The organism is Tumidithrix helvetica PCC 7403 (assembly GCF_965232925.1).
In the GTDB taxonomy this organism is placed as follows: Bacteria; Cyanobacteriota; Cyanobacteriia; order Pseudanabaenales; family Pseudanabaenaceae; genus Tumidithrix; species Tumidithrix helvetica.
In genome coordinates this window covers 172,262-229,932 of the sequence record NZ_CBDDRA010000002.1, presented here as the reverse complement: position 1 = coordinate 229,932, position 57,671 = coordinate 172,262, and the positions used below count along the sequence as shown (strand labels likewise).

The 57,671-nt window shown below is 45.7% G+C and carries 38 protein-coding genes and 1 pseudogene (2 of these 39 running past the window's edge); 16 read left to right on the top strand and 23 right to left on the bottom strand.

Going from position 1 to position 57,671, the window contains the following annotated elements; all coding sequences use genetic code 11:
• Window positions 1-160 carry the 5' portion of a YHYH protein gene (locus ACP2WE_RS02860; protein WP_425214080.1) on the bottom strand. The gene continues 989 nt to the left of window position 1, outside the view, so the window shows 160 of its 1,149 coding nt (coding positions 1-160); its start codon is at window positions 158-160; its stop codon lies off the left edge, out of view.
• A gap of 380 nt (window positions 161-540) precedes the next feature.
• Between ACP2WE_RS02860 and ACP2WE_RS02855 the strand changes: the two genes are divergently transcribed.
• On the top strand, window positions 541-1,407 hold the full coding sequence (locus ACP2WE_RS02855; protein ID WP_425214079.1) for a VanW family protein: 867 nt from the start codon (window positions 541-543) through the stop codon (window positions 1,405-1,407).
• 32 nt (window positions 1,408-1,439) lie between these two features.
• Here the strand turns inward: ACP2WE_RS02855 and ACP2WE_RS02850 are convergent, their stop codons facing one another.
• The 3 genes from ACP2WE_RS02850 to ACP2WE_RS02840 all read right to left on the bottom strand — a co-directional run bounded on the left by ACP2WE_RS02850 (window position 1,440) and on the right by ACP2WE_RS02840 (window position 4,762).
• Window positions 1,440-2,639: an NAD(P)/FAD-dependent oxidoreductase gene (locus tag ACP2WE_RS02850; RefSeq protein WP_425214078.1), complete on the bottom strand. Its 1,200-nt coding sequence runs from the start codon at window positions 2,637-2,639 to the stop codon at window positions 1,440-1,442.
• A 125-nt stretch (window positions 2,640-2,764) separates the two neighbouring features.
• The gene (locus ACP2WE_RS02845; protein ID WP_425214077.1) at window positions 2,765-3,814 is read right to left on the bottom strand and encodes a DMT family transporter; all 1,050 of its coding nucleotides are present in this window, start codon (window positions 3,812-3,814) and stop codon (window positions 2,765-2,767) included.
• Between the two features lie 36 nt (window positions 3,815-3,850).
• Window positions 3,851-4,762 carry an aldose epimerase family protein gene (locus ACP2WE_RS02840; RefSeq protein ID WP_425214076.1) on the bottom strand — a complete coding sequence of 304 codons (912 nt, stop codon included), beginning with the start codon at window positions 4,760-4,762 and terminating at the stop codon, window positions 3,851-3,853.
• 310 nt (window positions 4,763-5,072) lie between these two features.
• Here ACP2WE_RS02840 and ACP2WE_RS02835 point away from each other — a divergent pair, with 310 nt between their 5' ends.
• A complete protein-coding gene (locus ACP2WE_RS02835; RefSeq protein WP_425214075.1) occupies window positions 5,073-5,297 on the top strand; it encodes a hypothetical protein in 225 nt (74 codons plus the stop codon).
• Window positions 5,298-5,321: 24 nt separating this feature from the next.
• Here the strand turns inward: ACP2WE_RS02835 and ACP2WE_RS02830 are convergent, their stop codons facing one another.
• The 3 genes from ACP2WE_RS02830 to ACP2WE_RS02820 all read right to left on the bottom strand — a co-directional run bounded on the left by ACP2WE_RS02830 (window position 5,322) and on the right by ACP2WE_RS02820 (window position 19,822).
• Window positions 5,322-9,458, bottom strand: coding sequence for a PAS domain S-box protein (locus tag ACP2WE_RS02830; protein WP_425214074.1), 4,137 nt, complete (start codon window positions 9,456-9,458; stop codon window positions 5,322-5,324).
• A 62-nt stretch (window positions 9,459-9,520) separates the two neighbouring features.
• Window positions 9,521-14,059, bottom strand: a complete 4,539-nt coding sequence (locus ACP2WE_RS02825) for a PAS domain S-box protein (RefSeq protein ID WP_425214073.1) — start codon at window positions 14,057-14,059, stop codon at window positions 9,521-9,523.
• Between the two features lie 558 nt (window positions 14,060-14,617).
• On the bottom strand, window positions 14,618-19,822 hold the full coding sequence (locus tag ACP2WE_RS02820) for a PAS domain S-box protein (RefSeq protein WP_425214072.1): 5,205 nt from the start codon (window positions 19,820-19,822) through the stop codon (window positions 14,618-14,620).
• A gap of 412 nt (window positions 19,823-20,234) precedes the next feature.
• On the opposite strand from ACP2WE_RS02820, the gene ACP2WE_RS02815 reads away from it, so the two are divergent.
• Window positions 20,235-21,908 (top strand): iron uptake porin, encoded by a 1,674-nt coding sequence (locus tag ACP2WE_RS02815; RefSeq protein WP_425214071.1) that lies wholly within the window; start codon window positions 20,235-20,237, stop codon window positions 21,906-21,908.
• A 95-nt stretch (window positions 21,909-22,003) separates the two neighbouring features.
• Here ACP2WE_RS02815 and ACP2WE_RS02810 read toward each other — a convergent pair whose 3' ends face one another.
• A complete protein-coding gene (locus ACP2WE_RS02810) occupies window positions 22,004-24,040 on the bottom strand; it encodes an NAD-binding protein (RefSeq protein WP_425214070.1) in 2,037 nt (678 codons plus the stop codon).
• A gap of 124 nt (window positions 24,041-24,164) precedes the next feature.
• Between ACP2WE_RS02810 and ACP2WE_RS02805 the strand changes: the two genes are divergently transcribed.
• The 3 genes from ACP2WE_RS02805 (at window position 24,165) to ACP2WE_RS02795 (ending at window position 29,271) form a co-directional block, all read left to right on the top strand.
• The gene (locus tag ACP2WE_RS02805; protein ID WP_425214069.1) at window positions 24,165-26,021 is read left to right on the top strand and encodes a VanW family protein; all 1,857 of its coding nucleotides are present in this window, start codon (window positions 24,165-24,167) and stop codon (window positions 26,019-26,021) included.
• A 176-nt stretch (window positions 26,022-26,197) separates the two neighbouring features.
• Window positions 26,198-26,956: a TIGR00297 family protein gene (locus ACP2WE_RS02800; protein WP_425214068.1), complete on the top strand. Its 759-nt coding sequence runs from the start codon at window positions 26,198-26,200 to the stop codon at window positions 26,954-26,956.
• 386 nt (window positions 26,957-27,342) lie between these two features.
• The gene (locus ACP2WE_RS02795; RefSeq protein WP_425214067.1) at window positions 27,343-29,271 is read left to right on the top strand and encodes an APC family permease; all 1,929 of its coding nucleotides are present in this window, start codon (window positions 27,343-27,345) and stop codon (window positions 29,269-29,271) included.
• 93 nt (window positions 29,272-29,364) lie between these two features.
• Here the strand turns inward: ACP2WE_RS02795 and ACP2WE_RS02790 are convergent, their stop codons facing one another.
• Window positions 29,365-29,766, bottom strand: coding sequence for a GFA family protein (locus ACP2WE_RS02790; RefSeq protein WP_425214066.1), 402 nt, complete (start codon window positions 29,764-29,766; stop codon window positions 29,365-29,367).
• Between the two features lie 42 nt (window positions 29,767-29,808).
• Between ACP2WE_RS02790 and ACP2WE_RS02785 the strand changes: the two genes are divergently transcribed.
• Both ACP2WE_RS02785 and purU read left to right on the top strand, forming a co-directional pair.
• Window positions 29,809-30,129 carry an MGMT family protein gene (locus ACP2WE_RS02785; protein ID WP_425214065.1) on the top strand — a complete coding sequence of 107 codons (321 nt, stop codon included), beginning with the start codon at window positions 29,809-29,811 and terminating at the stop codon, window positions 30,127-30,129.
• Window positions 30,102-30,980, top strand: coding sequence for a formyltetrahydrofolate deformylase (purU, locus tag ACP2WE_RS02780; protein WP_425214223.1), 879 nt, complete (start codon window positions 30,102-30,104; stop codon window positions 30,978-30,980). The genes ACP2WE_RS02785 and purU overlap by 28 nt, the downstream gene beginning before the upstream one ends.
• Here purU and ACP2WE_RS02775 read toward each other — a convergent pair.
• Window positions 30,977-31,648, bottom strand: a complete 672-nt coding sequence (locus tag ACP2WE_RS02775) for a pentapeptide repeat-containing protein (protein ID WP_425214064.1) — start codon at window positions 31,646-31,648, stop codon at window positions 30,977-30,979. The genes purU and ACP2WE_RS02775 overlap by 4 nt on opposite strands.
• A 15-nt stretch (window positions 31,649-31,663) precedes the next feature.
• A complete protein-coding gene (locus tag ACP2WE_RS02770; RefSeq protein ID WP_425214063.1) occupies window positions 31,664-32,341 on the bottom strand; it encodes a pentapeptide repeat-containing protein in 678 nt (225 codons plus the stop codon).
• Window positions 32,342-32,463: 122 nt separating this feature from the next.
• Between ACP2WE_RS02770 and ACP2WE_RS02765 the strand changes: the two genes are divergently transcribed.
• Complete coding sequence (locus tag ACP2WE_RS02765) at window positions 32,464-34,104, top strand: tetratricopeptide repeat protein (protein ID WP_425214062.1); 1,641 nt, start codon at window positions 32,464-32,466, stop codon at window positions 34,102-34,104.
• Between the two features lie 97 nt (window positions 34,105-34,201).
• Complete coding sequence (locus ACP2WE_RS02760) at window positions 34,202-34,399, top strand: hypothetical protein (protein WP_425214061.1); 198 nt, start codon at window positions 34,202-34,204, stop codon at window positions 34,397-34,399.
• 6 nt (window positions 34,400-34,405) lie between these two features.
• Here ACP2WE_RS02760 and ACP2WE_RS02755 read toward each other — a convergent pair whose 3' ends face one another.
• The 7 genes from ACP2WE_RS02755 to gltB form a co-directional block, all read right to left on the bottom strand.
• Window positions 34,406-35,059 (bottom strand): hypothetical protein, encoded by a 654-nt coding sequence (locus ACP2WE_RS02755; protein WP_425214060.1) that lies wholly within the window; start codon window positions 35,057-35,059, stop codon window positions 34,406-34,408.
• Entirely contained in the window at window positions 35,056-35,523 is a 468-nt protein-coding gene (locus tag ACP2WE_RS02750; RefSeq protein WP_425214059.1) for a hypothetical protein, read from the bottom strand. Before ACP2WE_RS02750 ends, ACP2WE_RS02755 begins: the two co-directional genes overlap by 4 nt.
• A 140-nt stretch (window positions 35,524-35,663) precedes the next feature.
• Entirely contained in the window at window positions 35,664-35,882 is a 219-nt protein-coding gene (locus tag ACP2WE_RS02745; protein ID WP_425214058.1) for a YlcI/YnfO family protein, read from the bottom strand.
• A gap of 175 nt (window positions 35,883-36,057) precedes the next feature.
• A complete protein-coding gene (locus tag ACP2WE_RS02740) occupies window positions 36,058-36,297 on the bottom strand; it encodes a hypothetical protein (RefSeq protein WP_425214057.1) in 240 nt (79 codons plus the stop codon).
• Between the two features lie 134 nt (window positions 36,298-36,431).
• Window positions 36,432-37,091, bottom strand: a complete 660-nt coding sequence (locus ACP2WE_RS02735; protein WP_425214056.1) for a DUF2290 domain-containing protein — start codon at window positions 37,089-37,091, stop codon at window positions 36,432-36,434.
• Entirely contained in the window at window positions 37,088-39,205 is a 2,118-nt protein-coding gene (locus tag ACP2WE_RS02730; protein WP_425214055.1) for a DEAD/DEAH box helicase, read from the bottom strand. The genes ACP2WE_RS02735 and ACP2WE_RS02730 overlap by 4 nt, the downstream gene beginning before the upstream one ends.
• Window positions 39,206-39,324: 119 nt before the next feature.
• Window positions 39,325-43,908: a glutamate synthase large subunit gene (gene gltB / locus ACP2WE_RS02725; protein ID WP_425214222.1), complete on the bottom strand. Its 4,584-nt coding sequence runs from the start codon at window positions 43,906-43,908 to the stop codon at window positions 39,325-39,327.
• Window positions 43,909-44,170: 262 nt separating this feature from the next.
• On the opposite strand from gltB, the gene ACP2WE_RS02720 reads away from it, so the two are divergent.
• Both ACP2WE_RS02720 and ACP2WE_RS02715 read left to right on the top strand, forming a co-directional pair.
• A complete protein-coding gene (locus ACP2WE_RS02720) occupies window positions 44,171-49,846 on the top strand; it encodes a PAS domain S-box protein (protein ID WP_425214054.1) in 5,676 nt (1,891 codons plus the stop codon).
• Entirely contained in the window at window positions 49,843-50,949 is a 1,107-nt protein-coding gene (locus tag ACP2WE_RS02715) for a hybrid sensor histidine kinase/response regulator (protein WP_425214053.1), read from the top strand. The genes ACP2WE_RS02720 and ACP2WE_RS02715 overlap by 4 nt, the downstream gene beginning before the upstream one ends.
• Before the next feature lie 8 nt (window positions 50,950-50,957).
• Here the strand turns inward: ACP2WE_RS02715 and ACP2WE_RS02710 are convergent, their stop codons facing one another.
• The 4 genes and pseudogenes from ACP2WE_RS02710 to ilvD all read right to left on the bottom strand — a co-directional run bounded on the left by ACP2WE_RS02710 (window position 50,958) and on the right by ilvD (window position 54,211).
• Complete coding sequence (locus ACP2WE_RS02710; RefSeq protein WP_425214221.1) at window positions 50,958-51,398, bottom strand: Rrf2 family transcriptional regulator; 441 nt, start codon at window positions 51,396-51,398, stop codon at window positions 50,958-50,960.
• A gap of 207 nt (window positions 51,399-51,605) precedes the next feature.
• Window positions 51,606-51,995: pseudogene (locus tag ACP2WE_RS02705) on the bottom strand (thiol-disulfide oxidoreductase DCC family protein); the annotation flags it as partial.
• Between the two features lie 3 nt (window positions 51,996-51,998).
• Window positions 51,999-52,430 carry a Tery_1686 family protein gene (locus ACP2WE_RS02700; protein ID WP_425214052.1) on the bottom strand — a complete coding sequence of 144 codons (432 nt, stop codon included), beginning with the start codon at window positions 52,428-52,430 and terminating at the stop codon, window positions 51,999-52,001.
• Between the two features lie 95 nt (window positions 52,431-52,525).
• Window positions 52,526-54,211 carry a dihydroxy-acid dehydratase gene (gene ilvD / locus ACP2WE_RS02695; RefSeq protein ID WP_425214051.1) on the bottom strand — a complete coding sequence of 562 codons (1,686 nt, stop codon included), beginning with the start codon at window positions 54,209-54,211 and terminating at the stop codon, window positions 52,526-52,528.
• Window positions 54,212-54,375: 164 nt separating this feature from the next.
• Between ilvD and ACP2WE_RS02690 the strand changes: the two genes are divergently transcribed.
• The 4 genes from ACP2WE_RS02690 to purH all read left to right on the top strand — a co-directional run bounded on the left by ACP2WE_RS02690 (window position 54,376) and on the right by purH (window position 57,090).
• Window positions 54,376-54,708, top strand: coding sequence for a hypothetical protein (locus ACP2WE_RS02690; protein ID WP_425214050.1), 333 nt, complete (start codon window positions 54,376-54,378; stop codon window positions 54,706-54,708).
• The gene (locus ACP2WE_RS02685) at window positions 54,696-54,929 is read left to right on the top strand and encodes a hypothetical protein (protein ID WP_425214049.1); all 234 of its coding nucleotides are present in this window, start codon (window positions 54,696-54,698) and stop codon (window positions 54,927-54,929) included. Before ACP2WE_RS02690 ends, ACP2WE_RS02685 begins: the two co-directional genes overlap by 13 nt.
• Window positions 54,899-55,324, top strand: coding sequence for a hypothetical protein (locus ACP2WE_RS02680; protein WP_425214048.1), 426 nt, complete (start codon window positions 54,899-54,901; stop codon window positions 55,322-55,324). Before ACP2WE_RS02685 ends, ACP2WE_RS02680 begins: the two co-directional genes overlap by 31 nt.
• A gap of 161 nt (window positions 55,325-55,485) precedes the next feature.
• Window positions 55,486-57,090 (top strand): bifunctional phosphoribosylaminoimidazolecarboxamide formyltransferase/IMP cyclohydrolase, encoded by a 1,605-nt coding sequence (purH, locus tag ACP2WE_RS02675; RefSeq protein WP_425214220.1) that lies wholly within the window; start codon window positions 55,486-55,488, stop codon window positions 57,088-57,090.
• Between the two features lie 44 nt (window positions 57,091-57,134).
• On the opposite strand, the gene ACP2WE_RS02670 is transcribed toward purH, so the two are convergent.
• Window positions 57,135-57,671: the 3' portion of a DNA polymerase III subunit gamma/tau gene (locus ACP2WE_RS02670; protein ID WP_425214047.1), read on the bottom strand. 1,629 nt of this gene lie beyond the right edge of the window; only the last 537 of its 2,166 coding nucleotides appear in the window; its start codon lies off the right edge, out of view; the stop codon is at window positions 57,135-57,137.

Here is a 57,671-nt window from a genome sequence, read left to right as displayed (position 1 = left end):
GGGGTAAGTGGGTGAGATCGACGCGATCGCTTTGGGCAACTAAAGCGGGTTGAGGCGTAGGATTGGCATGGAGCGTGACGGAGCTGGCTGCGCCTAGTTTGTGAAACGCAAGAATAAGCAAGATGACCGCGATCGCAAGTCCAAAAAAATGCTTTTTCATCTGTTTGCGTGCTCCTATATGGAAATGCGATCGATACCAGATCCTCAAGTTTTACCATAGCCGAAGTTTGTCCGCTTCGCAATTTTTCACTACATTAAATCGCAAGGTTTACGCGATCGCTTGCTAGCTAGAGAAAAGGCGAACGAGAAGAATGATTAAACTTCTAGCTGATTCAGAAAAGGATTTGGAACGTCACATTTATTGTCTTCCACTGTAGGCTGGGTGAAACATAATTTACGCGATCGCGTCTAATACTTCAGCACAGTTTCGTATAACAATATAAGTTAGCTTAGATGCGACGAGCTGCTGCCGCTTAATTCAGGGTCGCTAGGTTCCTAAAATTCCCGATCGTTAGAATACTAAGGTTTTAGAGTCCCACTATGCAAACCCAAAACATTCAACAGCCTATCCCTCGCAGTCGGTTGAGATTATCCTTAGGGCGATATTTCTATATTCTCAAACGTCGATTTGAGTGGGCTTTTTCTAAGACAAAATTTGCCACTCAGATCGCTCCCGAGCCGCTACCCGTTGGAGTTTTTACCCACAAGTCCATTCTCATGCGTCAGTTAAAAGATGTAGACATGTGGCTTCAATACAATAAAGTGACAAATTTAAGACTAGCGATCGCGCAGATTGATGGTTTAGTGATTCAGCCCGGAGAAGTCTTTTCTTTTTGGTATTTGGTCGGAAATCCCACCCAAAATAGAGGATTTAAGTTAGGGATGACCCTAGAGAATGGCAAAGTGAGCACTGGTTATGGTGGAGGTTTATGCCAGCTATCAAACCTGATTTATTGGATGACATTGCATTCTCCTCTTACGATTAAAGAGCGTTGGAGACACAGCTATGATGTTTTCCCCGACCTAAATCGGACGCTTCCATTCGGTAGTGGAGCAACTGTGTCCTATAACTATATCGATTTGCAAATTGAGAATAAAACAACGCATCCGTATCAGCTTTGTCTGTGGCTAACAGACGAGCATTTATGCGGCGAGATTCGCTCTAACACAGAAAGTCTCTGCAAATACGAAATTCTGGAAAAGAATCATCTTATAACTGGCCCGATCGCTGGGCGGTATATGCGGCAAAATCAGCTTATGCGCGAACGACGCGACCTCAATACCAATCAACTCTTGAGCGAAGAATTGGTTACAGAAAATTATGCGCTCATGATGTATGCGCCACTCCTGAGTGCTGCAAAACAAAGCTCAACTTCTGCTTTAGATCGGCAAGATTTGCTGCGTTAACGTGAGTTGGGGTTAATGATTAAAGTATAGAATCATTTTTGTACGCGTTCCCAAGCTGACAAAATTGGGCGGATGAGCCAGTTAGAGCTGACTTTAAGCTGGTGTTCTAAGGTGGGCATTCTCAACAAGTAAGCTAAACGACGGGCGACATAGGCAGGCATTCCATCCATGGCAATTTTGCCAAACATCGACATTGAGGCATCATTCACGCCCAGACTAATAAACTCACCCAGTGGAATATATTGAAAAGGAAGCAGGGGATGATTGGTTATACTCGCCCAAATATTCAGGGCGCAGTAGTGCGCTTGTTGATAGGCGACCTGTGCAGTGCCTGGTAGGGGAGTTCCATCGGTATCTAAACAACTGGCTAGATCGCCGATCGCAAAGAGTTCGGGGTGCGTCTTGACCTGCAGGGTTGGTTCGACGGTAATCTGACCCATCGGCAAACGACGATCGAGGGGCAGCTTTTGAATGAGTTTAGAGAACCGCGTCCCCACTGTCCACATCACAATATCAACGGGGAGGGTATCGCTGCCTGCTTGATAATCTAAGGTGATTTCCGTTTCGCCTACCTCTGAGACACTGGTAGAGAGATCTTTCCAAACGCCCCGCTTTGATAGCGCCTGCTCGGCAGCGACGCGATTGGACTCTGGCGAACCTGATAAAATTCTGTCATTGCGCTCGACGAGGCGAACGCGCCCTCTTTCTTTGAGGCGATCGGCAATTTTACAGGCAAGTTCCACGCCGCTACTACCCGCCCCTGCAATACAGACGCGAATCTTGTCTCGGTCGGACTTTTCTAATTCCTCTAGCCGATGGATTAACCGATTGGCATCTGCAAGAGTACGAAAGGGAATTGCATATTCTGACGCTCCTGGAACGAAATCAATCGGTGTTTCGCCCCCGATCGCTAAGAGTAAGCGATCGTAGCGAATGTCAGCAAACTGACCTGAGCCATCGATGCGAACGTGGCGGTCGCTGAGATCGATATCTGTCACCGTGGCTTGAATAAATTGAATTCCCTTCCCTTCGAGTAAATCGGCAAAGGGTGGCGCAATTTCCCATGCTTGTAACTCCCCTGTAATCAACTCGTATAGCATGGGGGTAAACATGAAGCGATCGCTCTTGTCGATCAAAACAATTTCTGGGGTTTCAGCCCAAGGCAAGCGCACTAAATTGAGGGCAGTATAGAGACCACCAAAACCGCCGCCAAGGATACAAATTCGTGACATGGGAAAAGCGCTAACCTTTTATTGCATGGATCTTACTATGCCTATTCTAACGGTCAGGTAACTTTTCGCGTTGACAGAGGTTGTGTAGATCGCAATCCTCACATCGATCGCCCTACAGGGTAGGGCTATACACCTTTAAAGCAGACATCCTGTAGCTCCTGAGCAGAGAGGGGTTGAGCCTGAGGAAGCGATCGAGGCTGTTGCTGAGCCGTACCAATTTGCGTTAAACCAATGCCAAATACGATCGCGCCTGCCCCAATGTATTGCGCCATACTAGGAATTTCTCCCACGATCGCATAGGCAGCCAAAATCCCAATAATCGGACTAAAAGAACTGGCAAGGGAAACCTCCGCCGCTGTGGTTTTTTTGAGTCCAGACAACCAACAGATCTGTCCGCCCACCACAATGACAGCCCCGTAAAAAAACATCCACTGCCAGAGCAAGGGAGACAGCGCCTCGGCAAAATGTTCAAATCCAAACAAGATTGTCGCAATTACAAAGAAAACGATCGTACCTAATGCTGTTTTATAAATCGTGAAAATCCCCACAGGAATTTGTTTGAGCGTGATTTTACTCAAAAGGATGGCGATCGCCAAACAGGTAGCACCACCGATCGCTTGTAGTTCTCCTTTACCGATTTGAAAGCCGCCCATACTGACGGCGCTACTGCCTACCTGCTGCAACACAATCGTCAAGACGACTCCAACAAACGAAGCGATCGCCCCCGCAATCACCCAACCATTTACCCGTTCTCGTAAGATCCAGATCGCTAACGCCAAACTGAGCGGTGGTTCGATGCGTCCAATCAGCACGACATTATTCACGAGCGTATTTGAAAGTGCGGTAAAGAATAACGCAGGTACGAGGACGCTATCCAAAATCGCAATCACTGTCATGGCGCTCCAATCCTGTCTCGATAGCTTGGCAAAGTTAGAGGGATTCAGTTCTCGATAATAGATTGTCAGCATCACCAGCAACGCACAGAGATTTCCCACAAACAAAACATTACAAAACGAGATCGGATTGCGTCCATGCACGAGGTTGTGCATACCAATGTCAGAGAGCCGATGGACGATTGAACCTGAAGCCGAAAAAATCAAAATTGCGAGAATGAGATAAGCCCTTCCTGGAAAGCGATCGGCTAAATCTGAGATTTTGTTAGGTAAGCTAGGCATGTATTTCCAAAATGTCCGTTTCTAAGCATTGAGGATTCAGGCTTCCAACGTTAGCGAAGCCGCAAATTGCACTTGCATTTCTAAGCTCGTATTGGGTGCGAGATAAATCAAATCCTCCCCTGTATTCATAGCATTACGAGGGGCAGTCCAAGGCTCTAGGCACACATAATCTTTACCCTTAATTGCCCAAAACACCAGTGTGGTGTAGTGCTGGTCGTAGTTGAGCGTTAAGGATTGATTGCCAGTGTCAAAAATTTGAGCCGAGCTACCCGATAGGGGACGAAAGCCCAGGTCGATTTGGTCTTGCGAAAAGTCAAAACCGCCTGCATAGGTTTGCGTGGAATGGGAGACATGATCCCAATATTGCGTTGCGGGCAAATGGAAACTCAGTTTACTTTTATCGGTGGTGAGAAAGTAAGGATGTAAGCCCGATGAAAAGGGCATCGGTTCGGCAGAACGATTGGTATAGCGTTGGTGAATCGTAAGCGTATTTGACTGAAGCCTATAGGTGAAAGCGAGATCGAAATCAAAGGGATAGCCCACAAGGGTTTGAGCGTTACTGGTTAAGGTCAAGGTAATGCTTGTAGAATCTTCAGAAGTATTCAAAGATTTCTCATCGACTTGCCAAGCCAAATCCCGAGCAAAGCCATGTTGCTTTAGGGTATAGAAGCGATCGCTGTGGGTATAGGCATCATCAGGCATGTTGCCGCAAATGGGAAATAGAATCGGAATGCCCCCGCGAATGCTCAGCGACGGATTTGCAAATCGTTCCGCATCCAAATAGAGCAACTCGCGATCGCCGACACACCAACTGGTAATAATACCGCCGCGCTCTGGTACGACCTCTAGCCGAGCCAGATGGTTAGGGTCTTGCAGAATGTAGGTTTTGAATTGTCTCTGCGCGATCGCAACGGAAGCATTTCCTTCTAACGGTTGTGGGTCAGACATAAACATATTTTGAAATTACTGATGTCGCTGATATTCTTATTCGATTGCTTGAGTAAATCGTTTGTACGCAATGATAAAATTTTGTCGCCACTTCACTGTAAACAATATCTCACCTGATTTTGCTATAGTTTTTAGCTGAATGCATAATTTTACCAGTGCGATCGCTTACCTGAAAAATTTTCGCCAGATTCTGAAGTAAGTCAGCGAGGCTTCGCTTCTATTCGCTAGAAAAAGCGATCGCTTGACGATTTGAGCATCTCTGACCAACTTGTGGGATGATATCGCCATTATCATACCGAGCGAGTCAACTATGTGGCGAGTCAATATAACCTGTTCTGGAGAAGCCTGGAAACAGTCTGGAGCAGATTTTACAAATTTGGCAGATTCCTATCAAGCCGAGTTAATTGGTTCCAAAAAAATGCCAGATGACACTCGCATCATCTCATATAAAATTGAAGACCTCAGCGAGTCTGAATCTTTTCAAGAAGATTGTGCCAAATTTGCAGGATTTACCACGGATTTTGAATCTCTATAAAACGAATACTGTAAAAATCCACAACTACTCATGTGGCTGATATTCTTGTTTGAGCGCCCAAACAAATCGCTCGTACTCTAAGACAAAGTTTTGCCACCACTCCACTTTATACAAGATCTCCCCTGATTTTGCAGTCTTCTCTAATTCGATACAGAGTTCGATCAAAGCGATCGCGCGAAACATGGCACTAAGGCTTTTGAGAGAATGGGCATGAAAGGCAATTTGAGCGACATTATGCTGAGACATTGCCAATTGAAGTGCTTGGAATGAAGTATTTGCATCATTAACGATCAGACCAAAGATCTCATGAAGCTCATCAATTGAGAGATTCTCTTCTTTGTCAATGACATATAAGGTGCGAAAATAGGACATATCGATCGCCTTCTCAGTAACCTCAAGAGGTTGACTGAGATCGGATAGCCCTTTTTCTATCTGTAGGTTTTGCGCTTTAATATTTTGAAAAGACAGTGTCAGGGCACGAATAATTTCTTCAACCCGAATGGGCTTGCTGATATAGTCATTCATACCTGCGTCCATACATTTTTGCCGATCTTCAGGCATTGCATTTGCAGTCATGGCAATAATCCAAGGTTGACTGGGATGCTTGAGTTGGTCGCGTATGACCTCAGTTGCCGTTAAACCATCCATTACGGGCATTTGCATATCCATCAAAATCACTTCATAACTTTGTGCCTTTAGCATTTGGATACATTCAAAGCCATTATGGGCAAGATCGAGACGATAGCCTAGTTTTTTGAACATGTAGGCGGCTAACTTTTGATTGATCGGGCTATCTTCTACAAGCAAAATCTGTAAGGGCAATCTCTCTGCCATGGTGGGGTCGATCGGCGTAAGACTATTGCTGGTTTTTGGGATCTGCTCGATCTCTGAGATGACAGCTGCTACCATCGTAAAATAGAATACGGAGCCTTGCTCATTTACTGGACTGTTCATGCGATCTGAATGCCAATTTAATGGAGGGTTGCCACCCACAGAACCAAGGCTCTCTACCCAAATTGTGCCTCCCATCAGCTCGACCAAACTTCTACTAATCGCCAACCCTAAACCCGTACCGCCATATTTACGGCTAATGGAAGCATCGGCTTGAGTAAATGGTTGAAATAGTTTATCGATGCGATCGCGTTCAATACCAATACCACTATCTCTAACCAAAAACATCAGTTCGCATTGATTCCGATCGTCGAGAAGCGATCGGCTGCTAACTGAGATAGAAACACTACCCTGCTGGGTAAATTTAATCGCATTGCCCACTAGGTTTAAGAGGATTTGACGCAGGCGAGAACCATCTCCTGCGATCGCCACGGGTAGATTGGGATCGGTGGAATAGTTCAGAGCGATCTCTTTGTCTTGTGCTTGGCTCTTCAAAAGATTGCACGCAGATGTGAGGATATCTTCGAGAACAATGGTTTCTTCGACGAGTTCTAACTTACCTGATTCGATTTTAGAGAAATCTAGAATGTCATTGATCAGAATGAGAAGGGCATCACCACTGTCTTGAATGGTTTTGACAAAATCTTTTTGTTCGTCTGTGAGGCTGGTAGCAGAGAGCAATTGTGCCATGCCGAGCACGCCATTCATGGGAGTACGAATTTCATGACTCATATTCGCGAGAAACTCGCTCTTTGCTCTTGTTGCAGTCTCAGCCTCTTCTTTAGCTTGTGCTAAGGCAATCTCTATTTGCTTGCGATCGCTGATATCGCGAATCATAACTAAGGCAGCATCGTCACGAATTGGAACGACTCGGACTTCCTCATATTGGATGCGATCGCCTACGAATATCTGCTGCTCTTGGATTTGCTGCACGCGCGTCGATAATGCTGCCTGAATTGCTTGAAGCTGAGATGAGGCAATCTCAGGAGGCACTAACTCTGCAAGAGGTTTACCGATAGGATCGATATTTTTGGGGATTATGTCTGCGAGAGTGCTAGAGCTAATTGACTCAAGGTAGATACCTTTGGCATCGATCAGATTGATGATATCGGGGATAGCCAACAGAATATTGCGAATGCGGGTTTCACTCTCTTGCAGAGTCTCCTCCATCTGCTTGCGATCGCTGATATCGGTTATTCGCACCAATTGCATCGTGCGACCAGCAAGCGTAATCAGTTTTAGGGCAATATTCCCCCAAAAGATACTACCTTGAAGCGTTACATATTCTATTTCCCGACTCCAAACCCCGCGTGCTTGTATTTCTGCAAGAATACCCTTCGATTCATCGGCAGAAAATTGATGGCGATGCAGTATTCTCCCCCTAATGCCAATCAACTCAGTTTTATCAACTGCACCAAAAAGTTCCACTGCCCGCCGATTGCAATCGACGGTGAGCAGGGTTTGGTGATCGACTAAAAAGATAGCATCCGCAGATTCGTTAAAAACTGCTTCTCGCAAATCTCGACTGTGAAGGAGTTCCTGCTCTGCTTGCTTGCGCTCGGTAATATCTATATAGGCGATCGCTGCACCATATTTTTCTAAAGGAATAGGAGCGGCACTGACACTCAGCGATCGGGTACTGCCATCGGCACGCACAATATTCATTTCGACATGATGAACAAAACAGTTATCTCGCAAAGCTCGAACGCAGGGATATTCCTCCTCTGGCATCGGGGAACCATCAGGACGAAAAATTTCATAACCCAGACCATCGTTGAGGTTTGCGCGGTCTTTGGAAGTGACTCCCAGTATGTTCTCTGCGGCAGGATTTCCTTCAATCATATGCCCTTCGATATCCGTAATCGAAATCCCGATGGGCAAAATCTGAAATAGCGTTTGATACTTTTCTTGCGACTCTTTAAGAGCAAACTCTACTAGATCCAAAGATTGGTGCAACTGAGCGGACATCAAGTTAAATGATTCTGACAAAACCTTCAGTTCGGCAATTTTGGAATCTTCAGGTAAAGACACTTGCCACAAACCCTCGGAGATCGCTTTACTAGCTCGGCTCAATTGCAAAATTGGCTTCGTAATCCAACGGGCGGTTAGCAAACCAATCCCTGTGGCAACCAAAAGCGTGATTCCGCATAACAGAATTGTCCAATTGTTATTCGTCTGAATTTCTGTCGTAAAGTCAGACTCTGGGATCGCGACGATCGTCAGCCACTTTAAATCTTGTTTGCTCTGGAATGGAACTACCTGCACAAAGTAGCGCCGACCATCGACTTCAAAGTTGACTTGCTGTCGATCTTGAATGCGATCGAGGTTACCAAAGCGATCGATGAGATATTGCGTTGCTTTTTGGGTAATTAGATTACTACTGTTGACAGCACCTAGCCTACGTTTGGCTGGATCGAGGTTTTGTCGATCGTTACTTGCCACTGGCGGGAGCAATGACCCTTGTTGGAATGGCGTTTCCCCCGTTGAAGTCCCAATGAATAATCCATTTTTCTCAACTACAAAAGCTTGCCCAGTTTTCCCAATCTTTAAGCCCTTAAGATAATCACCCAACCCAACCAAAGATACGGAAGAAGCTAAAACCCCCTGAAAAGTGTTGTCGCGATCGTAGAAGGGTAAAAAATTCACAACATGAAGGTTGGGCTTATTTTCCTCAACCCTTGACACCACTAACCGCCAAATCGATCGCTGAGCCGTTTTGGCTTCCTGATACCAAGGGTTACCAGGGGGATCGTTATGAGGATCGTAGGTGGTTGACCGTCTCAGTAAGCGGATCCGATTCCCTTGACTATCCGCGAGGTAATTGTCCCAGTTGTAATTGGTGGATCGATCCCGCAATCGAATCGCATGGGAGCCATCATCCTGCTTGCCGACGATCAAAATCTCTTTTTGCTCGGTGGCGATCGCCACGGTGGTCACTTCATTAAAAATTTGTGCCTGCTGCCAAAAATAGCGCTCGACTGTTGGCAGATCCCGCCAGTTGAGAATACCCAGCTTAATGGCTGCGGCATTATTCTTGGTAATTTCTGTAGGGGTTTGTAGGTAACGATCTAGATTTTGGTCGATGCGATCGCCCACCTCTGCCATCAAAGGTTTTGCCATGTTTTCTACCGCTACCTGTCCGCTACGATAGGAAAGATAGCCCACCAGACCCACTGCCCCTACAATTTGCAACACAAACGGAACCACGAGCACCCATCGGAGCGGGATGCAATCTAAAGAAAGGCGCTTGGTTGAGTTATGCAAAGACATGTAAATAAGTTATACATTACCCGCTGAATAAAAATATCTTTTTTTTATAAAAAAATCTAAAATTAATCATAGCCCTGATGTGCTTGTTGCAGTGCCTGAGCAAATCGTTCGTACTCTGTAACAAAATCTTGCCACCACACCGCTGTAAACCCTATTGTTCCTGATTTTGCCATCGTCTCTAGCTCGTCACACAATTTTACTAAGGCGGTTGCGCGAAACATGGCACCGATACTTTTGAGCGAATCCGCATGAAAGGAAACTTGAGCCGCATTCTGTTCAGCTCTTGCCGATTGAATTGCTTGGAATGAAACATCCGCATCATGAACGATCAGACTGAGAATCTGATACATTTCAACCTTTGAGAGATTCTGTCCTGGAGCGATGTTCAAGGTTTGGAAATAGGACATATCGAGTCCATAGGACGCACCTTCAGAAGCCTGACTAGAAGTAGATAGATCAGTTCCGCTGTTTTTTACTTCAATATATTGCCTCAGGACGCGCATGATTTCATCAATCCGAATGGGCTTGCTGATATAGTCATTCATGCCCACGGCTATACATTTTTGTCGGTCTTCAGGTAAGGCATTGGCAGTCATCGCTACAATCCAAGGGTGATTTGGATGTTTTACTTCTCTTCGGATAATTTCAGTTGCGGTTAAACCATCCATTTCAGGCATTTGCATGTCCATCAGAATGATCTCATAGCTTCGCTCCTTCAATTTCTCGATGCATTCGCGTCCGTGATGCGCGACATCAATGCCATAGCCTAGTTTTTTTAACATGTAGCAGGCTAGTTTTTGATTGATCGGGCTATCTTCGACTAACAAAATCTGTAAGGGCCATCTCTGAGCGATCGCAGAATCGATGGGCATCAGATTGTCGCTAGTTTTTGCTTTTGGTGCGATCGCTGAAATGACCGACACGGCAATTGTAAAATAGAAAGTCGAACCTTCTGCATGTCGATCGGATTTCCAGTTTAAGGGAGGATTTCCTCCGATAGCACCGAGACTCTCTAACCAAATTGTGCCTCCCATTAATTCAACTAGATGCTTGCTGATTGCCAATCCTAGCCCTGTACCTCCATATTTGCGACTAAAGGAAGCATCAGCCTGTGTAAATGCTTGAAACAGCCGATCTATATTCTTTCTCTCGATACCGATACCGCTATCTTTAATCGCAAACTGTAGGAATCCTCGAGCATTGAGCACCAAGCCATTAGCCTTTCCGTTGTCTAGGCGATCTGCGATCGCTGACTGCGGGTGGCTAGATAATTCTTGCCGATAGCTAACCGCTACAAGCACTTCACCAACGTTCGTAAATTTGATTGCATTCCCAATGAGGTTGATCAGCACTTGGCGCAGGCGGTTCTCATCCCCAACCAAGGTAGTAGGAATTTCGGGTGCGATCGCATATTTCAGCGCGATCGCTTTATGCTTGGCTTGACCGTTCAACAGATTGCAGACTGACTTTACCAGATCCGATAGATTAAATGGTTTTTCTTCAATCTCAAGCTTTCCTGATTCAACTTTTGAGAAGTCTAGGATGTCGTTAATGATCGTGAGAAGTGCAGAACCACTGTCTCGAATGGTTTGCACGAAATCTTGCTGCTCGTTGGTAAGCTCTGTATAGGAAAGCAGTTCTGCCATTCCCAAAACACCATTCATCGGCGTGCGAATTTCGTGGCTCATATTAGCTAGAAATTCGCTCTTAGCTCTATTGGCAACCTCTGCGGCTTCTTTGGCTTGCGCTAAGGCAAGCTCTGCTTGTTTGCGATCGGTAATATCCCTTGAAATTTGGATTACAGTATCTTCAGAAATTGGAGAAATACTCGCTGCAAACCATATTTCTTTCCCGTTGATTTCTATGCTGTAGTCGCAGTTCACGGTCTTTTTTTGCACGAGTGACTGCTGCAAGCTCTGTAAAATAATATCTGCAGACTTTTGTGGGAGTTCTTGATAGATTGACTTTTCAATAATTTCTTCTGGCTTTCTGCCCAAATTTGTCAAGTCGGTCGGTGCAACCTTAAGACAACGCCCTTCAGTATTACGAACCAATACCGTATCGCTCATGGCATTAAACAAGGCATTCAGCTCGGCATAGGCATCTCGGAGTTGGGTCTGAGACTTATCTAATGCTGATTCTGCTTGTTTGCGATCGCTGATATTACGAGCGACCCACAATACAGATTCATAGCTTAAAGGTGACACAATGGTAGAAAACCATAATTCTCTACCCTGCAATTCTATACAATATTCTAGCTCTGTACTTTCTTGGGTCTTCAGGACTTGCTGAATGGTTTCTAAAAAGCGATCGGCTATGGAGGGAGGGAAGTGCTCGTGCAAAGTTCGATCGATCTTATTGAAACCATTCGTTTCAATATTAGATTGCGTAGGAGCGACCTTGAGGTACCTCCCTTCGCTATTTAGGACAAAGATAAAATCCTTCATGCCAGCAAATAGATTGCGAAGTTGGTTCTCCGATTCGCTGAGCGCCTCTTCAGCCCGTTTGCGATCGCTGATATCCTTCATCATGCCAATTACGCAATCTTGCCCATCCAGCCATTCTGCTCTCGCAGACATCAATACCGTCTTAAGTTGATTCGATCGCGTGCGAACCTTTACCTCAAAATTTTGGATCTTCCTCTGCAAAATCAACGTTTGTCTGAAGTGATGCAGATTCTCCAGATTTTCCCACAAACCAAATTCTACACAGGTTCTTCCGATAATCTCTTCACGGGGAGCATTTAAGAACTGGCATAGACTGTCATTCACATCCAAACATAATCCTTCTGCGAGCGTAGCAATCCAGATCGGATCGGGGCTGGTATGAAAAATGGTCGAAAATCGAGTTTCCGATTCGCGCAGGGCAATTTCCGCTTGCTTACGATCGGTAATATCCGTTGTCGTGCCAAGATAGCCTGCGACTTCACCCGCTTGATTTCTCTCTGCTACCGCCTGAGACAGAACCCAAACAATGGAACCGTCTGGTCGCTGCCTGCGGCTTTCCATTTGATAGATTGCTTGGCGATCGACCTTAGCCCGTTCGACAAAGGCATACCAATTGGTTTTTACCATCTCTCGATCGTCTGGATGCAACCTTTCAAGCCAAGCATTACCCAAGTAGCCTTCTAAAGATACGCCAGACAATTGCAAGGTCTTTTCGTTGGCGTAGATACAGTTCCCTTGGAGATCGTCCCGAAAAATTCCCACAGGAATCAAGGCTAACAAGGAGCGATATTGTGCATCGGTTTGCTCTAATGTCTCCTTGGCAATTTTACTCTCCAAAGATGTTTGCAATTGCTCTGACATTTGATTGAACGATCGCGTCAGTACTTGTAACTCAGCGATCGCATGGTTTTCTGGTAATGTCTGCCCAAAACTTCCATCCGCTAGGTCTTGACTGGCTTTGCTAAGGCGTTGCATGGGAGCAGCAATCCAACGTGTAGTTAACAGCCCGATTCCCGTTGCGATCAATAGTGTGATTCCACTTAAGAAAATGGTCTGATTGGTATTTGCCTGAATTTCTGACATAAAGTCAGACTCGGGAATTACGGTCACGAGCAACCAATCTAGACCGTATTTATCTTGGTAGCGATCGACCTGTGCGAACAGCTTTTGTCCATCAACCATGACTTTTAAGCGCTGATGGGACTGGATTTGGTGCAGATCGCCATATTGCTGCTTGAGTTGTATGGCGATCGCCTTTGTCCGCGCATCTTGACTCTCTGTAGCGGGTAACCTTATCGGCACACCCTTGGGCTGTTTGAGATAGGGAATTTCTAAGGTAGATGTCGCCACTAGGTCACCAGAAGGTTCGAGGATAAATGTTTGTCCAGTGGGTGAGAAATTTAGCTTACTTAAAAAGGTGCTGATTCCAGATAGTTCGATATTACTGATAAATAAGCCCTCAAATTTTCCAGTAGCATCATAGACAGGTGCTATGGAAGTAATGCCCAATGTGGGTAATACCCGATAAACAAAAATCGGCGACCATGTTTGTTGCTTAGCTGCTTTTCCAGCTTGATACCAAGGTGTGGTACGTACATCGATCGCTTGCGTATAGAGTAACTTCCTTGCTCTGCCCCGTTCGTCAACGAGATAAAACTTTCTTAAGAAGGGTTCTTTGGGTGTGATTTCGCTAACTACTTGCGTTCCGATCTCTAGTTTTTCTCCAGAGATCTTTTCAACTTGTCGAACCATCTCTTGGCTGTAGACCAGATCGTAGCCAATCAATTCTCCTCGCTCATTAGCAAAGACAATCGATGATGGGGTCGGAGAAAATTCGAGCTGCTGCCAAAACTGGGCGCGCATTTGCTCGAAGTCCTTGAGGTTGAGCCGCCCCTGCTGAAAAGCTCGATGCTCGATCGCTACGATTTGCTGTTGTCTTTGCAGGGTTGTGTCGAGGCGATCGCAAATTCGGTTAGTTGCCTGATCCATCACTTGCTGCGCCAAGTTTTCTACGGCTGCTTGTCCGCTGCGATAGGAAAGATAGCCTACTAGCCCCACTGCCCCCACAATTTGCACCACAAACGGAACGATCAGCACCCACCGTAGAGAGATGCGATCGAAAGAAAGGCGTTTGGGTGAGTTAGACAAAACCATGTGAATCAGTTACGTTGCCCCTCCAGCAAAAAAAAGATACCTTTTTTATAAAAATATTCTCAGACCGTTACTAGCGCTACTGTTCCTATTTAAGTACCTGATTTAAGTACTTGCCTAAATCGTTCGGATGATGAGACAAAAGGTTGCTATCCCTTCATGATTTACAATCTCTCACTTGATTGTGCCATAGTCTCGAAATCGATACGTAGCTTTACGAAAGCGATCGTTTACTTAAAATTCTGTTGCTAGATTCTAAAGTCAATTGGTGTGGAGAAATCTGAGCAGTCTCTCGATCGAGCATACATTTCTTTCTGGCGGTAAAGATTAACGCGATCGCAGCAGATTGTAACGTTGCGATCGCAGATCGGGCAATAGACTTGGCTTTGAGCGAGTGGAAAAGCGATCGCTATAGCAATTCTATTAGACTGCTTAGGTAGAAACAATTTGTGAATTCTCTCTACTTTCTGGATGAATTTGGAATAAGAAAGTTCCAAAAATGTAAATTTTGGAAATGAGCTAGGAATGGTTGGAATTGCGCTGTCTAAACTGTCCTTCAAGTCAAGGGGTTAGATTGTTTTGCATTTTGATATTCTGAAAAGAGAGGGTCAGGGCACGAATAATTTCTTCAATCCGAATGGGCTTACTAATATAGTCATTCATACCTGCGGCAATGCACTTTTGGCGATCTTCGGGTAATACATTGGCTGTCATCGCCACGATCCAAGGCAAACTCGGATCGGTTGATTCTTTGCGGATTGCTTTCGTCGCTGTTAACCCATCCATCTCTGGCATTTGTAAGTCCATCAGAACGACATCATATTGCCTTTCTTGCAGTAAATTGAGGGCTTCTCGTCCATTGTTGACAACATCCGCTTGATAGCCTAGTTTTTTTAACATCAGACAGGCAATCTTTTGGTTGAAGTGACTATCTTCCACTAACAATATCTGTAAGGGAAACTTTTTAGCCATGGTTATATCAACAACTTGTCGATCGCTAGGGGACAAAAGACATACCATAGGGTGTGTTTCCGCTACATTTGATGTCACCGCGATCGTAAAGTAGAAGGTCGAACCCATCGTATTACCACTAGAAGAGGCGATCGTCCAATCGATTGGACGATCGCCTCCGACATGTCCTAAGCTCTCGACCCAAACTGTGCCTCCCATTAACTCGACAAGGCGCTTACTAATCGCTAACCCTAAGCCAGTACCTCCATATTGACGGCTGATTGACGCATCAGCCTGGGTAAAGGGCTGAAATAACCTGTCCATGCGATCGCGCTCAATGCCGATACCCGTATCTTTAACCGCAAACTGTAAGCAGCATGTACCTAGAGGATCGAAGACGAGAGATGCAGGATGATAGCGAACTTCTACCAACACTTCTCCTTGCTTTGTAAACTTGATCGCATTACCGATCAAGTTCAGCAATACTTGGCGAATACGGGAAGCATCTCCTACAAAGGAGTCAGGCAGATCGGGAGAAATAGAGTATTGCAGGAGAAGATTTTTATCATTTGCCTGGCTGCTCAAGAGATTGCAGACGGATTTGAGCAAATCGGTCAGATTGAAATCACAGACCTCGATCTCAAACTTACCTGACTCAATCTTAGAGAAGTCAAGGATATCGTTAATAATCGTGAGAAGGGCATCACCACTATCTCGAATCGTCTGCACAAAATCTTCTTGCTCTTCACTCAAATCGGTGTATGCCAGCAGTTCTGCCATGCCAAGGACACCATTCATCGGCGTGCGAATTTCGTGACTCATGTTGGCGAGAAACTCACTCTTGGCTTTGGTTGCTGACTCTGCGGCTTCCTTGGCTTTTGCTAAGGCAAATTCTGCTTGCTTGCGTTCCGTAATATCTCGGGCAATCTGGATTACCCTATCCTCCGCGATCGCAGAGATACTGGCAGTAAACCAAACTTCTTTACCACTAATTTCTAAGCAGTAGTCACAATTTACAGGTTGTCTTGTCTCTAAAGCTTGGCGAATGGCACCAAGAATAATGTCTGCTTGTTGCCTTGGCAGTTCTTCATAGATAGACTTCGCGAGTACCTCTTCAGATTTTCCCAATAAATTTGTGGGATTTGAGGTTGCGACTTTGAGACAACGTCCTTCTGCATTACGTACCAATACGACATCGCTCATCGCCGCAAACAGGGCGTTATCCTCAGCATAAGCCTCTTTGAGCTTGTCTTCACTTTCTCTCAGAGCGATTTCAGTTTGCTTGCGATCGGTAATATCCGTCAAGGTTCCCACATATCCAACCACCGCACCGTTCGTGTCGATTTCTTGGACTACCTGTACGTAAAACCAATTAATGCTACCATCTGGGCGCAGGTGTCTGCCCTCCGCTGCATTAAATACTTGACTGCCTGGAGGGGCTTGCTCGAAGCCTTCCACCCATCGTCCGAACAGGTAATCGCGATCGTCTGGATGCAAAGCTTCTAGCCATCCTGCTCCCAATGCACTTTCTACCGATCTACCAGTCATCTCGCTCCAGCGTTCGTTCACATAAATACATTGCAAAGGCAGATCGAACCGAAAAATCGCCACGGGAGCAGCAGCAGCTAAAGTGGCATAGCGACGTTCGCTTTCTTGCTGGGCTAACTCTGCCTGTTTGCGATCGCTAATATCGCGCGAAATATTAACAAGAATAAATTCTCCTTGCCACTCCATTGCTCGTCGAGAAATCTCAACAGGAAATATAGAGCCATCTTTGCGTCGATGAAGCGTTTCAAACGTACGGTCATTGAACGACATATCATTGAGAACTTGGCGAAGTTCTTCACGAGTCCATTGAGCATCCCAATCAGCGACATTAAAGTTAGCAATTTCAGCAGGTGTGTAGCCTAGCATTTGCGCAAATCTGTCGTTAGATTCAAGCAAATTGCCTTCTAAGTCTAAAATGTGGATGCCATCTGAAGATGCATTGAAGATTGCCGATCGCCGCAGTAACTCTTGCTGTAAAGCCAGTTCAGCTTGTTTGCGATCGCTAATATTCCGAACCATCACCAAGACTTCTCGTTCTTTGATTTTGACAATCCTTGTTTCTTCATATTGCAGCTTGTCTTCGACTTGAAGTTGGTGCTCGTAGATTTGGATTTCGCCCACACTCAATGCTTGCTGGATATAGCTCATTCTGAGTTCGGCAAGTTCTAGAGGCAAAACTTCTGAAAGATGTTTGCCAATCAGATCTGACCCCAACATAATCAGATCTTTCGATTGATTTGTCGGGAAATAATCGAGATAGATCCCAGCATCGCTAATATGAAACATCAAGTCGGGTATTGCTTCTAAAATCGCCCGATTTCTGAACTCGCTTTTACGGAGTGAAGCCTCTGCCTGCTTGCGATCGCTGACATCTCTGACAATTACCAAGCATTCATCGTCACTACAGGGTGACACCCGCACCTCTTCATCACAGGGTTTGCCATACTTGAGAATTTGATGTTCCCAAATTTGTAACTCTCCTGTGGAAAGTGCTCGTTCAATTTGTTGTAACTCAAAGTTTAGCAAGTCTGGCGGTAAAACTTCTGAGAGGTGACTTACGATCGGGAGATAAGTCCCAGATGCTTCGTTTACAGGCAAAATTAAGTCATAGCAAGAACCATTCCGTCCAATTCTCAAAAGCAGATCTGGAATCGCATGTAGAATAGCACGATTGGTTGCTTCGCTATGCGCTAGTTGGGCTTCGGTCTGCTTGCGATCGGTAACATTTCGGATCATGGTCAGAACTTCGCGATCGTTAATCTTGACAATCCTTACCTCTTCATATTGAATGCTGCCATCGATTTGCAGTTGCTGCTCGTAGAGTTGGATTTCTCCAGTTGATAATGCCTGCTGGATATAGCTGAGTTTGCGTTCGGCAAGTTCAAGTGGCAATACTTCTGTTAGATGTTTTCCCACTGGGTTGGTATCAATTACAATCAAATCCTTGACTGTACTGGAAGGGAAACAGTCTAAATAGACACCTTCAGCGCTAACCTGAAACATCAAGTCAGGTATTGCTGATAAAACCGCCCGATTTCTGGACTCACTTTGACGTACTAAAGCCTCTGCCCGTTTGCGATCGCTAATATTCTTAAATACGGAAAGAACGCAGGGCTGTCCATTTAGTTCTAGAACTTCTAAAGACACCAAGCCTGCGATCGCTTCTCCAGACTTGACACAACCTTCAATTTCAAAGTTCCGAACCGATCGATGCACTCGCAACAAGTCAATTATTTCCTGAATTTGCGCGGGATTTTTGACTAGGTTGATTTCACGTGTCGTCCGTCCGACAATTTCCTCACGCGTATAGCCCGTGAATGCCAAATATTCATCGTTGACATCGAGATAAGTACCATCCGTAAGACTCACAATCGAGATCGGATCGGGACTAGCACGAAATATCTTGGCAAATTTTTCTTCTGACTCCTGTAAGGCTCCTTGGAGTTTTTTTGCCATTTGGGCAAATGAGTCCGAAAGGGTGTTTAGCTCAGCGATCGCACTGCTCTCAGGTAATTCTCGCCCTAAATGTCCGCTGACTAAATCTTGACTGGCACGACTCAAGCGCAAAATCGGACGCGCAATCCATCGCGCCGTTAGCAAACCAACTCCCGAAGCAATCAAAAGCGTAATTCCACTAAAGAGAATTGTCCAGTTTGCATTTGCCTGAATTTCTGCCATAAAGTCAGATTCAGGGATAACCACAACTGCTAACCAGTCTAAATCTCGATCGTCTGGTTCCCTTTTGAGAGGAAAAATACGCACAAAATAGCTTTGACCGCTACTTTCAACCCGAAACTGTAGCTCTTCCTTAATAGAAGCTAAGCTACCAAAGCGCTCTATCAGTTTCTGGGCAATGATTTGGGTCAAGGAATTCTGACTGCTGACAATACTGAGTCGGCGATTTGTAGGATCGACATTTTTAATAACATTCTCTGAGGTCAAGGGAGCAAGTAAACCTTGGCGAAAAGGGATTTCTCCTGTTGAAGTTCCAATCATGAGCCCGTTACGCTCGACAATAAATGCTTGTCCTGTTTTGCCGATTTTTAACTTTCGGAGAAAATCACCCAATTGATTCAAAGAAACTGCCGTTCCCACCACCCCTTGGAAGGTATTTTGGCGATCGAAAAACGGTAGAAAATTGACTGCAACCAAGGCAGGTTTATTAGGGTTAGCTAGCGAAACACTGATCTGCCAGATCGATCGCCCTGCTTGTTTTGTGCGCACGTACCAAGGGTTATTTGGCGGGTCATTATGAGGGTCGTAGGTGGTCGATCGCCGCAGGAGTTGGACGCGATCGCCTTCACTATCTGCAAGGTAATTATCCCAATTATAATTTGTGGTTTTATCTCTCAGTCGGATCGCACGGGAACCATCATCTAATTTCTCTACGATTAAAATATCTTTCTGTTCCGTTGCGATCGCCAGCGCCGACACATCCGTGTAGATTTGCGATTGCTGCCAATAATATCGCTCTACCGTTGCTAAATTTTGCCAGTCCAGAATTTCAAGTTTGAGAGCGGCGGCATTATTTTGACTGATTTCTATGGGTTTGCGTAAATAGCTACTCAGGTTTTGATCGATGCGATCGCCTGTTTCTCGCATCACCTGATTTGCCAAGTTTTCTACAGCAACCTGTCCGCTGCGATAGGAAAGATAGCCCACCAATCCCACTGCCCCCACAATTTGCACCACAAACGGAACGATCAACACCCACCTTAGAGGGATGCGAGGTCGAGACGAGTGTTTGCTTAACGATTCATGTTTCATCAAAAGCTACTTAACAGCTATCCTTAATATTTCAAAATATTTTATGAATCAACTCGGACATCTCTCTAAGGATCTATCTGTGGGCTTAAGATTGCTCTAAGCTTGATTATTCTGTTCATCTGAAGTTACATCACCCTATCTTAGTATTAAAGGCTTTAGGAATTTATTCAAATTCAGGACTGGCTCAAGGCAAGCATTATGAATTTTGTGGGTTAAATTAATAAAAACAATAATTGTTGTTTGATAGTTTTTTGCGAATTACCTATACTAACTAAACCTTTAGGTGATATTCAAGCTATAGTTTTGACGATCCCCAATGCCTTCCGCCGCCCGTGTAGTGAAAGTAACGATGTCAAAATCTTTCTGGAAATGTAGCCCTACTTGGGTTCTTTGGTGCAGTACCGGTCTATTTATGCCAACAGTCGCTGCCTATGACCCTAGCCATGCCGAAACTTTACAGCCGACTCCATCCCCTTCTAGTCTAGTTCGACCTGCACGCGATCGCTCGTGGAATTCTCAGCTTGCTGTCCCAGAAGCCCTGCGTGCAAGCAAAGCAGTCCCATCCCATCCTCCACTTCAAGATCCTGTGATTTTTCAGAACTCTCTCAATAGTTCGAACAATCGCATCGCGGGAATGGAAACAGTCACATCAGTTTCACAATTATCAGATGTCAAAACGACCGATTGGGCATTTCAGGCATTACAGTCCCTCGTAGAAAGATATGGTGCGATCGCAGGCTATCCCGATCGTCAATTTCGCGGCGATCGCGCCTTAACTCGCTATGAGTTTGCTGCAGGCTTAAATACAGTACTAGATAAAGTGAATGCCCTGACTGCGGCTGGGCTTGCCGATAAAGTGAGCCAGTCAGACCTAGCCATTCTCCAAAAGCTGCAAGCAGAATTTTCCCAAGAGATCGCTACCCTGCGCGGAAGCGTGGATTCCTTAGAGAACCGCACTGCGATCGTAGAAAAACAACAATTCTCTCCCATCACGAAATTAAGAACCATTATTGCCTTCTTGATTGGCGATACCTTTGGCGAACGTCCTCCTAGGGGCAGCAACACAGTCTTTCAATCCTATGCCAGTCTTAATTTTCAAACCAGTTTTACTGGGAAAGACATGCTCAACGTTCGTCTCGTTGGCACCAACACCCCTAGTATCGCTACCGCTACAGGTAGCTTTACCTCTAATCTGTTATTCGATCCGCCAGTTTCGCCAAATTCAATTCGACTCGATCGCTTAGACTATAAGTTCCCCATCGGCGATCGTGCCACAGTCTGGATCGTCGCTTCGGGATTACAACCCTATGACTGGGTTCCAGTCGTCAATCCATTAATTTCTTTAGTTGTCTATCCTAATTCTCGTTTTTCTCTTTGGAACCCCGCATCCTATCGCTTAGGGTTTCTTGCCACTGGAATCGGAGCTGCCTATCGTTTTAACGATTGGTTACAGGTACATGCTGGCTATTTTGGGAACAGCGATCAAGCCAGTATTCCTACGGGTGGTAATGGTCTTTTTAATGGCAATAATGGCATTATTGCCCAGCTAACCTTTACAGCCAGTCGCGAATTTGAGGCAGCCCTTACCTACACGCACAAATACTTTACAGCGAATACGGTTAACCTTCAGAGTACGACGGGGAGTATCTATGCCCTCACTCCCTTCGATCAAAATGCTACTTCTGCTGATAATTTCAGTGTGGAATTTAGCTGGAAGTTAAGCCCTAAAATCCATTTTGGGGGATGGTTTGGTTATACGATCGCAAACCAATTAAGTCGTGGGAGTAGTAGTGCCACGATTTTAAATGGAGCGCTCAATCTGGCGTTTATCGATTTATTTAGTGAAGGCAGTGTTGGCGGTTTGATTATTGGCGTTCCACCCAAGGTAACCAGCAGCAATTACATCGATGGTCTGACAAGAGCGTTGCGCCAAGATCAAGATACTCCTATCCATTTAGAGGTTTTCTACAATTATCGATTGACGAAAAATATTAGTATTATGCCCGATATTTTTGTCGTTACCAACCCAGATCGAAATGGCGATCCGATCTGGGTTGGTTCGTTGCGCACAGTCTTTTCTTTTTAGGAATGGAACGAGTCGAGACTAGACCTCCTACCCCTCAATCCTCACAGTAATTTGAGAGGAATTCTGGTTACTCAAGCATAATGTTATGCGGCGATCTATCGATCGTTCGCAATATAAGCTACAACCTGTGCTTTCATCAGTTCTCGCACGAGTCTCTGAGCTTGCAATTTGTGTAAAGGGAACATCAGTCTTTGCGGTAAATGCTCCATGAGTTCCCTCGCCTCGCTCATAGGGGCATCCGTTACCCGCACGATGATATTTGCCCCCTCAAACGCAGCATCCTTCGTCGTCGCTCTTTCGATATAGACAGACCATGTGGGAGGAGTCGCCACGCCCAATTCCACAGCCTGCAAGCCTTTAATTGTGCCTAGTACTACGAGGCGATCGCCTACATTCAACCTCGTATCATCGGAAGGCATAAATTTAGAGGGCTTTTGCAGTTCTTGGTGCAAAATAGGAACTACCCCATAGCCATAGGCAACTTCCGCCAAAATCAGACCATTCAGCGTATCACCGTCTTGGATGAGATACTCCGTGACCAGAATTGTTTGGTTATTGAGCCGAAACAGACTAATCACGTTTTCGCCATAAGCCGCTGCTGCAAATGCTTCAGCGGATATGGCATTCGCACAGAGGACATCGGCATAGGGCAACAGTTGTGCCAAGTTATCTGTGAAATTTTGATCGAAGGTACGAATCACCAAATAGCTATCAGGATTTGCCACATGGGTCATCATCGCAACTTCCAAATTGATCATTTCATCATCGGTAACTACGACTAAGCTTTTTGCCTGAGCCAAATTTGCTTTCGTTAAAGCGTGATTGATATCGCCCACAATTAGGGGCATCTTAGGTAATATGCCTGGAGCAATTTCGGAACTTGCGATCGCCACAAAAGACTGATTGAATTCCTGTAAAAGTGCGGCGACTCTCTGCCCGACTCGTCCCAACCCAATCAGAACCACATGCCCCTGCTCTGGTATAGGCGGACGCCGCGATAGAAATTGAAATCGAGCACTCAACATACTTTCCGTTAACAAACCATAAAGCAATCCTAAAAGCGCCGTGCCAATCACCGTCAAAGAGAGCGCAAACAATCGCAACCAAGTCGGGGCGGGATCGTTATTCAAAACTCCTCCAAACATGTCCCCATAGCCACTCAGCAGCAATGATGATGCTGTGAAAAAAGACTGAGCAAATGTGATGTCAGGGTAAAAGAGTAGAAATAGGGAGGTTCCCAAAGCAACCAAAACCACGACCACGATCGCACAGAGCGTGGCGACCAGACGGGTTTGATTTTCTGCTGTCCATTGCCAATATTTAGCAGAATGCTCCTTAAGATTTCGCCAAAGTAGACCATTCGCAATTTCTGACAGTAATTGCTTTAAATCTTTTTGTTTGCTCTTTTCTACACTCGTGTTAACCACATCCGCGACCTCAATATAGGTTAAGGTATCCTCTGCGTTAACCCTTGCTTCTGGTTCCCATTGATGGAATGGATTGTCAGGGCTATCCGTTCTCTGGTCGGACGATCTTTGAGCGATCGAGCGATCGCTTGGAGTATGTTCGAGAATTTTGCGTTGACGATTATTAAATTCGCGGATTAGCCGAAGTTCATGGAGATTTTTTTGCTGCACAACCCGCATGAGTTGACCATCTAGAGTAAAAAAGCCCAAGATTTCTTCGCTCAGTGCGGCAAGGGCAAAGGCGGTTGCAGGGAGCTGTGTAGGCTCAAATGCCACAAAGTTACCTAAATGCTGACCTAATAGATCGTTTAGATTTTGTTTTGCCGATCGCACCACCAAACGAATCTCAGGATTTAGCAATCGCGCTGCAAAAGCAGTTTCTATATTCACTTTTTCATTACTGGTGACCAGCAAGATCGCACGGCATTGACGCACGCCTGCATGTTCTAAAACGCGAGTCTGACGGCAATCATCAATAAACAAATTTTCGAGCAGACTAGATAACTCTGAGATTTCCCAACCCGTGGGCTGAACTTGCTCGATCGCGCTGACCACCGATCCAAACTCTTTTAAGGCTTTGACGCAGTTTTGACCTAAACTACCCAGCCCACAAACTAAAACACGATTTGATTCAACTTTAATTTCTGTTTTTGTAGATTCGAGCATAGGTTAAAAACGAAAATACTCGGGCAATTTAATCATAGGTCTTTGAGGGAACTCACTTGTAAATTTAATCGTCTAGTTCTAAAAGAATGCTCAACAATAATTTTGGGATATTGAGTGTGAAGTCATGACTACAGTTTTAAATCGTTCAGCTGATCGTGGCATCAAGCATCCTAATTTTTATAGTGAGTATCTCTTTCGCCTAAAAGCTTCCTTTTTACAGTTAAATCGAGGCATTCGCAACTTTATCGATCCTCCAAAACTTTATCCTAAGAATTATTTTCCTAGCGCTCGTGACCCGATCGCCACATCCATTACTCCTTTATGGAATTATTCGTTACGCGATCGAGAGAGAGAAGCAGAAAGCGAGCTTCAATTAGGCAAAATCCACAATCTCAGAATTGCAGCACAAACAGTGCACGGGGTTGAGATTCCCAAGGATGGCATCTTTAGCTTCTGGGCATATGTAGGACAGCCCACTAGAAGCAAAGGTTATGTCAAGGGACGCGAGATCCGCCAAGGATGTACGATTCCCAGTATTGGCGGTGGTCTATGTCAATTATCGAATGCGCTCTATAGCGTTGCTTTGGATGCTGGTTTTGAAATCCTCGAACGTCATGCTCATACGCAGATCGTCCCAGGCTCGCTCGCAGAAATTGGACGAGATGCCACGGTATTTTGGAACTATGTCGATTTGAGATTCAAAGTAAATCGAGCCATCAAACTGGAGATCTCTTTGACTGGCGATGCGCTCGTTGTCCAAGTCCAAGGGATTGGCAAAGAAAATCAGTTTATCTCAGTTCCTTTATTTAACGCCAAAAATTCTTCTCTCACAGCACCAGATTTCACAAATGCGGACGATCGCCCAGTCATCGATCGCACCCATGACTGCCTATCTTGCAATGTCAGCTCATGTCATAGGAATATGCCGCAATCCAGCGATGGAAAACATTCCGAATACGAAGCTTTTCCTAAGAAAATAGGGAACCGCCCCAATCCGAAACTTGGTAAAACAGCCTATCTGCTTGACGAATATTGGATTGAGTTCGATCGCTACATTCAGACACAAAAAAACAGCCAAGATATTCTGGTAATCCCTCTAGATGGCAAAAGATTTCGCAAGCCGAACTATGCATGGAGCCAATCGGGATTTGCCCAAGTCAATCGCGCCACCTTTCTCACCCTAACCAGAGCCTTAGCAACACGCAACCTCTCACCTCAAGGTCAATCCCTGCAAAATACATTATTGAAATACGATCGGAAGCTGGCAGAATACTTCAGTTCCCTGCTCGCCTATAAAATCGCTCATATTGTGGTTAGCCAGAACCTTTTACCCTTCCTCTGGCAAAATGGCAGTTTGCAAGGCAGAACCTTTGATGTGTTGATGACGAGATCGCCCTTAGCCGTTTTACAAGAGCAGTTAGATTTTGCCCATCGCTTGCATCCAGATAGCCCTACCTTAAACGATTTCAGGCTGAGTACCGAATTCACACAACTCGAAACCCATGCCTTAGCTCAGGCACGTTACCTGATTACACCTCACACTGAGATCGCAGCTTTATTTCCTCAAAAAGCACATTTACTCGACTGGCATATTCCAGAAATTAAGCCTAACTTAGCCAAAGGGAATCGGATTTTATTCCCAGCCTCAGCGATTGGCAGAAAAGGTGCCTATGAAATCAGAGAAGTTGCAAAAAAGCTAAATTTAGAACTGACTGTACTGGGGCGCAATCTTGAGAGTGAAGATTTTTGGGAAGGCATCACCATCCATAAACCCCTTCCCAATTGTTTGGAAGAAGTGGGGTTAGTCGTTTTACCCGCATTTGTGGAACATAAACCACGAATTTTATTAAACGCGATCGCCCATAAAATTCCTGTAATTGCCTCTTCAGCCTGTGGTTTGGGAAGTCTTGAAGGTGTTACAAAAATACCCAGTGGAGACATGGAGGGTTTAGCCAATGCCATGATGAATGAACTTTGCTAGAATGAGGAAACGTTCCCTAAGCTTAACAAAAATGACACAAACATTGGGCTTTGACTCACTTTTAGATAGCTTTGAAGTTTTGCCCATAGAAGAACAGGAGATGCTGATTCGAGCAAAATGAGGAAATACTACTCATTGATATTGGCTCTGAAGTTTACTAAGTAGCAATAGTTTTTATGCTGGACTTCTTTCGTAATCTAGACATTCCCACAACTTGGTTTATCGCCGTTGGGTTAAATACGGTGCTTGCCGCGATCGCCTTGGCATTACCCCGTAAAGTTCTCACTACCGAGGGCATTCTCCATGCTTGGTGGTTGGGGATTTTAGTCTGGGGCTGTTTAGATTGGCAGGGCTATACAATTATTCTGGCTTACTTAATTGTGGGATCGGGTGTAACCCGCATCGGTAAAGAGATTAAAGAAGCCAAAGGAATTGCCGAAAAACGGGATGGGGCAAGGGGTCCTGAGAATCTCTGGGGCTCGGCATTTACAGGCGCGGTTTGTGCCGTGGGTTATGCAGTCATGCCCCATTCGCTCTGGCTGTTAGCCTATACTGCCAGCCTCAGTACCAAACTCGCCGATACCTGCGCCAGTGAAATTGGTAAAGCCTATGGCAAAAGTACGTTTTTAATTACCACCTTTAAACCCGTTCCCGCAGGCACAGAGGGAGCCGTTAGCCTCGAAGGAACTGCGGCTGGGGTTCTCGGTGGTATCCTAATTGCCGCGATCGCATGGGCAGTAGGATTTATCTCGCCACTGGGCATTGCTTGGTGCACGATCGCCGCCCTAATTGCCACGAATATTGAAAGCCTTATCGGTGCTACCCTACAGTCTCGCTATGCTTGGCTCACCAATGAGGTCGTGAATGGAATTAATACGGCGATCGGGGCTGTGGTTGCCGTCGCGATCGCCTTACTGTGGCAAACTGCTGTCTAGCGATCGCACCAGTCATAAAATTACATGTCATACCTATGACGAAAACTTCGTAACACTTACCAAATATGAGTACTGTGAGATGCGTATCAAACATAAAAACGCCTGAAACCTAGTAAAATCGTTCCATAAGCAGAATTGCTGTGTCCAAGCCACAAAAACTTGAAGCTCGAATTACACGATTCCCGTTTAAACCTGTTTAAATTAGATCTGGCGACTGCAAGGGGCTGTTTTAAAATACAAAACCGCTTGTTGAGTCATACTACCTCCCTAAAAACAATGCAGAAAATTCTTGCAGAGGCTTACTTTTGTTTGTGCATGATTTCTACAGCCGAGTTTTGGAGAGTTGGTATAAGGTCGATATTTCTATGAAGTAGGAAAAGTGTAGTATGGTTGAGCCGATCGTTCGCCCCAAAAGATACCGCAGAAAGTTTGTACGCTGGTTGTTGACAGAGGATCGGCCTAAAAGTGGAGAACAACATCCCAAGCATCCTTGGTGGCAGGTCATGTGCCTAACTGGGGTTGATTATTTTTCGACACTGGGCTATCAACCTGGGATTGCTGCTTTAGCAGCAGGCACACTCTCTCCGATCGCAACCTTAATCTTAGTTTTGCTAACACTCTTTGGCGCTCTGCCTATCTATCGAATGGTGGCAACTATCAGCCCTCACGGTGAAGGGTCGATCGCCATGCTCGAACATCTTCTCACTTGGTGGCAAGGTAAGTTATTTGTGCTTTGCCTGCTGGGCTTTTTAGCCACTGATTTCATCATCACAATTACGCTTTCGGCGGCTGACGCTACGGCTCACATCGTTGAAAATCCCTTGGTTCCAGAGTTTCTGCACCATCAAGCTGTCGGTATTACACTTTTCCTGATTGCATTACTGGGAGGCGTTTTTCTCAAGGGATTCCGTGAAGCGATCGGGATTGCCGTTTTTCTGGTTATTGCTTATCTCTTTTTAAACTTCATCACGATTAGCGTCGGCATCCAACATATTCTGCAAAATCCATCAGTAATTTCAGACTGGCAAAAGCTTTTGGTTGTCGAACACAGCAATCCATTACTCATGTTGGGAATTGCTGCTCTACTCTTTCCCAAATTGGCATTGGGATTGTCTGGTTTTGAGACTGGGGTATCTGTCATGCCACTCGTTAAGGGTAACCGTAACGACACAGAAGAGCATCCTAAGGGGAGGATTCTCAATACCTACAAACTGCTGACCACGGCAGCGGTTATCATGAGTGTCTTCCTACTGACCAGCAGTTTGGTAACGACATTGCTGATCCCCCAAAAAGAGTTTCAACCAGGAGGAGCAGCCAGCGGACGCGCCCTTGCCTATCTAGCCCACCAGTTCTTAGGTAATGGCTTTGGAACGATTTATGATTTAAGTACGATTTTCATTTTGTGGTTTGCGGGTGCGTCGGCAATGGCAGGGTTGCTGAATATTGTCCCACGCTATCTGCCACGCTATGGCATGGCTCCAAACTGGGCGAGGGCTACGAGACCACTCGTGCTAATTTGCACGGCGATCGCTTTTGTGGTTACGATTCTCTTCAATGCGAATGTAGATGCTCAAGGTGGAGCCTATGCGACGGGCGTGCTGGTATTGATGAGTTCTGCCGCATTTGCGGTTACTTTGGCAGCCTACCATCGGCGATCGCGAACTGGCACTGCCCTCTTTGGTCTCATTACCTTGATTTTCATATATACCACCGTGGTCAATATTATCGAACGACCAGACGGGGTCAAAATTGCCGCTTTCTTCATCGGTTCGATCGTGCTCACCTCTCTGATCTCGCGCGTCTGGCGTTCGACAGAGATCCGAGCAGAACAGGTTCAACTAGATGAAATTGCCAGCGGTTTCATTGCTAAAGAGAACGAACATACTATACGGCTGATTGCCCATCGCCGTAGAACGGGGAGCGTTGAGGAATATTTCTCAAAGGAACAAGAAATACGTTCTGACAACCACATTCCTCCAAGCGATCCCGTGCTATTCCTTGAAGTTCAAATATCCGATGCTTCGGAATTTGTCGAGACGATTCGCGTAGAAGGCGAGCAGATCGGCGATTATCGCATTCTACGAACTCGCAGTGCCGCAGTCCCAAATGCGATCGCCGCGATTCTCCTAGAAGTTCGTAACAGAACTGGGAATTTACCCCATGCCTATTTCGGTTGGGCGGAGGGCAATCCCATTCAATATTTACTCCGTTTTCTCTTGTTTGGGGAAGGAGATACGGCTGTGGTAACCCGCGAAGTACTGCGTAGAGCGGAAAAAGATCCTGACAAGCGTCCATCCATCCATGTGGGTGGTTGAGGAAAATAAGACGATATATCCCTCTGAGCCTAAAGTTCGGAGGGAAAGAAACATGAGCTTTTATTTATACTTGCAGAAAAACTCTAGCCAAAATTAGAGCTTGTGTACGTTCTCTTCCCAGTGTTTGCCATCAAAAGGAACGATCTCAAACAACGCGATCGCGCCATCATCTAAACAGCGCACATTAACATCAAAATCCTTGGGATGGGAACGGGGGCGATAGAACGCATGAATGCCACAATTCCGACAAAATAAATGCTTGGCAATGCCAGTATTGAAAGTATAGGTTGTGAGGTCATTCTCTCCCTGTAAGAGCTGAAAATGCTCGGGTGGAACGATGAGATGTAAAAATCCTTTCTTTTGACAGATAGAGCAATTACAATCGACCGCTTCGTATTTCTCTACGGTGACTTGAAAGCGTATGGCTCCACAGTGGCAGCTGCCATAATGGACTGGGAAGCTTGAAGATTCGAAAGAAGTTGCTGTTTGTGTCATGAGCAAATTTTATCTTGTTAGTCGATCTAAAAATATCAAGCCATGCATATCTACGAACAGATTTATGCGATCGCGCGGCAAATTCCTCAAGGGAAAGTAGCGACCTACGGACAGGTAGCCGAATTGGCAAACCTAGCAGGAAAGGCGCGGCTGGTTGGATATGCCCTATTTCGCGTTGATGTAGCGACTTCAGATGTCCCTTGGCATCGGGTGATTAATGCCAAAGGCGAAGTGTCCTATTCACCCTTGCGGCGGGGGGCTGACTATTTGCAGCGATCGCTTTTGGAGCAAGAGGGCATAAAATTTAATGCAAAGGGCAAAATCAATCTACGAGAATATCTGTGGCAACCGCAACCTTACTAATTTCCTGCCTCGATCGAAAAGGGCTCGTGGCAAAAATCGCCGACTGGCTGTTTTCCCATGGGGGCAATATTCTGCATGCCGATCAGCATACCGATGCGATCGCTGGCTTGTTTCTGATGCGCGTGGAATGGGAACTTGATGGATTTAACTTAACGCGATCGGAAATTATCCCTGCTTTTGCCCCGTTAGCAGAGACGTTTGAAGCGAAGTGGGAAATTCATTTCTCCGATAGCGTGCGCCGAATTGCGATTTTTGTCACCAAGCAAGATCATTGCCTCTATGACTTGATTTTGCGGCAGCGATCGGGTGAGATTCCTGCCACGATTCCCTTAGTGATTGGCAATCACGCAGAACTAGAGTCCGTAGCTCATAACTTTGGCATCAACTATCACCACCTGCCCATTACCCCTGAAACCAAGGAAGCTCAAGAAGCCGCACAGCTAGCCCTATTACAACAATATAAAATCGATTTGGTGGTGCTGGCTAAATATATGCAGGTCTTGAGTCCAGCGTTTTTGGCTAAATTCCCACAGGTGATTAACATTCACCACTCTTTTCTACCTGCTTTTCCAGGGGCAAATCCCTATCAACGGGCTTACAAACGGGGTGTCAAGATTATCGGGGCAACGGCACACTATGTCACCCAAGATCTAGATGAAGGCCCAATCGTCGAGCAGGACGTGATCCGTGTATCCCATCGCGATTCCGTCGCCGATTTAATCCGTAAGGGCAAAGACTTAGAGCGAATTGTATTAGCAAGAGCCGTGAGACTACATTTAGAAAATCGGGTACTGGTTTACGGTAGCTCGGCAAATTCTGGATTAAATTTACGCACTGTTGTCTTTGATTAAAATTTGCAATCTCGGTTATTAACAGTGCCATCGCTCATGATGGTATTGCATAGATTCACACCACTGAGGTTCGCGTTATCTAGGTTGGCATTGTCCAGATTGGCATCGCGCAGGTTCACCCCATTCAAATTAGCACTACTCAGATTGGCAAAACTAAAGTTGGCGTTGCTGAGGTTGGCTCCTGTTAAATTTGCCGCTTCCAGATCGGCAATACGGTGAGCCGAGGTAAATGTATCTACGCCTCCGTACAAATAGGCATTGCTAAAGTTGACCCGAGAGAGATCGGCATTCTTAAACAGGGCATTGGCTAAATGGGTATTGCTGAGGTTGGCATCTTTGAGATCGGTACGTCTAAAGTCAGCCGCCCGCAGATCGGCGTAGCTAAAATCAGCCGTTGCTGCCGTTGCACCTCGCAGGTCGGCTCCTCGCAAATCGGTACTGCGCAGGTTTGTGCCTCTGAGATCGGCATTTCGCAAGTTTGCCCCCACCAGCTTCAGTCCGCTGAGATCGGTATTCCGCAGATCGCAGCCTCGGCAGCGATTGGTCTCGATCAAAAGCTGTCGGTTATCTGCCTGAAGGCGATCGCTGAGCGGATCGGCAGCAACATGGAAACATAGGGATAAACAGGCGATCGCAGGAATTCCAGCACAAATGAAGGGACGCATCATAGGATTTGTGAGGTGTTAGGGTTTGGGGTTTGAATTCTGGTCTGTTTTTTGCTCTGGTTTCTTTTCTGGGAGGCAGTCTTTATTCTCAATTGTGCCGTCAGGCATCGTGGTGTTGCATAGCTTAGCCCCATTCAGCGTCTTTTCGTCTAGCAAGGCATCTTTGAGCGTGGCATTGGTTAAGTTGGCTCCTGTCATCGCCGTATCGATCAAAATAGTCTTACTTAAATTCGCTCGCCATAGGCTAGCCCCACTCAGATCGGCACTCGTCAGATCGGAACCACTGAGATTAGAATTCACAAGGTTGGTAAGCGTTAAATTTGCGCCTTTTAAATTGGCATTAAGCAGATTTACCCTCCCCAAGTTTGCTTTTCTGAGATTTGCCCCACTGAGATTCGACCGTCGCAAGTTGGCATTGACCAGTGCCGAGCTTTTAAGATTGGCATTGGAAAGGTCGGTATTTTTGAGATTTGCCTCAGTCAGGTCAGCGTTATACAGATCGGCTCCACTAAATTTGCTATCGCTCAAGTTAGCTTTACTGAGTTGACATTCGACACAGGCATTGGTTTCCTGTAGGACTTCGATATTATTAATTAAGTTAGCGATCGCAGGCTGAATGCCGAAAGTACTTATCTCAGCCAAAAGGCTCAGAGCCAGTGTCAGCAGCAGTGAAGTTCGAAGGGTGAGACGTCGCATAGGCATATACAATGATAAATTTAAGTATAAACGATTAAGATTCAGAGCCAAGGAGATAGAAGATTTTGTACGCTCTCTTACATTCTCTCAAGCTAAAAAACAGGCAGAATATAGTTCTTTTTATGTTCTCGCTTTTGATTCTTAACCTTACCTGCCCCTATGTAGCGGGGGCGCAGGATAAATTGCAGGACTTTGACTATTGGGCGGCTTTATGTAGTTCTTTAGGGAAGTCTAAAAAGTTTAAAGAAGCGGTTGTCGCGTGCGATCAAGCGATTACCATCAACCCCAACGAGCCGATCGCTTGGGCAGAACGCGGACATTCTCTGGTGGCTCTGGCAATGTATACCGAAGCGGTGGTTTCCTACGATCGCTTTATCCGCCTCGACCCAATTAACTCTGAGATTTTAACCAAAAGGTGCGGTGCGCTCAACGAAATCGAACGCTATGACGATGCCCTCACCTCCTGCGAGACGGCTTTGCGGCTGGACAAAAACTGGGGTGAGACCTCACCTGCCGAAGCCTGGTACAACCAAGCTATAACCCTCAAGCGATCGGGCAAGCCTGCCGAATCTTTAGAATCTCTGGGCTGGGCAATTCAGACCAAACCGAATTACTCGATCGCCCTAGCCGATCGGTGCGAACTTCTATCCAGTCTCGATCGCGATCCCGAAGCCCTCAAAGACTGCGAAAAAGCAATTAAGGTCAATGCGAACTGGGGCAATGGCTCCCTTGCCAATGCTTGGGCAAATCGCGGCAGAATTCAACGCAAACTGGAACATTTTGACGAGGCTCTATTTGCCTACGATAAAGCCTTGGCGATCAAACCTTTAGACTCTGTGGCTTGGACAGAGCAAGGTATGGTTCTGTGGAAGTTAGGAAGGTATGGAGAAGCACTAGCTTCTCAAGAATGGGCATTAAAAGCGAATGCCAAATATTCCCTCGCCCTCGCCAACAAATGTGCCGCACTCAATCAACTGGGACAGTTTAAAGAAGCACTAGCAGCTTGCGAAGCCGCTATTCAAGAAGGCGATCAGCAATGGAATGAGTTGGGCGCAGGCTTAGCATGGGATCAAAGGGGGAGCGCCTTGAGTGGTCTGGGACGCTATGAAGAGGCTCTAGCATCGGCAAATCGGGCGATCGCGCTGAAACCCAACTATTCTGAATTTTGGAGCAATCGCGGTGGAACCCTGTGGTATTTAGGCAGATTCTCAGAGGCTCTATCTTCAACCAATCAAGCGATCGCGCTCAATCAAAACTCCTCTAGTGCTTGGTTTAATCATGGTCGCATTCTTGCCTCTCAAGGACAATCGAATGAAGCGCTGATGGCATACGATAAGGCGATCGCAGGCGATGCCAATATCGGTAACAAACTCACCTTGGCGGATATTTGGGTGAATAAAAGTGCCCTATTGTGGCGACTGAGACGCTATCAAGAATCCCTCACGGCCAGCAATCAAGCGATCGCGATCAACCCTAAATCGGGAGCGGCTTGGTTTAATCGAGGCTTGGCACTGATGTCTTTAGATCGCTTCCAAGAAGCGGTGTCAGCCTACAACTATGCCCTAAATTACGATGTCAAAAATGCTGACTACTGGACAGGCAGAGGGCTAGCCCTGATGGCGATCGGCAGCAATCCTGAAGCTCTGGCATCTTTTGAGCAAGCGCTCAAACTCAATCCAACCCAATCTCAAGCCTTGGTGAATAAAGAAATTGTGGTACAACGGCTCAAGCCAACTCCTCCACCTACTCCCCCAAAGAACTAGTTTCTATTCAGGGCACCTCTAAAAATCAGTCAGAGCCAAAAAGCGAAAATAAAATGAGAGAAGAATAGGGGAGAGGTTCACGTCATATTTTTAGACAATGATAAGTCTTGATGAAATGGATAAGGAGCTTAAGCCCCTTATCCATTATGGGAACCTAACTTCCACCAACACGGGCGACATCGCGGGAATTTGCCTCAAAGGCAGCAATCAGGGCATCATCACCACTGAGACCAGAAGCGACGCATTTTTCTCATTAAATATTACCATCTCCCTCGAAGTGCGATCGCTAAATTGAAATACCTCAATCTTCAGGAAGCTCATCCACATCTTCTACCTGAAAATCTGCATACACCCATATTCGAGAAGTATTGTAGAGATCGCTAAGAATTGACTTTGGTGCACCAGATCTATCCCATGGTTGCAGATCGGAATCTAGTTCGCAAAAGCCAATCCAAGACAGTCCCTCTTGCTGCAAGTCCTCCGCCCGAACTAGTAGTGCTGCCAAAATAGCTAGATCGAATGGCTTGAGTTCGAGATCCATTGCACCAATAGATACCTGTCTTTCTAGCATTGGTTGCGAAAGCGCAAAGACTTTGAGGTTGGGATGATTAGCTAATTCGCGCAATCGTTCTGGAACCTTCATTAGCTCGCCTTTAACTAATCCATCAAACTTATCAAATATTCGTCTCGCTGCATCCACATCCTGAGTGTTGATCTTCCCTTCGTTCTTTGCCCATGTGACAAACTTACGGAAGTCATCAGAGCGAGATTTGGGTGCATATCGTCGAGGTATAGTTTCACGCGCTTCTGCAAGGCATATGGCGGGTATGTGTAACTCAAATTCACCAGCCTCAGCTCGTGCAAGCAACTCAACTACCTGTGGACTCTGTAAGTGTGCAGGCGCAATAATATCTACTACCCAGTTTGTCTCAATCAAAATTACATTGGGCTTCACCTTGCGACTTTACTCCATCTTGGTCCAGCAGATCTAACTTCACCTAGTCGGAGAAAATTGGCAATCGATCCGCCAAACAAGGATTTTAAATCATCTGGAAGGTCGCTCATACTTCCAGTACGTTGCAATGTCTCAAGCCATCGCTGCACTCGCGACGCAAATTCAAACTCAGGATTTCTTTTCCATTCCCGATCTGCTGGTGGCAGTAAAAAATCTGGCAGCTTTGCTTCGCCTACGATATTAATTGACTCACCATTTAACTTCTCAAAAGAGTCTCGGAGTAAGATAACACGCTCTCCATACACCAAAAGTCCAACTGAGCAAGCAGTAGAAGCCATTTGCCATTTTAGCTTTTCAATAGCATTTTGAGTACGAGATTTGACATCATCGTTTTTCACCTCAACGATCATGAGATACTCCCCATCGGGACTCATAACAAGAATATCTACTGAAGATGTTTTCATAAAAACATTATATCGTAACGGACTTGATTTTGTGCAAGTGTGGAAGACTGAGAAGCTGACTCAGCTACACGCACAACTTCTGTATGATGCTTACACTTTATCGAGTAAGGCAATGATTGCGCTAGTGTCAGCTATGACTCTCATGATTCATTCCAGAGCAGTTCATCGATGTGCTCCGATAAATTGGGAATTCCACTTTTTCCCATACCAATACATTTAGAACGTTTTTTAGGCTTATTTATCCAATAGAGTTGGAGTGCCTCTTGGACAATTTCGGAGGGTGTTTTATCGCTTTGTGCAGCAAGCTGCGCTAAGATTTGCTCGGTTTGTTCGGGAAGGTATATGACAGTTGGACTCATAGTCGCCTAGTTCCTTTTTAGACTATAAAGAAATAATCTAAAACATTTTTGCTATGGTCAAATTTTTTGTTTTAGGTTCTTCAGATTTTGTGTAAGATACTTATTGTGCGCAGAAACACTCCTTGTATCCCCAATCCATTTCCTGCCCTAGTTTTCTGAGGTATCTACGAATACCTCAAGCATTATGACTTTCCATTAGTTCTTGTCCAATATAGCGATCATGATTTTCTCCCCAGTCGGGAATATCACTACGAAAAGCGCCAATAAACTCATCCACAGGATCGTCCGCAAAAGTCATCATGGTCTGTCCTAACAACTGAGTAATTAGTTCTTGTGGGGATTGCCCCGCCCTTGCTGCGGCTTTTTGCAAAGACTCATAGATATTTTTGGGTAGCTCTAGAGTGATTGTGGTCATATTTTCAGACAATGTTAAGTCTTTTAGTTTCCCAAGCTAATACTTAGTTTTTACTTCAATCCAGAGTTGTTTATTCATAATGTAAATGAGCGTTGCTCTTGCAAATAAATGTGTTCGCTTCAAAAAAGAGAAATTCAGTAAACAGCGAAATGTAGCACTTTCTTTTCAGCAATAGTTATAGTGTCATCAAAAAGGTCACCTGAAAAATCCAACTTATCTGTAAATTTAGTAAAAGCAGTATTATAGAAACTGCGAAGAATAAAAGATATAAAAGTATTGGGTGTAATTGGAGCACTTACAGGAATTCTACAATTTTTAAATTGCCCTAAAGTCAGATGGCAATTTGGATGTTCTAAGTCTATGAAATTATCTGGATCATAATCAAACCTGATTGGTACAGGTAAAATGTTTTTTGCGATTATGTCAGCATATATGTCATCAGTTTCATAGATTTCAGGCTCATTTTGGAAATTATGTAAAAAAGGTGATGGAAAGAAAGCTAATCTATGAGAAATTAGCTCAGAGCTTTTGTAAGTATATAAAAATTGTAACAAAGCACCATCAATCATTTTTATGTTGTAATCTCGATTTTTGTCTAGTTCTTCATATACTTCAATATATTCGATGTTTTTAAGTGTTATCGCAAGATTTTTTATGCCTGAATATGAAATTTTATTGATCATTCCTTCTTCAGAAGAAGTAGATGGGAAATTCTGGCTTTCTGATAAACCGACTAAGATCAACTTTTCTGTAATAATTTTAATCTGATTCAAAATACTTTGATAACTCGTCATTTCTCAAACAATAGTTCTTTCAGTTTTTCTAAATCTTCTTGAAAGTCTTCCTTGCGAAGTTCACCTCGATCAAGAGCTTCGATAAGTACCTTAAAGTTCCTTTTCTCCCTTGCTATACGATTCATTTCTTGAGGGCTCATATCTCTATTAACAACATTCATCTCTTTTCTTTGTTCTCTTGTAGGATAAATAAATTCTAGGGAAAAGCCTTGTTCTTTAACCCTCATATATTCAGCCTCTAAGTTTTTCATGTCCTCGCCATAACCTAATACTCTCAACCAAGCTTTACTTCTTGTCATTGCAGTAAACAAGATATTTCTTTTCTTAGCAAGTTCAGAACCTGAAAAGCACTTATGAGCATCCATAATGTAAATCATTGCTGCCTCATTACCTTTTGCTCTATTGATGCTGGTAAAAACAATAGCTTCTTCGCTAAAGAAATCATCAGGAGAAGTAGTTATACCAGCAAGATTATTATTTATGCCTTTATCAAATAGCATAGCTCTAGCCTTTCCGACAGCTTCTTTTGTTGTAAGAGGATTAGCATGTATAACCATGATGTCATCAGGCTTCAATTCGTCTGTATTAATATTCTCTTCTATTTGACTAACCAACCATTCAGTTTGTTCTTGATGATTTTTAAATACTTTGAATTGAATAAGATCGTCAATGGGTGAATGAGATTCAAGAAACTGGGGACTAGTTTTATCAGTTCTTACGAGTTTTACTTTTTGTCCATCTTCTAGAGAACCTTCCTGAACTTCATAACCAATATCATTCCATAGTCCAGAATAATCAAACATCTGAATTAGTCCTTGCTCTCTATAAATCCCAAAACCAAGAGAGTGAGCTGAAACTAATATTGGACGAGAGTTTCTATAACATTTATCTAGAATAATATCTTGCTTTGGCTTTTTGGGTAAGTTCTGAAGTTGAACACGAGCAATGCCTTTTTGATCCTTTCCGAAAATAATTTCAGGAGATTGCATGATGTTTTTATTGAGGCTCTGTAGTTCATCATAGGCATAAACTAGTCTTTTGGGTTCCTTGAGTATTTCATAGCAAATCCTCAAAAAATGTTGAGAAAAATCTTGTGCTTCATCAATTAGAACCGCGTCATAATATTGGTCAAACATTTTGATTTTGCCAATAGCTTCTTCGCATACTGCATTAAACTGTTGTCCAAAATTACTTGTAAGCTTTTTAGCGTCGTCTAAATCTTTGTATTCAATATTATGTTTTTTGCAAACCTCATAATAAATTCCATTTTGCTTAGGACTTCCCCATGCATGAATTATTTTAACCTTCTCCCAATCTGGTTCCTCATTTGTATGTTCAATAGTAAATGCATTAATAAGCTGCTTAAACTGCCCTTTGAGTGAACGAGTGTTATATGTAACGGCAATATCCCAATCAGGGTGTTTTGCATGTAAATATGCGACTTTCAAAGCTAAGACTATAGTTTTACCAGAACCAGCCAACCCTCTAATTCTTTGGACTCCCTCAACTGTTTCAAGCACCGCAGCACTTTGCTGCTTATCTAAATTAGCAATAGACTCTTCTAACCTACTTAATTTCGCGCCTCTAGAATCTTCTCGTTGAATATAATTACGCTGCTTTCTTTTCCTTATAGAAGTTATAGCTTGTATTACTGAGTTAAGCTTCTCAAAATATTCACAATGATCCCACTTCTGAGATTCAATAAATCCTGTCAAATCAGAATCGTTAATAATTACAGAATAATCTTCAGAAATGTTTGTAGGTCTGTTACTTAATGCTGGTGCATAAGTCACAATACCAATTTCAACCATTAATTTTCTTTTGTTAGTAAGAGATTTATATTGAAATAGTTTTGATTGAAGCTTATTTACACTTTCATCCTGGGCTTCTTCTAAATCTAAATTAGTATCAGTTCCCTCAACAATATTAAATATAATAATGCCGTTTTCTCTTGACACCAAAAGTGCATCAATTTGATAACCACCTTGAGGAGTTCCTATGATGGGATAACCCAAGTACAAGTTACCTTCAAGATCAGATCTACTTTCAAAGTAGTCAGCAAGTCTGCTAGATGAGACTGGTTTGGCTAAATCGCCTCGAATAATATTAACCATGAGATTTACTTGCTACTTAGAGTGGGAAATGCGTAAATACAATTTTAGCAGCAAGATTTTGGATTAGCATTTGTCTTCTCAAGATAGGCAGAGGGAAAGCCCCTGCCTATTCTCAAAATTTAGCTTCCACCAACGCGGGCGACATCGCGGGAATTTGCCTCAAAGGCAGCAATCAGGGCATCATCCCCACTGAGACCAGAAGCGATCGCTTCCTCAATTGCTTGCAACACCCGTTTGTAGTCTTTAGGCATCACCTTGACAAATTTAGGAACCATTTCCTTCCATTCTGCGAGCACCTTCGTACCCTTTTGGCTTTGGGTATAGTCAATATGCTTTTGAATGATGTCGCGCAGATCGGCGATTTCTTCGGGATCTTCGAGCTTCTCTAGACCTACCATCGCCATATTGCAGCGTGTGGCAAAGTCACCCTTTTCGTCGAGGATGTAGGCAACACCACCGCTCATCCCTGCGGCAAAGTTGCGTCCTGTTATGCCGAGTACTACGACTTTGCCCCCAGTCATATATTCGCAACCGTGATCGCCAATGCCTTCGACCACCACATTTACACCAGAGTTGCGAACGCCAAAGCGCTCACCCGCTCTGCCACGAATGTAGACTTCACCACTGGTAGCACCATAGAGAACGACGTTGCCGACAATCACATTCTCTTCAGCGACAAAGGTGGAAGCTCGTGATGGATAGAGGATGATTTTGCCGCCGCCTAGTCCCTTGCCGAGATAGTCGTTGGCATCGCCTTCGAGTTCGAGCGTCACCCCTTTAGGCACGAACGCACCAAAGCTCTGTCCCGCACTACCTTGGAAGTGCAGGTGGATCGTGTCTTCAGGAAGTCCTTCCCAATGGCGTTTGGTGATTTCATTCCCAAGAATCGTGCCGACTACGCGATTGATATTCTTAATCGGTAGGGTTGCTTTGACCTTTTCACCCTTCTCGATCGCACCTTTACACAAATCTAGCAACACGGTCATGTCGAGGGATTTCTCAATACCGTGATCTTGGGGAATCTGGCAATAACGTCCCACATCTTCGCCCACTTCGGGTTGATAGAGGATTTTGGAGAAGTCCAGCCCTTTGGCTTTCCAGTGAGCGATCGCAGTTTTGGGTTCTAGAATATCCGTGCGACCCACCATCTCATTGAGGGTGCGGAAGCCCAACTGTGCCATGATTTCCCGCAATTCCTGAGCGATGAAGTTCATAAAGTTGACCGTATGCTCGGGATCGCCTGTGAACTGGGCGCGCAATTGCGGGTCTTGAGTGGCGACACCGACGGGGCAGGTATTCAGATGGCAGACGCGCATCATGATACAGCCTAGGGTGACGAGGGGGGCGGTGGCAAAGCCAAATTCCTCAGCACCGAGTAGGGCGGCGATCGCCACATCTCGTCCCGTTTTCATTTGACCGTCGGTTTCTACGACAATGCGGCTGCGCAGGTTGTTCAACACCAAGGTTTGATGGGTCTCGGCAAGACCTAATTCCCAAGGAAGTCCTGCGTGCTTGATTGAGGTTTGGGGGGATGCACCCGTACCACCGTCATAGCCAGAGATCAGAACGACATCGGCATGGGCTTTGGCGACACCCGCAGCGATCGTGCCCACACCCACTTCGGAAACCAATTTGACACTGATGCGGGCGGCGCGATTGGCATTCTTGAGATCGTGAATCAGTTCGGCGAGATCCTCAATGGAATAGATATCGTGGTGAGGAGGTGGCGAAATGAGACCTACACCGGGAGTGGAGTGGCGTACCTTCGCAATCCAAGGATAGACCTTCTTGCCGGGTAACTGTCCGCCTTCACCGGGTTTTGCGCCCTGTGCCATCTTGATCTGAAGTTCTCTTGCCTGCGATAGATAGAGACTGGTAACACCAAAACGACCCGAGGCAACCTGTTTGATCGCACTGTTTTTAGAATCGCCCTGTTCGTTTGTCCAAGTATAGCGATCGGGATCTTCGCCACCTTCGCCTGTATTCGATTTGCCGCCGAGGCGATTCATGGCGATCGCGAGGGATTCATGGGCTTCTTTGGAGATCGAACCATAGCTCATCGCGCCCGTTTTAAAGCGTTTGACGATTTCTTCGATCGGTTCGACTTCTTCAATCGGAATCGATTCGCGTTGCTTGAATTCCAACAGACCGCGCAGGGTGAAATGCTTTTGACTTTGCTCGTTCACCAGTGCGGCATATTGCTTGTAAAGCTCGTAATTGCCTAGGCTAGTGGCTTTTTGCAGGGTGTGGATTACCTGCGGACTAAAGAGGTGAGCTTCACCATCTTTGCGCCATTGGTACTCGCCGCCGACATCGAGGGTATGTCCGTTAGCAGGGCGATCGGGGAAGGCATGGTTATGACGCAGGGTGGCTTCCTTGGCGATCGCTTCCAAATCTGCACCCTCGATCCGCGTTGCCGTCCAAGTGAAATATTTGTCGATTACCGACTGGTTGAGCCCAATTGCCTCAAAAATCTGAGCGCCGCGATAGCTTTGAATCGTGGAGATGCCAATTTTAGAAGCGACCTTAACCACGCCTTTGGTGGCAGCCTTGATGTAATTTTTGCAGGCAGTTTTATGGTCTACACCCACGAGCAAACCTTGCTGGATCATGTCTCCTAAGGTCTCAAACGTCAGGTAGGGATTGATCGCACAGCAGCCGTACCCAATCAGGGTGGCGTAATGATGCACTTCGCGGGGTTCGCCAGATTCCAATACCAGACCAACGCGCGTGCGCGTTCCCGTGCGGATCAAATGGTGATGCAGTCCTGCTACTGCCAGCAGGGCAGGAATAGGCGCTTTGTCTTTATTGACGCCGCGATCGCTGAGAATCAGAAGACTGACACCTGACTCAATGGCGCGATCAGCTTGGGCAAAAATCTCTTCCATCACCGCTTCTAGCCCTTTTACGCCATCGTTAGGACTAAATAGAATGGGCAAAGTCACCGACTTAAAACTGCCTCGATCGATGTGCTTGAGCTGGGCTAACTCGGTATCGCTGAGAATCGGCGTTTTTAGCTCGATCAAGTTGCAGCTCTCTGGCTCTGGTTTGAGCAGGTTGCGCTCTGCCCCAAGTGTGGTCTCAGCCGAAGTAATAATTTCTTCGCGGATCGAGTCAATCGGCGGATTGGTTACCTGTGCGAACAGTTGCTGAAAATATTCGTAAAGCAGCTTGGGGCGATCCGACAGCACAGCCAAGGGCGTATCTGAGCCCATGGCTCCCACGGCTTCAACACCATCTTTTGCCATCGGCGTCAGGATGAGGCGCAATTCTTCAAAGGTGTACCCGAAGGCCATTTGACGTTGTATGAGCGTCTCTGTGTCCAAGGTTTCAGTCGTGCTAGGTACGGGCAAATCTGCCAAGGACACCATATTTTGGGCAACCCATTCGCCATAGGGATGTGCGGTGGCGATTTTATCCTTGATTTCGCTATCCGTGACAATGCGTCCCTCTTCCATATTGACGAGGAACATTCGCCCTGGTTCTAGACGACCCTTCAGAGCAACGCGCTCTGGCTCAATTGGCAATACGCCTGCTTCGGATGCCATGATGACCAGATCGTCCTTGGTGACATAATAGCGAGAAGGACGCAAGCCGTTGCGATCGAGCAATGCGCCGATCATCGTGCCATCGGTGAAAGCGATCGAAGCGGGACCATCCCAAGGTTCCATCAAGCAGGAGTGGTATTTGTAAAAGGCTTTTTTGGCCTCGCTCATGGACTCGTGCGCCGTCCAAGGTTCGGGAACCATCATCATCATGGCGTGGGGCAGCGATCGCCCTGCCAAGACCAATAATTCCAGCGCATTATCAAAAATTGTCGAGTCGCTACCCTGCACGTTAATGACGGGCTTTACCTTCTTGATGTCATCGCCAAACAGCTCTGACTCGAACATCGACTGCCTTGCCAGCATCCAGTTGATATTGCCGCGTAGGGTGTTGATTTCGCCATTGTGGGCAATGTAACGATAGGGATGCGATCGCTCCCAACTGGGGAATGTATTGGTACTAAAACGCGAGTGGACTAATGCCAAGGCACTCTCCATGTCAGGATCGTGGAGATCGGCATAATAGAGACCTACCTGTGCCGTCATCAGCATTCCCTTGTAAACCATCGTGCGACTCGATAGGCTAGATGGATACCAAGCAGGATCGATCTCGGGCTCGCGGATTAACTTGTGCGCCTGTTTGCGAATCACAAACAACTTGCGTTCAAAGGCAAGGTCATCGACAAGATTGGGGTTGCGCCGAATAAACACCTGCTCCATAAAGGGTTCGCTCGACTTAGCCGTGTTGCCCAAGGAAGAATTATCTGTGGGTACGTCACGCCAACCCAGTACCTCTTGACCCTCATCCGCCACGATTTGCTCGAACAAGCGCCGACTTTTTTCACGTTTGACAGGATCGGGCGAGCAAAAGATCATGCCCACACCATATTGCCCTGCCTCTGGCAATGCGATATTTTCTGCCAAAGCCACCTTTTTTAAGAATTTGTGCGGCACTTGCATCAAAATTCCCGCACCATCCCCTGTATTGGTTTCGCAACCGCACGCGCCGCGATGCTCTAAGTTTTCTAAAATTGTCAAGGCTTGTGTGACAATTTCATGAGATTTCTGCCCTTTCATATGGACGATAAAACCAACCCCGCAGGCATCATGCTCAAACTGTGGGTCGTATAAGCCTTGTTTGGGGGCGCTGCTGTTCATCATGGGTGACATAGGGGGAGTAAAGATAAGAAATGTGGGGAAGGATTGAGATTTTGAAGCTACTTAATTTAGATAGCTTGAATTTTCTAACAAGAATGTCATGTAAGGATCATGTCTTAAGAAAATTGTCAAATCTCATAGCACGGGCATAAGCTGCATAAAGGTAATTTAAAACACTTACCATAAAGCCTAATACTACCAAAACTTTTCTAACTAAAAGATTTGGCAGCGCAAATGTGCATTGATACCAAAATCGAAATGTTTGGGTAAAGTTGTAACAATTATGAGCGATCGCCGTAAAACCAAAGCCCAGTTGCTTAAAGAATTAGAAGCCCTACGAGCAGAAGTCGCTTCCCTCAAGGGCGAGCGATCGCAACAGGCTTCATGGTTCGGATCGAGACCGCAAAATATTTCCTATCCTCAGAACGAGTCGGATAGCCATGAGATTCGCACGCCCTATACCATTCTGATTTTGGATGATTCAGAAAGCGATCGCTTAATCTACCGCCGTTTTTTGCCCAAACTTGAGAATGGACAGGATCGCTTCCAGATTGTCGAATTTGACAATGGTGAAGATGCGTTGACATGGTGCAACCAACAGATGCCAGATATTTTTCTGATTGATTACTTTTTGCTGGATATGACTGGGCTGGAATTTTTGTGGCAGCTACGGCAACAAACAGATCTAGAAAGAATTCCAGCGATCGTGCTGACTGGACAGGGCAACACAGAGATCGCGGTTGAATTGCTCAAAAGTGGTGCCGCAGATTATTTAGATAAAAGCCAGATTACGTCTCAAAGCTTACAAAAAGCCATAACCCATGTTTTAAAGCAGACGAAACTGATGCAACAACTAAAGTGGCATCAAGGGCAACAACAACTGATCTCGAAAACAACGCTCTCCATACGTCAGTCGCTGAAATTAGAAGATATTCTCAATGCCACAGTGACTGAAGTGAGGGATCTGCTGCAATGCGATCGCGTTTTGATCTATCAATTTACCCAGACTCAAAATATTGGTACTGGTTTTGTTACTAAAGAGGCTGTATCCGATCCTGCATTTTCAATCCTAGATCGGACGATTCAAGATGATTGCTTTGGGGAGTTTTGGGTAGAAACTTACAGCCAGGGACGCACTAGAGCGATTGAAGACATTTACACAGAGCCCGATCTGTCCAACTGCTATATAGAATTCCTAGAACAGTTTCAAGTACAGTCAATCCTTACCGTTCCCATCCTGCAAGAAGAAAACCTATGGGGATTGTTGATTGCCCATCACTGTGCAGCACCCCGACCTTGGGTTTCTCTAGAAGTGGAGTTGATGAACCAACTGGCAACACAAGTGGGTATAGCCATTCAGCAAGCAACCTTGGTCGAGCAACTGCAAACGGCTAAGGCAGATCTAGAAGTTAAAGTACAAGTACGAACCTCTGGGCTAGAGGAAAGCAATCAACAATTAAGTCAAGAAATACTAGAGCGCCAACAGGCAGAGTCATCTCTCCGCGAGAGTGAAGATCGCATTCGTGCCATTCTAGAAGGTATTCCCGATATCATCAATTTGATCGATGCTGAAGGTATCTATCTCGGAGCTATCCGCGCCAATAACGATAGAGATCTCGTCCCCAAAAACATCAATCCTATTGGCATGAATATCGCCGATCTCTTACCTGCCGATATTGCCATAGCTCAGATTCGCGCGATTCAAAGAGCGCTGGAAACTCATCAGATCCAGATGCTCGAACAAAAAGTGTCTTTGGGCAGTCGCGTACAACATGAGGAAGTTCGCGTCGTACCCATTCGAGATGATGCCGCTCTGGTAATTATCCGCGATATTAGCGATCGCAAATATGCAGAGGAAGCGTTGCAAAAAAAGCAAAGCTTTTTTGAGAAAGTTCTATCTGTTAATCCCAACGAGATCTACGTCTACGACCTGATCGAGCAATGCAATGTTTACGCAAATAAAACGTTCTCAGAAACATGGGGCTATACTCCTGAAGAGCTTCAACGAATGGGTACTGAGATGTTTCGCTGTTTGATTCACCCAGATGACCATAGCTTGTTGGAGCAGCACCATCAACAGTGCCTCACACTTCAAGACAACGAGCGAATCGAACTGGAATATCGGTTTAGACATGCGAATGGAGAGTGGCACTGGGTACAAAGCCGCGACACACCTTTTTGTAGGACAAGCGATGGTGGAGTGCAGCAGATTTTGGGAACAGCTCAAGATATTACCAAGCGTAAAAGAGCAGAGATTGCCTTACGCGATAGCCAGCGTTTAATCGAAAAAATTACGACGACAACGCCAAATTTGCTCTACATCTACGATCATCTGGAACAACGCAATGTTTACATGAATCGTTCTGTTACAGAAATGCTGGGTTATTCTACTGAAGATGTACAGCGAATGGGAGCCAACTTGTTCCCTACGATTTGTCATCCAGACGATTTGATGCGAGTCTATCAGGCGATCGCGCAGTGCTCTACCCTCCAAGATGGCGAATTTATCGAAATAGAGTATCGGGTTAGAAATGCAAGGGGCGAATGGTGCTGGCTGCACAGCCGAGATACGGTATTTTCTAGGGACTCTGAAGGTAGGGTCAAGCAAACCTTGGGTACATCGGAGGACATCACCGATCGCAAGCAACGCGAAGAAATGTTAGAGAATATTTCTCTGGGGGTTTCAGCCCAGACTGGCGAGATGTTTTTTAGGGCTTCGGTGCAATATCTTACCAAAGCCTTGAACGTAGAGTTTGCTTTTGTGAGCGAAATTGTTGACTTGAAAAACGATTGGGTTAAAACAGTTGCCGCCTATGGCGATGGACAATTTTTAGATGAGTTTAACTATAAGCTAGATGGTACTCCTTGCGAGACCGTTCTCAATAAACATCTTTGTGTTTATCCTGCTAAGCTTCAAGAGATTTTCCCAAGAGATCGGATTTTGACCGTGATGGGCGTTGAGAGCTATGCGGGCACTACCCTAATTAGCTCGACAGGAGAACCCCTTGGTCTGATTTCTATCATGAGTCGAAACGCGATTACGAATTCGCGACTTATGGAAGAGGTACTAAAAATTTTCGCAGCGCGAGCAAGTTCGGAACTGGAACGCCAGCAATCAGATGCCAAGCTAAAACTGCAATATCAGCAAGCTCAACTCTTTGCTGAAGTCACGCTCAAAATTCGTCAGTCCTTGCAACTAGACGAAATTTTGCAAACTGCTGTCTCGGAAGTTCAGCAGATTCTCCAAGCAGATCGGGTACTCATTTACCAAGTTTTTCCTGACGGTACGGGGAAAGCGATTAGCGAGGCAGTTTTGCCAGATTTCCCCAAAGTCTTGGGGATAAAATTTCCTGAAGAAGTCTTTCCAACGGAGTATCAACAGCTTTACGCACAGGGACGCGTGCGCGCGATCGCAAACCTAAACGACCCCACCTCTGGAATCACAGAGTGCTTGGTGGAGTTTTCTCGTGGGCTAGATGTCAAAGCAAAACTGATCGTGCCTATCCTTGCGAGCAACCAGACAACGCTTGACTCCACTGGGCAAAATTCCCTATGGGGACTGTTGATTGCCCATCAATGTATTGCCCCCCGTCAGTGGAATGACTCTGAAACTGAGTTGCTAGGACAACTCGCCAGTCAGTTAGGAATTGCGATCGCTCAGAGTCAACTGATCGAGAATCTGCAAAATAGCGAAGAAAAATATCGGCATCTGATTGACAATCTTCATGCTGGGGTTGTGGTTCACGCTCCAGACACAAGTGTAATTCTGTGTAATTCAAATGCCTGTCAGTTATTGGGACTAACCGTAGATCAGATTTTTGGAAAAACAGCGATCGATCCAGCTTGGCAATTTTTCCGTGAAGATGGAACTTTGATGCCATTAGAAGAATACCCAGTCAATCAAGTTCTAAGTACGGGGCTACCTCTGGTAAATTATGTATCGAGAATCAATCGCAGCGATCGCACGCAAGTTTGGGTATTGGTGAACGCATTTCCAGAGTTCGATCTCAACCATCAAATCAAACAAATTGCGATCTCATTTATCGATATCAGCGATCTCAAACAAGTAGAAGAAAAGCTGCGAAAAAGCGAATCAGCCCTAGCAGAAGCGCAAAGAATCGCGCATATAGGCAATTGGCATTTCGAGTTAGCAACAGGAAAGGTTACTTGGTCTAGAGAAATGTTCCGTATTTTTGGTCTCGATCCCGAACAACCAGCACCAACATTAGCAGAGCTACATGAATTAATCCATCCCGACGATCGAGCTCATCAGCAGCAGATACTTGCTGAGGGGATTGCAAGTAAGCAGCCCTATGAATTTGAGTCTCGAATTATTCATGCCGATGGTTCAGTTCGCTATACCCTTGCTCAAGGTGAACCTATTTTCAACACTCAGGGTGAATTGATTCATCTATTTGGCACTTCCCAAGATATTAGCGATCGCAAAAAAGCCGAATTAGAAACTAGGGAGGTTCAGAATTTCCTCAATTCAATTATTGAAAATATTCCCAATATGCTCTTTGTGAAAGATGCTGAAAATCTGCAATTTGTGCGTTTTAACAAAGCAGGCGAAGAACTGCTTGGCTATTCCAGAGAAGCATTAATCGGCAAAAGCGATCGTGACTTTTTCTCGCCAGAGGAAGCAGATTTTTTCATTACTACAGATCGAGAGGTTCTTTCAAACAGTCAAATTATTGATATTCCTGAAGAATTTATTCAAACTAGAGAGCAAGGGCTAAGGATTTTACATACTAAAAAAATCCCGCTCTATGATGAATTGGGGCATCCGAAATATTTGCTAGGCATCTCAGAAGATATTACGGAAAGAAAACAAACCGAAAACGCCCTGCAACGGCTCAACCAAGAACTAGAACAACGGGTAGAAGAGCGCACAGAGTTGTTGCAGCAAAGTGAAGAAAGATTTCGAGGCTTCTTTAGTCATGCCCCAATTGGGATTGCAGTGACCAACATTGAGACCTTGCAGTTTGCTGCGGTTAACACTGCCTTTTGCAGGCTACTCGGTTACAGCGAATCGGAAATGTTAGCCCTGCCCTGTACGAGCGTTTCCATCTCAGGTGGTCTAGAAGTTGAATATCCTCTTACTGATGCACTGCAACGAGGAGAAATTGACTCCTATCAACTGGAGAAACATTTTATCAAAAAGAATGGAGAAACGATCTTAGGATACATAACCACAACGGCATTGCGGGATACAACGGGTAAAGTTACCCATGTGATGGACATGGTACAGGATATCACAGCCCGCAAATCAGCGGAACTTCAACTGCGCGCATCGCTCCAAGAAAAAGAAGTCATGCTGAAAGAAATTCACCATCGCGTCAAAAATAACTTGCAAATGATCTCCAGTCTGCTTAGCCTCCAAGCTAGCTACATTGACGATCGGCAAACCCTAGCTCTATTTGCTGAGAGCCAAAGCCGCATCAAAGTCATGGCGCTGATCCATGAAAAACTCTATCGATCGGACAATTTGGCAAAAATCAACCTATGCGAATATCTTACCGATTTAGTTGGGGATCTGTTGCAGTCTTATCGTGCCCACTCTGCCGTAATCGACTATAGAGTAGAAGTCGAAGCCGTCGATTTAGGTATTGAGCTGGCGATTCCCTGTGGCTTAATTGTCAACGAACTCTTCTCCAATGCGATCAAACATGCTTTCCCAAATCGGCCAACGGGTGAAATTTGGATCCAGTTTTCTAAAAGCGATCGCATTCGAGAAACAGACTATTACCTGCTCTCCGTTGGTAATAACGGGGTTAATTTTCCGCAAGAGATAGATTTTCGGAATACTGAATCTTTAGGGCTTCAGCTTGTTTGCGGACTTACGCAGCAATTGCGCGGTAAGATCGAGCTAAAAAATGGAGAGGGCTGTCGGTTCGAGATTTTGTTTCCTCATTTAACGCAGGGTCTAGCAACATGAAAAAAGCAAACATCTTGGTTGTAGAAGATGAGCCAATTATCGCCATGGATATTCGGCGCAGACTCTTACACCTTGGCTATGGTGTCACCGCGATCGCAGACTCTGGCGAGGCGGCAATTGATGCTATTCTGCAAAATGTGCCCAATTTGATTTTGATGGACATTCACCTCATCGGCGATATGGATGGCATTCAAGTTGCGGCGCATGTGAGGGAAAAGTTTGGCTTACCCGTAATTTTTTTGACGGCGCATGCTGACGAGGCAACGCTAGAACAGGCAAAAGCAACCCAACCCTTTGGCTACATTGTCAAACCCTTTGAAAATCATGACTTAAAAACAGCGATCGAAATTGCGCTCAGCAGGTACGAAGCAGAACTCGTCATGCAAAGAGCGTTAGCGAGAGAGAAACATTTAAGCGAACTCAAGTCTCGATTTATTGCGATCGCTTCTCATGAATTCCGCAGTCCTTTGGCTTCGATTCAACTTACCCTTGAGGGGCTAAAAGATCCAAAGCAGATTCTAACTTCAGAAAAAAAACTAGTTCGCATTCAGCGTGCAGAAGCTCAGATTAAGCGCATGACCGATCTCCTAGAAGACATTTTGATTATTGGAGAGGCAGAAGACGGAAATTTTCGCTGCCATCCATCCATGATGAACGTAGCAACTTGGTGTCAGGAACTCGTAGAAGACTTCCAAAACCATCAAAAAAAATATTCCATTATGTTTGAGATCGTAGAGGAAGATGCTGGATGCAGTAAACCATCGGCGCTAGACAGTAAATTATTGCGCCATATCTTAACCAATCTCCTCTCAAACGCGATTAAATATTCTCCAGAAAATAGTCAGGTGAGATTTGAACTAACCTGCCATCCTGAAGTGATTACTTTTCAAGTTCAGGATTGGGGGATTGGCATTCCTGAGGTAGATCAAATCGATCTATTTACTCCTTTCCATCGTGGTGGAAATGTGCATAAATTCGTTGGTACGGGTTTGGGGTTATCGATTGTTAAACAGTGTGTAGAGGTTCATGGGGGTACGATCGCCCTAGAAAGTAAAGTTGGGTTTGGAACTACCGTTACGGTCAAAATTCCTCAAAGCCGCTAAGCACAAATCTAGATGTAATACATCGCCGTGGACATCTGACGTTGCCGCTTCATTTCATAGAGATCCTTGAGCGTACAGTTACTCAGTACTTCAGAAGCAGCTTGTTGGGCTGTTCGCCAGACTTCGCGTACAACTGCCTCGGAAGGGGTTTCGGGATTCTGTAAAGAATTTTTTGGGGAAATCGGATCGTAGCCCTCAATACAGCGCACGACATCCAAAACATTGATGCTCCAAGGCTCTCTCGCCAGAATATATCCCCCCTTAGAGCCGCGCTGACTTTTGACTAAGCCCTGCCGTTTCAGCGTTGCTAAAAGTTGTTCTAAGTAGCGATCGGGAATATTTTGTAGGCTGGCAATTTGACGAATCTGGAGCGGTTGATCGGAGGAAAAGCTACCTGTAAGCTCTAGCAAAGCTAAAATTGCATATTCGCTTTTTACAGAGAGATCCACAGTAAGTCGGCTGAATAGGAGGACAGGGGCGATCGCGGTTTGCATAAGGTAGCTAGTTTAGAAGCTGACAGTAGGCATCTCGCTAGGCACCACTATAGCTCATGATACTACGGTATTGTGATGGGGATTAAGTATTTCCTCAGAAATTTTTTCCGAGACTTTTTCCGAGATTGCTTCAGCACAGCAAGCGGAATCCTTAATGGCATGGCATCCAATCGGATGGGCTGAGTAATAGGTACGCGATCGCCTGCCGAATAGTTGATACCGCCGATCTCTAACCTGAGCGTAGACGCGATCGCCAAGCCATTTCATCCCTGGTAAAGCTCGATAGGCGGCAATAAACGGATTTCCCAAGGGGAGCAAGCGCCCAATTTCTTCGGCAGCATCACTGCCCTGCCATCGATGGGTGGGGCGATCGGCATCGATCAAGATCATGCCCATTTCACAATCTTGGGGCGTAATCTCAAACCGCTCTAAGGTTTGCCGATCCTGCATGGGCACATACTGAAACAGATGACCTCGGTCTAGCTTTTCTAAAACCTGTACGAGGTTTGAACAGAGGTTGCAGTCACCGTCATAGATTACGTTATAGGTCATTTTCTAACACAGCTTCCCGCTATTAAAGATCTCAAGCACTGTGCGGCAAAAGTCCTTCAGATCCTCTGCGCCTTCAGGCATCGGTTGGGTGTCACCAATAAAGCCCCAACTTTCAACTGTCGAAAATCGCCAACGCTGCCCTTGAAAGTCATGCCCTGTGGCTTCAATGCCGATCGCGCGACAATCTCCTTCTAAAGGATCTTCATGCAGGCGAATTTGGAACAAAATACTGCGAATTTTAAGCAACCGACTCACCCCAGGAAAATGAAAGCTGAGGTCAATCGAATCAGGATCGAGAAACTTGCGCGTATCAGGGGTATTTGTCCAAGGCTTTAGATTGATACCTGCGGCAGGGTACTTAGACTTTGCCAAAGCCACCAAGCTAGCAATTTTGCTGGCTAGCGCTACACTCTTTGCCTGTTCTGCTGCATTCACAAACTATCCTCTTACCACAATTATATCTAGGCTAGGCGCTGGGGAGTAGGGGGCAGGCACGGGGGCACTGCCCCTACAAGTTACGAATTATGTCTCTATCCCAGATTTAAATCTGTAACTGCACCTACACTACTGCTCGATACCAGTTTGGCATACTTCGCTAAGATGCCTTTGGTATAGCGTGGCTTAGGCGGTTGCCAAGCCGCGCGACGACGCTCAATTTCTGCGTCGGGAACGTTCAGTTGCAGCGATCGCGCAGGGGCATCAATCGTAATCGAGTCTCCCTCTTGGACAAGCCCAATCAACCCGCCCACAAATGCCTCGGGAGCCACATGTCCCACAACCATGCCATAGGTTCCACCAGAGAACCGACCATCGGTGATCAGACCGACGGCATCGCCTAAGCCAGCCCCAATAATGGCACTGGTGGGGGCAAGCATTTCGCGCATTCCGGGCCCACCTTTGGGACCTTCGTAGCGAATTACCAAAACGTCACCGCGTTGAATCTTGCCAGCGAGAATGGCATCTAAGCAAGCCTCTTCTGATTCGAATACCCTTGCCGGCCCAGTAATTACAGGATTTTTGACCCCAGTGATTTTTGCCACGGAACCTTCGGTGGCGAGGTTACCCTTGAGAATTGCCAAATGCCCTTGGGCATACATGGGACGCTCCCACGGGCGAATCACATCCTGATCGGCACGGGGCTCGGTAGGAATATCTTTGAGGACTTCCTCGACGGTTTGCCCTGTGACGGTCAAGCAGTCGCCATGCAATAGACCGTGAGCCAACAGCATCTTCATCACTTGGGGAATACCGCCTGCTTTATGCAGGTCTGTGGCAACATAGCGTCCGCTGGGCTTGAGGTCGCAAAGAACGGGTACGCGCCCGCGAATGGTTTCAAAGTCGTCAATCGTGAGGGGAACTTCGGCGGCATTGGCGATCGCGAGTAAATGCAAGACCGCATTGGTCGAGCCACCCACTGCCATAATCACCGCGATCGCATTTTCCAGAGATTTGCGGGTGATGATCTGACGTGGCAAAATTTGCTGTTGAATCGCATTCACCAATACCGTTGCGGATTTTGCCGTACTTTCAGCTTTTTCAGCATCTTCGGCTGCCATCGTGGAGGAATAGATCAAACTCATGCCCATGGCTTCAAAGGCTGAGGACATGGTGTTGGCAGTAAACATGCCACCACAAGAGCCAGCCCCCGGACAAGCCCGCTTTTCAATTTCGATCAATTCGCTTTGTTCGATTTTGCCAGCACTAAACTGCCCCACGGCTTCAAAGGCACTGACCACGGTTAAATCTTTGCCATTATAGTGACCGGGCTTAATCGTACCGCCATAGACAAATACGGCAGGGATATTCATCCGCGCGATCGCCAGCATCGCCCCGGGCATATTTTTATCGCAGCCCCCGATTGCCAGTACACCATCTAAACTCTGACCGTTGCATACAGTCTCGATCGAATCAGCAATCACTTCACGGGAAACGAGGGAGTACTTCATACCCTCTGTGCCCATCGAGATGCCGTCGCTAATCGTGATCGTGCCAAACACTTGGGGCATCGCTCCCGCGACTTTTAACTCTGCCATTGCCCTTTGGGTGAGGTCATTGATTCCCATATTGCAGGGTGTAATGTTACTGTAGCCATTAGCAATACCGACGATGGGCTTATCAAAGTCTTCATCGCCAAAGCCAACCGCTCTTAGCATGGCGCGATTGGGCGATCGCTGTACCCCTCCAGTAACGACTTTGCTTCTGAGGTTGTATGGCATGACTAAATCTCTCTCGATAATAAAAACAATAAAATCTCTTAAGATTTTAGGACACCAATCCAACTACCTGCACTGAGTTCATGCTTTTTCTTAACAGGTGTTTTGCACTTATCCCGATTTCACTCTCTATTTGCCTACTCATGGTTGGCTGTGGGGACAGCAAAATGCCTCAATGCATCAAGTTAACCGCAACCGCAAATAAGTTGAAATCTGTAGCTGCCCCCAAAGATACCTCGGACTTGTCATTGCTTGCCGATCGCATCGATAGCATTCGCATCGAGTTACAAAAAGTCGAGTTGCAAGATTCTAAGCTCAAAGATCTTCAGGCAAAACTGGTGGCAATTTACGTGGATTCGCTCTTGGTGCTCAAGGATAAGAGTAAGGCTTTAATCACAAGAGACAGTATTGCTTTTAAGAAAGCAGATCGAGCCATTGAAGAAATTATTGCGAGAGAGAATAGTGTAGTCAGTGAAATTAATAATTTTTGCGGGCAATAAATAGCGAATCCAGTCAAATTGTTGACGAACTGCCCTCTAGCCAGCAATTCTGCGGCAGAATTCAAAGCTGGCTGAGCGATGCCGAAGCCAGTGTGGGGGCTTTAATTTACGGTCAATCCCTTAGCCCTGTGCGATCGGAGCAAATGGTATATTTCTTTTGGCTCAGGTTTTATGAATATGTAGTTAATTTATGCAATTTCCCAAGCACCGTCTCGCGCTAATCGTGGTTTCCATTTCCCTCAGTCTGTTTGTGAATGCTTGCGGTGAGAACAAGATCGTTCAGTGTAATAAAGTCATTCAAGTTGCGAATAGATTTGAAACGATCGCCAGTGGTGTCACCAAAGATGCGGCAGGATTTGAGAAGATGGCAGCACAGATTGATGCGATAGGCACTGAGATGCAAACCATTAAAGTTGCCGATGAAAAGCTCAGCGGATTTAGAGATAGATTTGTGGTGGCGTATAAAGAGATTAGCCTAGCCACGAGAGAGATTAGCAAAGCGATCGCCGCAAAAGACGCAAAGGCAACAACCAAAGCGACTGAATCGCTGAAAGCCACCGTTGCGAAAGAAAGTCCTTTGACAGGCGAAATCAATCAATATTGTACAGGAGGTTAACCGAACGTTCCCATCGATGTTGATTGAGATTTGCCCAAAAGCCTTAACATTCGAGGCAAAGATCCTAAACAGGTTCTATAATCTCATGTAGTCTCGTGCAATCCTTCACTTTTGGTTTCGATCGCACAGTTATCTCAGTTATCTATGGAGTTAAACAACTTATGAATCGCCTTGCCATTTTGAGCGTCTCGGACAAGACAGGACTGATCGATCTGGCACGTGTCTTGGTGGAGTCATACCAGTTTCAACTCATCAGCAGTGGCGGAACCGCTAAAGCGCTCAAAGAAGCAAACCTGCCCGTAACTAAAGTGTCTGACTATACGGGAGCACCCGAAATTTTGGGCGGACGTGTCAAAACCCTGCATCCTAAAATTCATGGGGGGATTTTATCGCGCCCAGATCTAGAGAGCGATCGTGCCGATTTAACCGCGAATGGTATTCAACCTGTAACGCTTGTGGTGGTGAATCTCTATCCATTTGAGCAGACGATCGCCAAGGCAGATGTGTCTCTAGAACAAGCGATCGAGCAAATTGATGTCGGTGGTCCAACCATGATTCGCGCTGCTGCCAAAAATCATCAATATATATCGGTGCTATCAAATCCCGCCCAGTACAATGCCTATCTAGAAGAACTCAAAACCCATCATGGTGAGACGCGCATAGAATTTCGCCGATCGCTTGCCTTGGCTGCCTTTTCCCATACACAGGCCTATGACCAAGCGATCGCGACCTATCTTACCAAAGAAATTCTCAAAGATACGCAAGCGAAAATCGATGCAATGGAAGTTCCATCAACAGAAACTATACCACCTCAGCCTTTCTTTTCTTCTTCCTATACTCTGCTATGCCACAGTCCCAAGCCCCTGCGTTATGGTGAGAACCCCCATCAACCCGCAACTTGGTATCAGCTAGGGGCTGCACCTAAAGGTTGGTCGGCTGCTCAGCAATTACAAGGAAAAGAACTCAGCTATAACAACCTGCTCGATCTAGAAGCCGCGCGGAGTATTGTGTCAGAGTTTTGGAACGACGAGCCCTGTGCCGTAATTGTCAAGCATAATAATCCCTGTGGTGTCGCGATCGCACCGACCATTGCGGAAGCCTATCAAAAAGCCTTTGCCGCAGATTCCACCTCTGCATTTGGGGGTATCGTTGCCCTAAATCGTCCCATTGACGAAGAGACCGCCAAGGCTCTCACCTCAACCTTCTTAGAATGCGTGGTTGCCCCTGCCTGTATGCCAAGCGTGGCATCGGTTTTGGCAGCTAAGCCAAATTTGCGCGTTTTAGTTCTCCCAGAGATGCAGCAGGGAACGAGCGAAACCGTCAAGCTAATTGCTGGTGGTATGTTGGTGCAAAAAAGCGACGATCTCCCCGCAACTCCTGAAACTTGGCAAGTTGTAACTCAAAAGCAGCCTAGCCCCAAGCAAATGCAGGAACTGATCTTTGCTTGGAAAATCTGTCGCCATGTCAAATCGAATGCAATCGCGATTACAGGCGATCGCGTCACACTAGGTATTGGTGCGGGTCAGATGAATCGGGTCGGGTCGGCAAAAATTGCTCTAGAACAAGCAGGCGATCGCACAAAAGGTGCAGTACTAGCTAGCGATGGCTTCTTCCCCTTTGATGATTCTGTGCGTACCGCAGCGGCGGCGGGGATTACGGCGATCGTGCAGCCTGGAGGTAGCATCCGCGATGGAGATTCGATTAAGGCTGCAGATGAGCTAGGGCTGGTCATGGTTCTCACCCAGGTTCGCCACTTCCTCCATTAGGATAGTACGGTAAGGGCAATCCTCCTATGGTTGCCCTAGATCTCTCATTCCTCTACATCCTCTTCCTCTTCTAAACTGATAATCTGCCCGTTAAATATATCTGCGATTCTTCTGATGGCGATATCTTCATCGGAAGGAGAAATAAACATATTCTTGGCTGGGCTTATGGTTGAGGTCTCAGGAGAATTTGACGTCGGAGCAGTGTTACTGGCTGCTGGAATTGTAGCTTGATTTACACTAGGCACTGTTAGGGTAGAACTAGAGATTCCCACTTGGGGCTGTGCTAGGCTCTGGGCATAGGTAGGGGCTCGATCGCTGGTTGGTGAAACTTGCGAGGAAGGTGCTTGATATTGTGTTGGTGAGGGATTTGGGAAGGCTGGAGCGTGTCGCAAGGGCGGTTGAGCGGTTTCTTGTACGGATACTTTCGCAGTTGGTGCGGTGAATTGGACAGGCGTTAGTGCGGTAGGACTTCCGACAACATTCGCTGTAGAGAGAGAATCGATCGCTTCGATTTCTAATTTAACGGAATTCCCGAATACCTTGCGGCAACATTGCTCGACCTCATGCATCTTTGGCTTGAC

What these genes read in the sequence shown, in the direction of transcription:
- ACP2WE_RS02855 (WP_425214079.1), top strand. Translation starts at nt 541, where the DNA reads ATGCAAACCCAAAACATTCAACAGCCTATCCCTCGCAGTCGGTTGAGA.
- ACP2WE_RS02850 (WP_425214078.1), bottom strand. Translation starts at nt 2,639, where the DNA reads ATGTCACGAATTTGTATCCTTGGCGGCGGTTTTGGTGGTCTCTATACT.
- ACP2WE_RS02845 (WP_425214077.1), bottom strand. Translation starts at nt 3,814, where the DNA reads ATGCCTAGCTTACCTAACAAAATCTCAGATTTAGCCGATCGCTTTCCA.
- ACP2WE_RS02840 (WP_425214076.1), bottom strand. Translation starts at nt 4,762, where the DNA reads ATGTCTGACCCACAACCGTTAGAAGGAAATGCTTCCGTTGCGATCGCG.
- ACP2WE_RS02835 (WP_425214075.1), top strand. Translation starts at nt 5,073, where the DNA reads ATGTGGCGAGTCAATATAACCTGTTCTGGAGAAGCCTGGAAACAGTCT.
- ACP2WE_RS02830 (WP_425214074.1), bottom strand. Translation starts at nt 9,458, where the DNA reads ATGTCTTTGCATAACTCAACCAAGCGCCTTTCTTTAGATTGCATCCCG.
- ACP2WE_RS02825 (WP_425214073.1), bottom strand. Translation starts at nt 14,059, where the DNA reads ATGGTTTTGTCTAACTCACCCAAACGCCTTTCTTTCGATCGCATCTCT.
- ACP2WE_RS02820 (WP_425214072.1), bottom strand. Translation starts at nt 19,822, where the DNA reads ATGAAACATGAATCGTTAAGCAAACACTCGTCTCGACCTCGCATCCCT.
- ACP2WE_RS02815 (WP_425214071.1), top strand. Translation starts at nt 20,235, where the DNA reads ATGCCAACAGTCGCTGCCTATGACCCTAGCCATGCCGAAACTTTACAG.
- ACP2WE_RS02810 (WP_425214070.1), bottom strand. Translation starts at nt 24,040, where the DNA reads ATGCTCGAATCTACAAAAACAGAAATTAAAGTTGAATCAAATCGTGTT.
- ACP2WE_RS02805 (WP_425214069.1), top strand. Translation starts at nt 24,165, where the DNA reads ATGACTACAGTTTTAAATCGTTCAGCTGATCGTGGCATCAAGCATCCT.
- ACP2WE_RS02800 (WP_425214068.1), top strand. Translation starts at nt 26,198, where the DNA reads ATGCTGGACTTCTTTCGTAATCTAGACATTCCCACAACTTGGTTTATC.
- ACP2WE_RS02795 (WP_425214067.1), top strand. Translation starts at nt 27,343, where the DNA reads ATGGTTGAGCCGATCGTTCGCCCCAAAAGATACCGCAGAAAGTTTGTA.
- ACP2WE_RS02790 (WP_425214066.1), bottom strand. Translation starts at nt 29,766, where the DNA reads ATGACACAAACAGCAACTTCTTTCGAATCTTCAAGCTTCCCAGTCCAT.
- ACP2WE_RS02785 (WP_425214065.1), top strand. Translation starts at nt 29,809, where the DNA reads ATGCATATCTACGAACAGATTTATGCGATCGCGCGGCAAATTCCTCAA.
- ACP2WE_RS02775 (WP_425214064.1), bottom strand. Translation starts at nt 31,648, where the DNA reads ATGATGCGTCCCTTCATTTGTGCTGGAATTCCTGCGATCGCCTGTTTA.
- ACP2WE_RS02770 (WP_425214063.1), bottom strand. Translation starts at nt 32,341, where the DNA reads ATGCGACGTCTCACCCTTCGAACTTCACTGCTGCTGACACTGGCTCTG.
- ACP2WE_RS02765 (WP_425214062.1), top strand. Translation starts at nt 32,464, where the DNA reads ATGTTCTCGCTTTTGATTCTTAACCTTACCTGCCCCTATGTAGCGGGG.
- ACP2WE_RS02760 (WP_425214061.1), top strand. Translation starts at nt 34,202, where the DNA reads ATGATAAGTCTTGATGAAATGGATAAGGAGCTTAAGCCCCTTATCCAT.
- ACP2WE_RS02750 (WP_425214059.1), bottom strand. Translation starts at nt 35,523, where the DNA reads ATGAAAACATCTTCAGTAGATATTCTTGTTATGAGTCCCGATGGGGAG.
- ACP2WE_RS02745 (WP_425214058.1), bottom strand. Translation starts at nt 35,882, where the DNA reads ATGAGTCCAACTGTCATATACCTTCCCGAACAAACCGAGCAAATCTTA.
- ACP2WE_RS02740 (WP_425214057.1), bottom strand. Translation starts at nt 36,297, where the DNA reads ATGACCACAATCACTCTAGAGCTACCCAAAAATATCTATGAGTCTTTG.
- ACP2WE_RS02735 (WP_425214056.1), bottom strand. Translation starts at nt 37,091, where the DNA reads ATGACGAGTTATCAAAGTATTTTGAATCAGATTAAAATTATTACAGAA.
- ACP2WE_RS02730 (WP_425214055.1), bottom strand. Translation starts at nt 39,205, where the DNA reads ATGGTTAATATTATTCGAGGCGATTTAGCCAAACCAGTCTCATCTAGC.
- gltB (WP_425214222.1), bottom strand. Translation starts at nt 43,908, where the DNA reads ATGAACAGCAGCGCCCCCAAACAAGGCTTATACGACCCACAGTTTGAG.
- ACP2WE_RS02715 (WP_425214053.1), top strand. Translation starts at nt 49,843, where the DNA reads ATGAAAAAAGCAAACATCTTGGTTGTAGAAGATGAGCCAATTATCGCC.
- ilvD (WP_425214051.1), bottom strand. Translation starts at nt 54,211, where the DNA reads ATGCCATACAACCTCAGAAGCAAAGTCGTTACTGGAGGGGTACAGCGA.
- ACP2WE_RS02690 (WP_425214050.1), top strand. Translation starts at nt 54,376, where the DNA reads ATGCCTCAATGCATCAAGTTAACCGCAACCGCAAATAAGTTGAAATCT.
- ACP2WE_RS02680 (WP_425214048.1), top strand. Translation starts at nt 54,899, where the DNA reads ATGCAATTTCCCAAGCACCGTCTCGCGCTAATCGTGGTTTCCATTTCC.
- purH (WP_425214220.1), top strand. Translation starts at nt 55,486, where the DNA reads ATGAATCGCCTTGCCATTTTGAGCGTCTCGGACAAGACAGGACTGATC.